The following is a 41,263-nucleotide window of genomic DNA, read 5'->3' as shown; positions in this document are numbered from 1 at the left end:
GAGCCGATGCATTCCTTATCGGCGCATTAGGTGAAGGGGTGGGACGATGTCTCCCACGGTCTGTACTGGTCAGAGTCAGAAGCGAGGCTTTAGTCCCACCCACCCCTTCAAGTCTAAACATACAAGCTGGCTTGCCAGCGATGAGGCCGGAACAGGCACCTCAAGACTTGGCGGTATACTCGCGGTGCATCTGGTCGAGCAACGCATCCTTGTCCAGCCACAGCTGATTGATCCAGCCCTGGAACTGCAATCGGTACTCACCGTCCTGGTCGTAGTTCTTGCCAATGAACTGCGGCGGAATCTTCAGCTCTTCAAAATGCGCCACGACATCAGCCACATTCCCGCACAGCAAATCCCAGAAACCTGGGCGCCCGGCCGGATAGTGGATGGTCACGTTGACGATCGATTCCAACTGCTCGCCCATGGCATCCAGCACAAAAGCGATGCCGCCAGCCTTGGGCTTGAGCAGATAACGGAGCGGTGATTTCTGCTGGGCATGTTTGCCCTCGGTAAAACGTGTGCCTTCAACAAAGTTGAAAATGCCCACCGGGTTGTTGCGAAACTTAGCGCAGGTCTTGCGTGTGGTTTCCAGGTCTTTGCCTTTCTTCTCCGGGTGCTTCTCCAGATACGCCTTGGAGTAGCGCTTCATGAACGGAAAGCCCAGCGCCCACCACGCCAGACCAATCACCGGCACCCAGATCAGTTCCTGTTTCAGAAAAAACTTCAGCGGCTGGATGCGCCGATTGAGCACGTATTGCAGCACCAGGATATCGACCCAGCTCTGGTGGTTGCTGGTGATCAGATACGAGTGCTGATAGTCCAGGCCCTGCAGCCCGCTGACGTGCCAGCGAGTACGCCGCACCAGGTTCATCCAGCCTTTGTTGAGGCTGATCCACGCTTCGTGGGTATGGCTCATCAGCCAGCCCGCGAGGCGCTGGGTGAGGGCAAACGGCAATACTTTGACGAGCGCCACACAGAACAGAAACGAGCAAAGCAAAATCGTGTTCAGGGCCAACAGCAACGCGGCAATCACACCGCGTAGCGGAGCAGGTAGGAAATCCAGCATTTACACATCCATAGGTCGGTTGGCGGCTTGAATCGCGGTCAACGCGATGGTGTAGACGATGTCGTCGACTTGCGCACCGCGCGGCAAATCGTTCACCGGTTTGCGCAAGCCTTGCAGCATTGGTCCGAGGCTGACGCAGTCGGCGCTGCGCTGCACGGCTTTGTGGGTGGTGTTGCCGGTGTTGAGGTCGGGGAACACGAACACCGTGGCACGACCGGCCACCTGACTGTTCGGCGCCAGTTGTCGGGCCACGGTTTCGTTGGCGGCGGCGTCGTATTGCAATGGGCCGTCGATCAGCAGCGAGCTTTGCTGTTCATGGGCGAGGAGGGTCGCTTCGCGGACCTTCTCGACTTCTTCGCCGCTGGCCGATTCGCCACTGGAATAGCTGATCATCGCCACCCGCGGCGTGATGCCGAAGGCCGCCGCCGAATCCGCGCTTTGCAGGGCGATCTCGGCCAGTTCGCTGGCGCTTGGGTGCGGGTTCATTACGCAGTCACCGTAGACCAGCACTTCCTCTGGAAACAGCATGAAGAACACCGACGACACCAGCGTGCAACCCGGCGCCGTCTTAATCAGTTGAAGGGCAGGGCGAATGGTGTTGGCGGTGGAGTGAATCACGCCCGACACCAGGCCATCGACTTCATCGAGCGCCAGCATCATGGTGCCGATCACGACGGTGTCTTCCAGTTGCTGCTCGGCCATTGGCGCGTTGAGGCTTTTGCTCTTGCGCAGGGAAACCATCGGCTCGACGTAGCGTTCGCGGATCAGGTCCGGATCAAGTATTTCCAAGCCTGGCGGCAGCTCGATCCCCTGGGCGCGGGCGACGGCTTGCACATCCTCGGGTTTGGCCAGCAACACGCAACGCGCGATGCCACGGGCCTGACAGATTGCCGCGGCTTGCACGGTCAGCGGCTCGCATCCTTCGGGCAACACGATGCGTTTGTTCGCGACCTGGGCACGCTGGATCAATTGATAGCGGAACACCGCCGGCGACAAACGCATTTCACGCGGGGTGCCGCAGCGCTGGTGCAGCCAGTTGGCATCCAGATGGCTGGCGACGAAATCGGTGATGATCTCCGCACGCTCGCGGTCGTCAATCGGGATTTCCTTGTTCAGGCCATTGAGCTGGTTGGCGGTGTCGTAGGAACCGGTGCTTACCGACAACACCGGCAGACCGGCCTGCAAGGCGCCACGGCAAAGGTCCATGATGCGCGGGTCGGGCAGGGTGTCACTGGTCAGCAACAGGCCGGCCAATGGAACGCCGTTCATGGCCGCGAGGCTGACGGCGAGGATGATGTCGTCGCGATCGCCGGGGGTCACCACCAGCACGCCGGGCTTGAGCAGCTCCACGGTGTTGCGCATGGTGCGGGCGCAGATGATGATTTTGGTCATGCGCCGGGTTTCATAGTCCCCGGCGTTGAGCACTTGTGCGCCCATCAAGTCGGCGACGTCGCGGGTGCGCGGGGCGTTCAGTTCCGGCTGGAACGGGATGCAGCCCAGCAGACGGAAGTCTCCGCTACGCAGCAACGGCGAATGCTCTTTGAGGCGTGAAGCGAAGGCCTCCATGCTTTCGTCAGTCTTGACCTTGTTGAGAATCACGCCGAGCACTTTCGGGTCTTTCGGGCCGCCAAACAGCTGCGCCTGCAACTCCACGCGACCGGAGAGTTCGGTCAGCACTTCGTTTTCCGGCGCCGAGACCAGGATCACCTCGGCGTCCAGGCTCTTGGCCAGGTGCAAGTTGACCCGCGCAGCGTAACTGGCGCTGCGGGTCGGGACCATGCCTTCGACGATCAGCACGTCTTTGCCGACCGCGGCTTGCTGATAAAGCGTGATGATTTCTTCGAGCAACTCATCCAGCTGACCGTCGCCAAGCATGCGCTCGACGTGGGCCAGGCCCAATGGCTGAGGCGGTTTCAACCCGTGGGTGCGCGCCACCAGTTCGGTGGATCGCTCAGGTCCCGTATCACCGGGATGCGGCTGAGCGATGGGTTTGAAAAAACCAACCTTGAGCCCGGCCCGCTCAAGTGTGCGCACCAGCCCGAGGCTGATGGAGGTCAGACCGACACCAAAATCGGTGGGCGCGATAAAAAAAGTTTGCATGCGGATTCTCTGGAGGTGCATGGCAATGGTGAAAGCCTATAACTGGCGATCTACCGAAATTCAGTCGCCAAGGTTATCGCTAACCGAGCCTTGTGCGCACCAACCGCAGTCAAAGGACTGGCCTATTTTTTCCAGGCGTTGCGCGGGGTCCATCACCCAGGCCCGGGATTGCCAGGGTGGCTGGTGTCGCAGATGTTGGGTATGGCCGCAGGAAAGCTCGGCCACCCAGTGGCCGTCTTCGTCCTGATGGAAGCCGGTGATCGTCGAATCCCGTCTGTCCGGGTTGTGTTCGCTTTCGGACGATTGCTTCGCTAAACTTGGTCTTTCAATATTCTTATGCAAAAGGTCTCGCCCCATGCTGATCGCCGCCAATAAGGCTGTCTCCATCGACTATACCCTGACCAACGACGCTGGTGAGGTCATCGACAGCTCCGCCGGCGGCGCGCCGCTGGTCTACCTGCAAGGCGCAGGCAACATCATCCCGGGCCTGGAAAAAGCCCTGGAAGGCAAAGCAGTCGGCGACGAACTGACTGTAGCCGTAGAACCTGAAGACGCTTACGGCGAATACGCTGCCGAACTGGTCAGCACCCTGAGCCGCAGCATGTTCGAAGGCGTTGACGAACTGGAAGTGGGCATGCAGTTCCACGCATCCGCGCCAGACGGCCAGATGCAGATCGTGACCATCCGCGATCTGGACGGCGACGACGTGACTGTCGACGGCAACCACCCGTTGGCGGGTCAGCGCCTGAACTTCCAGGTCAAGATCATCAACATCCGTGATGCCAGCCAGGAAGAAATCGCCCATGGTCACGTCCATGGCGAAGGTGGCCATCACCACTGATTTCTGCGCTAAGCTCAGATAACTGGAGAGGCGCCCGAGGGCGCCTTTTTAGTCTGCGGCCGACACCGCCAAGAGGCTGTATCGAGAAGAACACGGGAATCTGGAGTACGTCATGAGTGCTTTTCACGACCTTAAATTGACAGCCCTGGATGGACAGGAGCTACCGCTGGCGCCTTTCAAAGGGCAAGTCGTGCTGGTGGTCAATGTCGCCTCCAAATGTGGCTTGACCCCGCAGTACGCAGCGCTGGAAAACCTCTACCAGCAATTCAAGGCCAAGGGTTTCAGCGTCCTGGGCTTGCCGTGCAACCAGTTTGCCGGGCAGGAACCAGGCAGCGAACAAGAGATCAAGGATTTCTGCAGCCTCAACTATGGCGTGACGTTTCCGCTGTCCAGCAAGCTGGAAGTCAACGGGCATGACCGTCATCAGTTGTATCGCCTGCTGGCGGGCGAGGGCGCGGAATTCCCGGGTGACATTACCTGGAACTTCGAAAAATTCCTGCTGGGCAAGGACGGTCGTGTGTTGGCGCGGTTCTCGCCACGTACCGCTCCGGACGATCCAACCATCGTTCACGCAATAGAAAAAGCGCTGAGCTGATATCTCCCCCCCTGTAGGAGCTGGCTTGCCAGCGAATGCGGTGTCCCTGACACACCGCGTCGTCTGATTCGCCAGCAAGCCGGCTCCTACGTTATTGACGATCTTTTAGTGCTAAATCACTGCAATCAATAGTGCTGTTCAACGCGGCGGACTCTCCATATTATAGTCGTCATAAAGTCATTCTTCCGTGGAGCGTCCCATGCCTGTCAAAGCCCTGTTCAAACCGTTCCACCTCGGCACCCTCGAACTGCCGACCCGCGTCGTCATGGCGCCGATGACCCGTTCCTTTTCCCCGGGTGGCGTGCCTAATTCGAAAGTGATCGAATACTACCGTCGTCGCGCCGCGGCAGGTGTCGGCCTGATCATCACCGAAGGCACGACCGTCGGTCACCAGGCTTCCAACGGTTACCCGAACGTTCCGCATTTCTACGGTGAAGCCGCACTGGCTGGCTGGAAAAAAGTCGTCGACGCGGTTCACGCCGAAGGCGGCAAGATCGTTCCGCAACTGTGGCACGTGGGCAGCGTGCGCCGTATCGGTACCGAGCCGGACGCCAGCGTGCCGGGTTACGGGCCGTCGGAAAAAGTGAAGGACGGTCAGGTCGTGGTGCACGGCATGACCAAGCAGGATATCCAGGACGTGATTGCCGCGTTCGCCCAAGCGGCCAAGGATGCCCAGAGCATCGGCATGGACGGGGTGGAAATCCACGGTGCCCACGGTTATCTGGTCGATCAGTTCTTCTGGGAAGGCAGCAACCAGCGTACCGACGAGTACGGCGGCAGCCTGGCCAACCGTTCGCGCTTCGCCATCGAGTTGATTCAGGCTGTGCGGGCAGCGGTCGGCGAAGGCTTCCCGATCATCTTCCGTTTCTCCCAGTGGAAGCAGCAGGATTACACCGCGCGCCTGGTACAAACACCGGAAGCCCTGGGTGATTTCCTCAAGCCGCTATCGGATGCCGGCGTGGATATTTTCCACTGCTCGACTCGTCGCTTCTGGGAGCCGGAATTCGACGGTTCCGAACTGAACCTGGCTGGCTGGACGCGCCAACTCACCGGCAAACCGACCATCACCGTGGGCAGCGTCGGCCTGGATGGCGAGTTCCTGCAATTCATGGTCAACACCGACAAGGTCGCGCAACCGGCCAGCCTGGAAAAACTGCTGGAGCGCCTGAACAACGAGGAGTTCGACCTGGTAGCGGTCGGCCGTGCGTTGCTGGTGGATCCGGACTGGGCGCAGAAAGTGCGGGATGGTCGTGAAGAAGACATCCTGCCGTTCAGCCGTGAGGCGTTGATGACGCTGGTTTAAGCGGCGTCTGCATTGACGCCATCGCCAGCAAGCCGGCTCCTACAACTTCTCAGAATCTGTAGGAGCCGGCTTGCTGGCGATGGCGATCTCAAAATCACAAAAAATTAAGGAATAGTTGGTACATCCGGCACCACCATCTCCCCGGCACAAGCCCCGCGCAACTGCCCCTCAAACTGCTCGATAATCGTCGCCCAACCCTGGCGGCTGGCATGCTGGCGCGCATTGAGCCGCACGCAACGCAAGGTTTCCCGGTCTTCCAGCAGCCACGCCGCGGCATCGCAAAACGCCTCTTCATCTCCTGGCATCGCCAGCACGCCGTTGTAACCGTGACGAATATGCTGAGCCGCCGCCGCTTGATCGTAAGCGACCACGCCAAGCCCCGAAGCAAGCGCCTCCAGCACCACATTGCCAAAGGTTTCGGTCAGGCTCGGAAACAGAAACACATCCCCGCAAGCGTAGTGACAGGCCAGGGCTTCACCGCGTTGTGCGCCACAGAAAATCGCCTCGGGCATTTCCTTTTCCAGCGCCTGACGCTGCGGGCCGTCACCGACCACGATCAATTTCAGATTGCGCTGTGGATAAGTCGCCATGAGGTTATCGAAGGCACGCTTGAGCAGACCAAGATTCTTTTCCGGGGCCAGGCGCCCGACGTGGATGACCGCAATGTCTTCCTCAGCCAATCCCCATTGTTCACGCAGGGCGCTCAAGCGTTTGGTCGGGTGAAACAACTGGCTGTCGACCCCTCGAGACAGCAGCGCCAGGCGTTCGAAATTTCGTCGCTCCAGTTCCATGCGCTGGCTGACGCTGGGCACCAGAGTCATGGTCGAGCGGTTATGGAACCAGCGCAGGTAGTGGGTCAGCAGCCGCGTCAGCAGACCGAGCCCGTACTGACTGGAGTATTGCTGAAAATTGGTGTGAAACCCGCTGACCACCGAAATCCCCAGGCGCCGTGCTGCACGCAACGCCGACAGGCCCAACGGCCCTTCGGTGGCGATGTACAGCACGTCGGGGCGATGGCGCTTCCAGCGTCGCAACAGCTTGTGCATCGACGACTGACCCCATTGCAAACCCGGATAACCTGGGAGCGGCCAGCCCCGGCACAGCATCAACGCATCGTCGCTGTTCAGTTGCTGATCGCAACCCTGACGCGGCCGCACCAATTCCACCTGATGCCCGCGCGCGCGCAAACCGTCGCACAAGCGGCCCAGGGTGTTGGCCACGCCGTTGATTTCCGGGGGGAAGGTTTCGGTGATCAGGGTGATATGCAGAGCTGTCGTCATGACCCCAGTGTCGACTGGGGCCATGTCGTCGTTGTGACGGTGGGATGATGGATTTGTGAACGACTCAGCGTTGTGTCACCAGATTCTCGGCACCGCGCTCGCGCACCCAGAACAACGTCGCCCCGGCCACGGCTGCCGGCATCATCAGGATGTTGACCACCGGAATCAGCAGCACCAGATAAACGCTGCCGCCGAAACTCATGCTCTGCCAGCGCTTCTCGCGCAGCCAGGCGAGCATCTCGTTCCAGCCGAGCTTGTGGTTGTCCGCCGGGTAGTCGATGTACTGGATCGCCATCATCCACACGCCGAACAACAGCCACAGCGGCGCGGCGATGATGTTCACCACCGGGATGAAGGACAGAATGAACAGCCCGATCGCCCGCGGCAGAAAGTAGCCGAGCTTGCGCATTTCCCGGACCAGCGTGCGCGGGATCATCGCGATGAGCTCGCCCCAGCTGAAGGCCGGGAAGTCGTCGGTGCCGCGTACCACCACTTCGACTTTCTCCGCGAGAAAACCGTTGAACGGCGCGGCGATGACGTTGGCGAGCATGGTGAAGGTAAAGAACACCATGAACACCACCAGCACCACGAAAATCGGCCAGAGGATGTAGCTGAGAAAACTCAGCCAGTCGGGCAGCGATGGCATCAGCGTATCGACCCACAGACTGAACTGGTGGCTGGCCAGATAGATCAATCCGACGAACAGCACCAGGTTGATCGCCAGTGGCAACAGTACAAACAATCGCAGACTGGGGCTCAACACCAGCTTGAGGCCTTCACGCAGGTATTGCGGGCCGGACAGAACAGGGGCGGGCATAACGTGCTCCGAGCAAAGGGAAAACGCGCCGACCTTACCGACTTTGCCTGACGGGCGAAAGCGCGGCAGCGGTATCGACATTCACTGTAACAAAGACGTCTATATAGTCACGGGAATGGGATAGAGACCACCTATGAGCTGGATTGTTAAACCGTATTTCCTTAATCTTCGCCCCCTCGATACGCTGCACCCAATCTTTTTACAGGACGGTCGTGTTCAAGCCTTCCCCAAGCGCTTCAACCGTTCTTTTTTATTCCCGCCGGCAATCCGGCGTTCCGCGCCAGGTGTTTCGGGCCGGTCAACAGGAGCAGGTCATGTCTGAAGTCCGTCATTCGCGAGTGATTATTCTCGGTTCCGGCCCTGCCGGTTACAGCGCCGCGGTGTATGCCGCCCGTGCCAACCTCAAGCCGCTGCTGATCACCGGCATGCAGGCCGGTGGTCAACTGACCACCACCACTGAAGTCGACAACTGGCCGGGCGACGTCCACGGCCTGACCGGCCCGGCGCTGATGGAACGCATGAAAGAGCACGCCGAGCGTTTTGAAACCGAGATCGTTTTCGATCACATCAACGCCGTGGACTTCGCTGCCAAGCCGTACACCCTGACCGGCGACAGCGCGACTTACACCTGCGATGCCCTGATCATCGCCACCGGCGCCAGCGCTCGTTACCTGGGCCTGCCGTCCGAAGAGGCGTTCATGGGCAAAGGCGTTTCGGCCTGCGCGACTTGCGACGGTTTCTTCTATCGCAACAAGCCTGTGGCTGTGGTCGGCGGCGGCAACACCGCTGTTGAAGAAGCCCTGTACCTGGCCAACATCGCCAGCAAAGTGACCCTGATCCACCGTCGCGAAACTTTCCGCGCCGAGAAGATCCTGATCGACAAGCTGAACGCCCGTGTGGCCGAAGGCAAGATCGAGTTGAAACTGAACGCGACCCTGGACGAAGTCCTGGGCGACAACATGGGCGTGACCGGTGCCCGCCTGAAGAACAACGACAGCAGCTTCGACGAAGTGACTGTCGACGGCGTGTTCATCGCCATCGGCCACACCCCGAACACCTCGTTGTTCGAAGGCCAGTTGACCTTGAAAGACGGTTATCTGGTGGTGCAGGGCGGTCGTGAAGGCAACGCCACGGCGACCAACCTGGAAGGCATCTTCGCCGCCGGTGACGTGGCTGACCACGTGTACCGTCAGGCGATCACCTCGGCCGGCGCGGGCTGCATGGCCGCACTGGACGCCGAGCGTTACCTCGACGACCTGCAGAACGCTTGATTCTGCCTTCGTTGAAATGAAAAAACCGGCTTCGGCCGGTTTTTTCATGGGCAAAAAAACAAATCTGTAGGAGCCGGCTTGCTGGCGATAGCGGTACATCTGCCAGTATCGACGGTGCCTGGCACACCGCTATCGCCAGCAAGCCGGCTCCTACGGGATTGGGTTCAGGACAGTTTGGCGAGGCACTCTTCGAGAATGTCCAAGCCTTCCTCCAGCACTTTCGCTTCGATGGTCAGCGGCGCCAGCAGGCGAATGATGTGGCGCGATTTTCCGCTGGGCATCAGCAGCAGACCCGCATCTCGGGCCAGGGCCAGCAGTTGGGTCAATTGTGCTGAAGCGGGCGAGCCGTCGGCGTTGATCAGTTCGATGCCGCGCATGGCACCAAAACCTGTCAGGCGCCCCAGATACGGCGTTAACTTGTTCGCGCACCAGCTTTCGTAGTGACCGACGATGGCCTCTTCCTGCTGCGCACGCCAAGCGTGCAGGTTGGCATCGCTCATTTCATCCAGCGTCGCCAGTGCGGCTGCGCAGGCGATGGGATTGCCGGAGAAGGTGCCGCCAAGCCCGCCCTTGGGCAAGTTGTCGAGCAGCGACTTGCGCCCGACCACCGCGCCCAGCGGCACGCCACCGGCGATGCTTTTACCCAGCAGGATAAGGTCTGGCTCGATGCCCAGTCGTGAGAACGCGAAACGCTGGCCGGTGCGGCCGAATCCGGACTGGATTTCATCGGCGATCAGCACGATGCCTTTGTCGTTGCAGAACGTGCGTAACTTCTGGGCGAACTCGACGTCCATGGTGAGAAACCCGGCTTCACCTTGCACCGGTTCAACGATGAAACAGGCAACGTCATCGACATCGATTTCAACACTGAACAAACGCTCCATGGCCTTGAGAGCATCAGCACAGGTCACGCCATTGTCCTTGCTGGGATACGGCAGATGAAAGACCGGCCCCGGCAGCACGCCGACTTTCTGTTTGTAGGGTGCGACCTTGCCGTTGAGATTGAGCGTGGCCAGCGTGCGGCCGTGGAACGCGCCGTCGAAGGCGATCACGGCGCTGCGTCCGGTGGCGCCACGAACGATTTTCAGGGCGTTTTCCGCCGCTTCCGCGCCGCTGTTGGTGAGCATTCCACTGACCGGGTAATCCACCGGGATGAACGCGCTCAGGCGATCCATCAGTTCGATGTAGGGCATGTGGGGCGCAGCGTTGAACGCGTAGTGGGTCAGCCTTGTGGCTTGCTCGCGAATGGCTTCGACGATGCGAGGATGGCAGTGACCGAGGTTGAGCACGCCAATGCCGCCGACAAAGTCGATGTAGCGTTTGCCATCGGTGTCCCAGACCTCGGCGTTTTTGCCGTGGCTGAGCGTGACGGGGTGAACGATGTTGATCGACTGGCTGATGGTTTCGCTGTGCATGGAGGACCGGCTCGCAAGAAGGAGGACTTCTTTTTATCTAAGCCGTGAGCAGTGGTACGGGGCAAACGAAATAAAGTTGCCGGGTCAATCTTAAAAGTCGGAATGTGCGCTCCATACTGGAAACACTAACCTGTAGGAGCGAGCGATGGACGTGAACGATAACGCTGGGAGCCTGATACCCCGCAGCGTTCTCAGGCTTATCGCGAGCAGGCTCGCTCCTACAATTTGATTCAGCGGCGGGTCAGTGGCAGTTGGGTGAATTTCACACCGCCCAGACCGTGGGCAATCAATGCGCGGATGTTGGCGTGATCGCTGCCTTCTGGTGTCGCCACCACGGAGCGGTAATGTTCACCGAAGGCCAGCAGCGCTTCTTCATCGCTCAAGCCTTCCAGCAGTGCCAGACCCAAAGTCTTGCAAGAGCCTTCGTTCTGCCCGGCTGCGTTTTCTACGCCGCCGTTGTTGAAGGACTGAGGCTGGTACTCGTAACCGGCGGCAATGAACGCCAGGGTATCGGCGAAAGCATGTTCGCCAGTCTTGAGGCTGGCGCGCAGGGTGTTCAAATCACTCATTGGGTTTTCCTTTGGCGAACGCCGCTTGTTGTTCGGCGCTGGCTTCTTGCTGATATTGGGCTTTCCACTCGGCGTACGGCATGCCGTAAACCACTTCACGGGCGTCATCGAGGCTGACCTCGATCTGGCGTTCGTCGGCGGCGGCCTTGTACCACTTGGACAGGCAGTTGCGGCAGAAACCCGAAAGGTTCATCAGGTCGATGTTCTGCACATCCTTGCGGCTGTCCAGATGGGCCACCAGCCGGCGAAAGGCGGCGGCTTCGAGTTCCAGGCGTTGTTGATCGGTCATGGGTTTTCTCTTGCGCGCTATGGGCAAAGTCGTGGAAAGGTGCGTGTATTAAAGGGATGGAGGCATGCTTTTCAAGCCGCTGCGTTTCTGTTTTGCTGATCAGATAACGCAGGCATTTTCGAGTCAATCATTGACGATTCCTTTCTTGATGTGGCGCCCGCCATTGATGACGACGCTGGTTCCAGTGCTGTAGTTGGTATTGAGCAAAAACATGACGGCGTCGATCAACGGTTGCGCGCCGGGTTCAAACTCGAGAAGGGCTTTCTTCAGGGTTCGTTGAACGTATTCCTCGGTGCTGTTTTCCTTGAGGATGAGCAAGCCGGGAAGGATGGCGTTTACCCTGACCGTGGGCGCGTATTTCTCTGCGAACGACAGCACCATGTTTTGCAGGGCCGATTTGGTAGCGGCATACCCAATATGGCTTTTGCTGCCTCGCGACGAGGTTTCATCGCAGATATGGATAATGTCGGATCTTTCCAGTCGTTGCAGATGTGCCCCCAACTCCAGATTCAAATGATAGGGCGCTTCGACATGGAGTTTGAACATGGTGTTCAGGTTTTCGAGGCCATCGTCCAGCCACAAAGAGGCGTTGTGGATCACTGCACGCAAGCTGTCGAAGTTGGTCCTGATATAGGCAATCAACGCTTCGCGATCGCTCTGGAGTTCAAGGTCCGCCTGGAATGGCAACATATTTGGGTGCAGTGACTCAACAGGACGGGAGCGGCTGACGCAGATAACGATATTGCCGGCCTCTGCCAGAGTAGTGGCAAGTTGGAGGCCGACGCGCTTGCTGGTGCCGGTAACAAGTATTGGACTATTCATGGATGTGCGATCAGCTTCAGTAGGTCTATGCACGGGCTAAATACATGCAGCATAACTGAAGTCTTCTCGCTAGCGGCGACCTTCTCCCGCCTCCCGCAACAGCTGTGACGTTTGCGACTCATTCGCAGCATTGAGTTTTTACGGAAATTTTACGGAGGCGGGGGTTAGAATGAAATCCGGACGATACATGGACGTTTTTAAATGATGCCTGTACTGACTGATGTGGCTTCAGGTGTACCGCAGGGCTCCTCTCTTGAACAGGAAGAGCTGTTCCCGATTCGCGAGGTGGCACGTCTGACCGGCGTCAACCCGGTCACGCTTCGAGCATGGGAGCGGCGATATGGTCTGATTGTGCCAACCCGCACCGACAGTGGGCACCGGTTGTATTCGATGGCCGATATCGAGCGCGTGCGCAGTATTCTGGAGTGGATCGAGCGTGGCGTTGCCGTCAGCAAGATCGGTAAGATCCTCGCAAAAACAGCTCCCCTCAAAGCGTTGTCGCACCTCATCCCGAGCGACCTGGTCCAGGCCGATTACACACAATGGCAGCAACAGGTTCAGGCGGCGGTGAGTGCTTTCGACGAAGCTCATCTGGAGCAAGTCTATGGGCAGATATTTTCCAGTTATCCGCTGACAGTCGTGTTCCAGGACATCCTGATCCCGCTTTGGAAACAATTGCTGCTGCGCCAGGACACGTTCGGCCAGGCCAGTGAGTGGCTGTTCCTGGATGGCTTTCTCCGATCTCGCGTGCTGCAGCGCTTGCTGCTGGTAAGGAGCCTGCAACCTCGTCGAGTGATTGTCTGCGCGCTGTTCGACCAGTGTCGGGAACTCGAGTTACTGATCACCGCATTGTTTCTGAGCAGTGTCGATTCGGCTATTCAGGTTCTGGCGATCGGCCAGCCACTCGATGAGTTGACGCTGATCTGCGAGCGAATCAAGCCTAAGGCGTTGGTGCTTTTTTCCAATCACGCGCCGACGTCGGATTTGCCAAGGCATTTGAATCGCCTGGCCATGAGCCTCGACTGTCAGCTGCTGTTGGCCGGTGATGCGGCCGATCTGGCGCAGTCTAGCCTGGCCGAATCATCGATTGGCTGTCTGGGAAGTGAGGGCAGTATCATGCGCCAGCGACTGAAACAGTTCCTGGCGGGTAATCTGGATACCTGAGTCTTAAAGGTGCAGCGCGGGATGGGTCAGGCGATGCTGTTGCAGAATGTACTGGCGCAGGCGCTCGGTTTCGTCCGAGTCACTCTGATTCAATTCGTAGGCGTAGAAACCCTGTTCGGTTTCTTTCTCGAAAGTGCCCCGCAACGCAATCCGCTCATAGCCTGACGGGCTGAACCACAACGCGAAATGCTTCGGTGGCTTGGTCTTGTTGCGCACTTCCAGCAAGACCCCTTTGCATGACACCTCATGAACCCACATCGTGCCGGGATGGCCTTTGGCATTTTCCAGGGCCACCGGCTCCTCGAGGACCAGGCGCCAAGGCCGGACCATGGGGCCGTCTTCATAGATGCTGGGAACACCGAGACGCAGGTGCATCGCATGAAACTCGTCTTCCACCAGATGCAGGGGGAAGGTCATTTGCTGATTTTCGAAATTGGCCTGGATGGTGACTTGCTCATGGGCTGCCAGGCGCGTGAGCAAGTCGCGGATTTGCGATCCGCCATTAACGAGCAGGCTCGACGTTGCGTCCCGCACATTGAGTTGGGGGTTGTGTTGCATGGTCTGGATGAAATCCAGCTCATCTTGCGTCAGGAGTGCGTCGCGCTGCATGGCCAACTCGAAAGAAATAGTTACAAAAGCATTGGTGATTGTAGTTAATGACCATTAATTCGGTGTTTTGTTTTGGCCGTTCGTCGCTTTAAGTGCAGCCAGTTCGGCCTGTACGTCGGCCAACTGTGCTTCGAGTTGCGCAACCCGCTGCTGTGCCTTGACCTGGACCGTGACGTCCTTTTGCACACCGACGAAATAAACCTGGCCATCGTGCGGATTTTTTACTGTCGAAAGGGACAGTTCATTCCAGAAGGGAGTGCCATCCTTGCGATAGTTTCGGAGGATTTCCCGGCACGAACCTTGACTGTCCAATGCCGTGCGAATCAATGGCAAGGCCTCCTGGTCGCGGTCGCCGGACTGGAGAAAGCGGCAATCCTGATAGAGGATTTCTTCGCTGGAGTACCCGGTGAGGCGTTCGAACGCCGGGTTGACGTAAATCAGGATGTTGTCCTGCTCGCCTTCTTTCTCGGCGATCACGATGCCGTCGTTGGAAGCGTTAATCACCATTTGCAGCAGCTGTGCGTTAATCATCGTAGCGTCCCTGGCTGATTGATTGTCGATTGCATTCTAAGAGAACAATCAAGAACGTGCTGTTAATATCCCGGTCCTTTCACTCGGATTCAGGATCAGATTGATGAAAGTCGCCATCATTTCCGGCTCGGTGTACGGCACGGCTGAAGAAGTCGCCCGGCACGCGGCCAGCATTTTGAACAAGGCCGGTTTCGAAACGCTGCACAACCCACGTGCGACCCTTGCCGATATTCAGGCTTTCGGCCCCGAAGCTTTTCTGGCCGTGACATCGACCACTGGCATGGGCGAATTGCCGGACAACCTGCAGCCGCTGTACTCGACCATTCGTGATCAATTGCCGGCCGCCTGGCGTGGTTTGCCGGGTGCAGTCATCGGATTGGGCGATGCGAGTTATGGCGACACGTTCTGCGGTGGTGGCGAGCAAATGCGTGAATTGTTCGCTGAACTTGGCGTTCGAGAGGTCTTGCCGATGCTGCGTCTGGATGCCAGCGAAAGCGTGACCCCTGAAACCGACGCCGAGCCTTGGCTGGCAGATTTGATCAGCGCCTTGAACGCTTGACGGTGTTCTGACTGAGCGCTGAAAACGGCACGTATGGCCATGTTTGACGTCGGTACTTTGACATGGCCATGATTTCGCCAGCGCAGTGACTCGTCAGGCCATCAAGCTGGCTGCCAATGCAACTATACGAACCCCGTGGGGTGACTAGACTCGATCTATTGGAAACACTCCATAATAAAAAGATCGAGGTTCCTCGCCGTGAACATAGCCCCCACCCAATCGCCACGCAGTGTCAAAGACCGGGTCAGTGCAGCCGAATGGCAAACCCGTGTTGACCTCGCGGCCTGCTACCGACTGGTTGCGCAACATGGCTGGGACGATCTGGTTTTCACCCACATCTCGGCCAAAGTGCCTGGTACCGAAGACTTCCTGATCAACCCGTTCGGGCTGATGTTTCACGAAATTACCGCATCAAGCCTGGTCAAGGTCGATCAGGCCGGCAACAAGTTGATGGACAGCCCTTACGAGATCAACCCGGCGGGCTACACCATCCACAGTGCGGTGCACGAGGTTCGCCACGACGTCGAATGCGTGCTGCATACCCATACGGCGTCAGGCGTTGCGGTGTCGGCGCAGAAACAAGGCGTTTTGCCGATCAGCCAGCAATCATTGTTTGTCCTTTCCAGCCTCGCTTACCACGCCTACGAAGGCGTTGCGATCAATCACGACGAGAAAGCGCGACTGCAAGCCGACCTCGGAGAAAACAACTTCCTGATGCTGCACAACCACGGCCTGTTGACCTGCGGCAGCACCATCGCCGACACGTTTCTGATGATGTTCATCTTCCAGCGTGCCTGCGACATTCAGGTCATGGCGCAGAGCGGCGGCGCTGAACTGATTGCCATCGAACCGCAGATCCTGGCCGGTGCCAAGGCCATGATCGCGGGTGTTACCAGAAGTGCTCAAGGAATGGGTGGAGCGCTGGCCTGGCCGGCGCTGCTGCGCAAACTCGATAAACTGGACCCGGGTTATAAACTCTAATGGCACTCACCGAGATCCCCCTGTGTGTCTGGCGCAAGCGCAGCCAGACGTTCATGTTCCGTGGTCATGGCATCCATTACTGGACGGCAGGGCAGGGTGACCCGTTGTTGCTCATCCACGGCTTTCCGACCGCCAGTTGGGACTGGCATTACCTGTGGCAGCCACTGTCCCAGCGTTACCGTGTGATTGCCTGCGACATGCTCGGCTTCGGCGATTCGGACAAACCGGCCAATCATGAGTACAGCCTGCTGGAGCAGGCGGATCTGCAACAGGCGTTGCTCGCTCACCTGAGTGTCGAGCAACCGGTGCACCTGTTGGCTCACGACTACGGCGACAGCGTGGCCCAGGAACTGCTGGCGCGGCATTACGAGTCGCATGGGCAGCTGGCCAGTTGCGTGTTTCTCAATGGTGGCCTGTTTCCTGAAACCCATCGTCCGGTGCTGATGCAAAAACTCCTGCTCAGCCCGTTGGGCTGGATGATCGGTCGTGCCTTCAGTCGAGACGGGCTGGTGAAAAGTTTTCGGCAGATTTTCGGGCCGCAGACCTGTCCCAGTGAAAGTGAGATGGATGATTTCTGGAGCCTGGTCGAGCGTCATCACGGGCCACGGATCATGCACAAGCTGATCGGCTATATCCCCGAGCGCCGCGTCTGTCGCGACCGCTGGGTGGGCGCGATGCAGCGGGGTGAAGTGCCGATGCGGGTGATCGATGGCGAAGTCGATCCGATCTCCGGCGCGCACATGGTCGAGCGGTACCGGGAGTTGATTCCGGACGCAGACACGGTCCTGTTGCCCGGGATTGGCCACTACCCACAAATTGAGGCGCCGAGCCTGGTGCTCAAGCATTACCTGGCATTTCGAGATCAATTACTTTCGGCGGAACGCAAGGTGGCGTGTTCCTGAAAAGATCGCAGCCTTCGACAGCTCCTACGGAGATAGGCATGCACCCTGCAGGCGCTGCCGAAGGTGCGATCTTTTGATGGCCGCTTGAAAACCCTCCCGCATCATCCCCCAGCCTTATCGCGCACCATTCAGCCTTGCCCCTGTTCATTGTGACCCGCTGCGCCGTGCCTGACACTCAGCCCCATAGTCCCTTGGCCTGCTGGAGTCCCCCCATGAATGAGTCTGTGCGTTTCGAAGATAAAGTCGTGATCATCACCGGTGCCGGTGGTGGCCTGGGACGGGCCCACGCGCTGCTGTTCGCCAAACAGGGCGCCAAAGTGCTGGTCAACGATCTCGGTGGTTCGGCCCAGGGTGAAGGCGCCAACGCTTCGGCCGCTGACCGTGTAGTGGCGGAAATCCGTGAGGCCGGCGGCATTGCCGAAGCCAACCACGACTCGGTCACTGACGGCGACAAAATCGTCCAGCATGCCCTCAACGTCTTCGGCCGTGTCGACGTAGTGGTCAACAACGCCGGGATCCTGCGGGACAAGACCTTCCACAAAATGGACGACGCCGATTGGGACCTGGTTTACCGCGTCCACGTCGAAGGCGCCTACAAAGTTACCCGCGCCGCCTGGCCGCACATGCGCGAGCAAAACTACGGTCGGGTGATCTTCACCGCGTCCACGTCAGGTATTTACGGTAACTTCGGCCAGTCCAACTACGGCATGGCCAAGCTCGGCCTCTACGGCCTGACCCGCACACTGGCCATCGAGGGCCGCAAGAACAACATCCTGGTCAACGCCATCGCCCCCACCGGCGGCACGCGTATGACCGAAGGCCTGATCCCGCCACAGGTGTTCGAGCAACTCAAACCGGAACTGGTCAGCCCGCTGGTGGTGTACCTCGCCAGCGAAAACTGCCAGGACACCTCCGGCCTGTTCGAAGTCGGCGGCGGCTGGATGGGCAAAGTCCGCTGGGAACGCAGCCTCGGTGCCGGGTTTGATCCTCGGGCCGGTTTCTCTCCGGAAGACGTGGCGGCGCACTGGCAACAGATCTGCGACTTCGAAGGCGCGGCGCACCCGAAAGACAACATTGAAGCGCTGAAGGAAATGATGGGGAACTTGCAGAAGTACTCACTTTAACGCCGAGGGCAAGGTCGTGTTGAATGACCTTGCCGCTTTTGAGTACGTCGATCTGGAAGAGTGACCGGCATGGGTCAGCCAGGAAAATACTTGGACACCAATGCTGCCAGATTGGCTGCCGTTTGCGTATCCATCACCCCGTCGTAGTTTTCCGGACGAAAGTGCAACTGAAATGCCCGGACCAGTTGTTGGAAGCCATTGTCGCTCGACGCCCCCGTTACATCGTATCCGTATGTCTTGAACAGTCGCAGCAATTCGCTCCGGGCCGGAAGGCCGCAGGTATTGAAACGCTGGAGGAAGTTGTTTCGGGTTGCCTCATCGAACCACGCTCCAATACCTTTCAAGTAAAGCGCGTGCCAAGGAAACATTGGCCCCGGATCGCTTTTACGCCCGACCGCAATATCGGAATGGCCCAACACCTTTGTGGGGGTGATGTCCGGGTATCGCATGAGTATGTTCAGCGCCAATTGTTCAATCGCGACAATCTGTTCGCAGTGGTACGGCGGAAAAGTAAACGCACCCTCCGTGAACGAGGCCTGGTTGAAGATTTCAATGCCGATTGATGTGTCGTTCAAATTGCTGCGGTTACCCCACTGGCTGACACCCGCGTGCCAGGCGCGCTGAGTTTCATCGACAAGGTTGAAGACTTCCTGCTCGGTATGATTGGCTTTTAAGTAACTGGGGTCAGTTATGTCCGGAATCAAATAATGAGCGCTGACATTAGGCCCGGTCAGCGCATTTATGGAGCTGGAAAAGTTACCGGCCGTATAGTGAAAGATCAAAAAATGTACACGACTGTTAACGCTTCGGTTCGAGCGGTGTTGCTTGTAATCGACGGGTTTCATTAAGTGACTCGCAGTGAATGAATGTACCGTCAGTCGAAGATGAGAAGCTGACGGGCTTGTCGTTCACCTTAATTGCTCGAGTGCCTTCTGTGATTACATATGCGTGTAGGTGTTTTCTGAGGGTTATGTAGGCGTGATTAGTTCAGTGCTTCTGCAGTTTTTAATCGCAAACATTACCAATAAAAAACCCACCCATAAAAAAGGCCGCTGCAAACGCAGCGGCCAATAAGACGTTGGATCCAGGAGCTACAAATCAACGTCAGTGTACCCAGGGCGATGAACCGACACTGTCAGCTCATCTGAAGTCTTTCGGCGATGGCAGATGCCGTTGCCGGGCTTTCAGCGATGTTCCGTGAAAGCCCGACAAGAATAAGCCCTTGGTCACGAAGGAAAAATACTGATTCCGGACATGCACTGTTGCAGCCCCGGCAACAGTCAGGGTTTCTGTGTCTAACGCCTGGGTGATGCCGCTGTGCCAGTCATCCTTAAGAGCTACACCGCGAATACCTCCTTGGTGCGCTTATCGACCCCGTTGCCCGGCAGTAGGGTGAGGCCTTCTGTCACTCACCGGGGAAGACGCATGACAAAAACAACAATGCGCGCCATCTTCACACCACAGGCGCTGGCCGCTGCGGTGGCTTTGGGTTGCTGTGCCCAGGCACAGGCTGTTTCGTTCAATATCGGGGAAATCGAGGGGACGTTCGACTCCTCTCTGTCGGTCGGCGCAAGTTGGGGCATGCGTGACGCGGATGATGCCCTGGTGGGCACTGTCAACGGCGGTTCCGGCCAGGCATCGACCGGTGACGACGGGCGACTCAATTTCAAGAAAGGTGAAACTTTCTCGAAGATCTTCAAGGGTATTCATGACCTTGAGTTGAAGTACGGCGACACCGGTATGTTCGTTCGTGGCAAGTACTGGTACGACTTCGAACTGAAGGACGAAGACCGCGAGTTCAAACCCATCAGCGATCACGGTCGCAAGGAAGGCGCCAAGTCTTCCGGCGGGCAGATCCTCGACGCGTTCGTCTATCACAACTACTCGATTGCCGATCTGCCGGGCACCGCGCGTGTCGGTAAACAGGTGGTCAGCTGGGGCGAGAGCACCTTCATCGGCAACTCGATCAACAGCATCAACCCGGTCGACGTGTCCGCGTTCCGCCGTCCCGGTGCCGAGATCAAAGAAGGCCTGATTCCGGTCAACATGCTGTTTGCCTCCCAGGGCCTGACAGACAAATTGACCGTGGAAGGCTTCTATCAACTGGAATGGGACCAGACCGTCGTCGATAACTGCGGCACCTTCTTTGGCGTCGACGTGGTGGCTGATGGCTGCAACAAGGGCTACACCGTCGCCAACCCGGCCATTGCCCCGTTGCAGCCGATTGCCGCAGCGTTTGGTCAGGGTTTCGAGGTCAGCAGGGAAGGCGTGATCGTGCCCCGTGGCGGTGACCGCGATGCGCGGGATTCCGGGCAGTGGGGTACGGCGCTGCGTTGGCTCGGGGACGATACCGAGTACGGCTTGTACTTCATGAACTACCACAGCCGCACACCTAACGTCGGGACCAGCACGGCCGGCCTCGGCACGCTGGCGAGCATTCCGGGGATTGTCGCCGCCGCCAACCGCATCGCCCCCGGCAGCGGTTCGGGGCTGGCCCAGAGTGTGATGCTCGGTCGCGGTCAGTATTACCTCGAGTACCCGGAGGATATTCGTCTCTATGGCGCGAGTTTCTCCACGACCTTGCCCACCGGCACCGCGTGGACCGGCGAAATCAGCTATCGCCCCAACGCACCTGTTCAGGTCAACACCAACGACCTGACCCTGGCCATGCTCAACCCGATCGCGGGCGGCGCGGCATCACCCATTGCAACCTCACCAGGCGCCGACAACAAAGGCTATCGGCGCAAGGAAGTGACGCAAATCCAGAGCACCCTGACGCACTTCATCGATCAGATCGCCGGCGCAGATCGCCTGACCCTGGTGGGCGAGGCGGGCGTGGTGCGGGTTGGTGGCCTGGAGTCGCGAACCAAGCTGCGTTATGGCCGCGATTCGGTATACGGCCAATATGGATTCGGCGGCGACACTGACGGTTTCGTGACCTCGACGTCGTGGGGTTACCGCGCCCGCGCCATTCTTGATTACAACAACCTGATCGCCGGGATCAACTTCCGTCCCAACCTGTCGTGGTCCCATGACGTGAACGGCTACGGCCCCAACGGGCTGTTCAACGAGGGTGCCAAGGCCGTCAGCCTCGGCGTCGACGCGGACTACCGCAACACCTACACCGCCAGCCTCAGTTACACCGACTTTTTCGGTGGCGACTACAACGTCCTCGAAGACCGCGACTTTGTAGCGCTGAGCTTTGGCGTGAACTTCTGATCTGGCTGAAAAGGATGAATTCAATGCGCAAGATGATTCTGCAATTCGGCACCGTTCTGGCCCTGAGCCTGCTCGCAGTCAATGTGATGGCCGCTGTCTCGGCGCAAGAAGCTGACAAACTCGGCACCAGCCTCACCCCGCTGGGTGCCGAGAAGGCTGGCAACGCCGATGGCTCGATTCCGGCCTGGACCGGTGGCATCCCGAAAAACGCCGGTGCGGTCGACAGCAAAGGTTTTCTGGCCGACCCGTTCGCCAACGAGAAACCGTTGTTCATCATCACCGCGGCAACGGTCGACAAGTACAAGGACAAACTCTCTGACGGCCAGATAGCGATGTTCAAACGCTACCCCGAGACCTACAGGATTCCGGTCTACCCGAGCCATCGGACGGTGGCCCTGCCAACGGAAATTTATGAGTCGGCCAAGCGCAGTGCACTGAACGTAACACCGATCAACGACGGTAACGGCCTGGCCAATTTCACCGGCAATCGCTACTACGCCTTCCCGATTCCGAAGAATGGCGTGGAGGTGATCTGGAACCATGTCACCCGTTATCACGGTGGCAATCTGCGCCGCACCATCACCCAGGCAACGCCGCAGTCCAATGGCGATTTCACCGTGATCCGCTTCAAGGACGAAGTCGCCGTGCCTTCGCTGCTCGGCGATCTGAAACCGGGCAGCGATGACAATGTGCTCAATTACTTCAAGCAGGAAGTGACTGCACCGGCACGGCTGGCGGGCAACGTGTTGCTGGTTCACGAGACCCTCGACCAGGTCAAGGAGCCGCGCAAGGCCTGGATCTACAACGCCGGCCAGCGTCGGGTGCGGCGTGCACCGCAAGTGGCCTATGACGGCGTCGGTACCTCGTCCGATGGACTGCGTACTACCGATAACTTCGACATGTTCTCCGGCGCGCCGGATCGCTACGACTGGAAGCTGATCGGCAAGAAGGAAATGTACATTCCCTACAACAGCTACAAACTCGATTCGCCGAACCTCAAGTACACCGATGTGATCAAGGCCGGGCACATCAATCAGGACCTGACCCGCTACGAGTTGCACCGAGTCTGGGAGGTCGTCGCCACGGTCAAGCCGAACGAGCGGCACGTCTATGCCAAGCGTCACATGTACATCGACGAAGACAGTTGGCAGGTAGCCCTGGCCGATCACTACGACGGTCGTGGCCAGCTCTGGCGTGTTGCCGAAGGGCATGCCCAGTTCTATTACGATCATCAAGTGCCGGCTTACACAGTCGAGGCGCTGTATGACCTGATTGCCGGTCGATACATTGCGCTGGGGATGAAGAACGAGGAGAAGCGCAGCTTCGAATTCAACATTGATGCAAAAGCCGGGGACTACACGCCTGCGGCCCTGCGGAGCACGGGGGTTCGGTAGTCTTCCTACAGGCTCCTACACAAGAAGGTGACTTTTCGGTCACCTTCTTTATAGGGGGCGATCAGTGTGTTGAATACTTCTTCAACAAGTGCTCGGGAGAGGTCTAGGGTGGCGCCAGAATGATAAAAAAGGCGCACCACTATGACTGCAATGACGCACTGTCTGGATCGCCCTGGATTCCTGCCTCGACTGTCATCCCATCACCTGTCACGTAAGCGATTGATTGAGCCCATGCTGGTCTCGACGGCGCGGGTGAAATTGCTTTGTGCACCGCCCGGCAGTGGCAAGAGTGCACTGCTGACCGAATGCTTGTTGCGGGCACCGGAGCAATGCCGTGTCTGTTGGCTGCCATTGGCGGGGGAGTCGTTGAGCGCGGCCGATTTTCTTATGCGTCTGTCGCAATCGCTGGGTCTGGAATCGGCGAATGAACCTGGGTTGCTGGCGCATCTGGCGCGATTACAGGCGCCGACCTGGCTGTTCCTTGATGATTACTGCCGCACGGCCAACCCGGAACTCGATCGCCTGCTCGATCGCCTGTTGGCCGTCGCCAGCCCGGCACTGACCTGGTGGCTGGGTTCCCGTCGACGGCCGCCCTGCAACTGGCCGCGACTGCTGCTGGACGATGAGTTGTACGAGTGTGAGGGCCGAACGCTGGCCTTTACCGAGGCGGAAGTGGTGCAGTTGCTCGGTGATGTCGAGCCCGGCCTGGCTGCACAAACCGCCAAGAGGGTTGTTGAGCGCAGCGGTGGCTGGTGCGCTGGTGTGCGGATCGCCTTGCTCAATGGTTGCCCGTGGTCGGGTGAACAAGGGCGCTCGGCGACGCTGCTCGATTATTTGCAACACGAATTGTTCAACGCCTTGCCAACGGAGTTGGTAGAGGTTTGGCACGTGTTGGTTCATCTGCCACGTTTCAACGCCAGCTTGTGCGAGCATCTGTTCGGCGCGGGTGAGGGCGCGCTGTGGTTGCAAGCGCTGCAGGAAATGGGTTGCTTCATCGAGCCTTGGGAAGACTCCGTCGAATGGTTACGGATTTTCGAACCATTGGCCCAGACGATACGTGAAGAACCAGCCCCGGCCGGTCGATCCTGGCATCGCCGCGCGTGCCAATGGTTCTGCGCCAACGAGGATTGGCAGGCAGCGTTCGAGCAGGCACTGCTGGCGCAAGAGCACGAGGTCGCGGTCAGCCTGTTGCAGCACTTCAGCTTTGAGCATTTATTCAAGCGTCAGAACGTCAGCTTGTTACTCAAGCTGCACGAGCGGCTGGGCGAACAATTGACCCTGGGCACACCGCAACGAGTGGGATTGATCACGGCGGCGTTGCTGTTTGCCGGGCGATTTGAGCAGGCGGCTGCGTGCATCGGACAACTGTCACGGTTTGCCCCGCAACCGACGGCTTCTTTGCAGCGCCAGTTACTGGCGCGCTGGCAAGCACAACAGGGTTGGTTGCTGCATTTGCAGGGGCGCATGCCGGCAGCGCGGACGCACTTTACAGAAGCCCTGAGTGAACTGGCTGCCGATGCCTGGCCTGCGCGTTTGTTATGCCTGTCCGGGCTGACTCAGCAAGCGTTGCTCATTGCCGACCTCGATGCCGCTCAGGCCTTCAATCGTGACGCCTTGTGCCTGGCTCGGGCGCAAGGTTCGTTGTTGTTCGAAGGTCTGCTGGAACTCGATCACGCGCAATTGCTGGAACAGCGCGGAGCACCGCAAAGAGCCGAAGATTTGCTGGCCGATATCGAGGCAATGCTAGGGCGGCAGGCTGATCGACCGACACCCTTGCTGGGGCGAATCGCCCTGCGGAGGGGGCGCCTGGCGCTGTGTCAGGGGCAGGATGAACGGGCGGCCGGCTTTTTTCAGGCCGGCCTCGATGATTGCCTGCAAAGCCAGGACAAACATGTGTTGTACGGGTTTCTCGGGCAAGCGCAAATGGCGGCGAATCAACGCGATTATGCCCATGCGTTTGATCGTCTACGCGAAGCCGAGCGATTGATGCAACAACGGCAGATTCCCGATACGGTTTATCGAGGCGTTCTGCTACAAATCAGCAGTCATTTCTGGCTGCAACAAGGGCGACCGGAACTGGCCCGTGAGGCGCTGACCCGTGTCTTGCGTCATTACCGCGGCCCCAACGCGCGCCAGGCTCCCCCGGCTACGCTGCAGTTGATTGCGCGAATCGAATACCAATTGGTGTTGGCCGAAATGCATCTGCAACTGGCGCAAGATCCCATGGAGCAGCTCAAGGCGTTACTTGAGCACGCACAGCAACACGCCATGCTGGCGCTGGAGGCGGAGTTGCAATTGGCAATCTGCGAGGCGGCGATGCTGCTGGGCGAACCGGCCGTAGCCAGCGCGGCACTGGAGACCGGCCTGGCATTGGTTGACCGATGTCATGGTCAACAGGCATTGCGCGACTTGAGGTTACGGCAGCCAAACTTGAACTGTCGTTTGCGAGGGGAGGCGTCGGTGAGCGCGATGGCCGTGGATGCCAGTCTGTTGAGCGCTCGGGAGCTGGAAGTGCTGGACCTGATTGCCCAAGGCAACTCCAATCAACAAATTGCCGAGCAATTGTTCATCTCATTACATACGGTTAAAACCCACGCCCGAAGAATTCACAGCAAATTGGGAGTTGAACGTCGAACACAAGCCGTTGCGATGGCCAAGAAGTTAGGGTTGGTACTACAAGGTTGAGTAAGAAAATAACAGCTGTTCAATGCGTCGTAATTAATTTAAATGTTTTGTCGGGTGCATTGAAAAGGTTTTAAGTTAGTATGTGGGTGGCGCAGATAAACAGGCAGATAACATGTTCTGTAATAGGTCGCTACTCATTAATCTGGAGTTGTTGAGTCATGGAAGAACTGAATGTCGAGCGAGTGCACGCCATGCTGCATGCAAGGATTGGCGGGCGTGGAATTGATGTCGATAAAGTATATATCAATGGTGTCCTTTCGTTGGATAATCCACTGGTTACTTATTCTGAAACCTTGGTGTGGGCACTATTTTTAAAGTTGCAGGAAGGTGAAATTCCTTGTTTCGAGGGCGAGAATTTTGGGGTTTTTTCTGAAGGCTACACATTTGATCCGATGTATCGCTTCAAAGCATTGGATTTTGACGAAATTAATGGATTGGCTTCAAGCATTGCCCAAGTGTTTCTCGGCGAATCGGTAGCTTGACGAAAATGACAGTGCTGACTCGTTAGTTGGCACTGTCGCTTTTTTCAAGTTGCCGGTGCAGCAGGTTCAAACCCCATGCGCCAGCTCACTGCCCGGGTGGCGGATAACAAACGCTGCGCCGCTGGACCGTTTTCATCGGCATGAAACAGCGAGGTCGGTCCGACGACCGTGAGCACAGCCGCAATCTTGCCCATTGCATTGAACACCGGTGCCGACAGCGCATCCACGCCTGGCATCAACAATCCATGCACATGATGCAGACCCCGTTGACGGATCTGCTCGCACATTGCTGTGTACGCCTGATCATCCGCCAAGGCGTGAGCCGTGCTGTTTTGTAGTTCCTGATCACGAAGGTCCACGGTTTCACGCGTAGGCAGGTAGGCGCCGAAAACCAACCCGGTGGAGGAACTGAGCAACGGCAACACCGACCCCAACTGCGTCACTACCGTCACCGCACGCACCGCCGGTTCGATATGCACCACGGTTGCGCCCTGATTACCCCACACCGCCAAAAAGCAGGTTTCGTTCAGGTCATCGCGCAGCTCGGCCAGTGGCAGGGCGGCGACTTTAAGGACGTCCATACTGTTAAGTGCCGCCAGCCCGACGCGCAAGGCTTCACGGCCCAGTCCGTAATGGTTGGTGGCAGCGTTCTGTTCGGCAAAGCCGCTGGCAATCAATGCCTGCAGATACCGATGAACCTTGCTTGCTGGCATCTGCACGTGTTCGGCCAGGCGCGACAGTGAGGTCGAGGGCGACAACTCGGCCAGTGCCTTGAGGATGTCGGTGCCGACTTCGGCCGAGCGGACTTTCTGCTTGCCGTTGCCGTTGCTGTCGCTGGTCTTTTCCATGGTGGTGCCGGGATCTCGGGACGAATGGGCGTCTTTATAGCTTGACGGTCAATACCAATCAAATTACGTTAAGCGTAATTGAATTACGATAAAAATAACCCCGGCGTGCCACGACCTCGATTCTGGAGTGATGGGCCATTGCCGACTCCCTGTTCAGGAGGCTCCATGAACTCCGATTCAACCCTGGCCTATCAGTCAGGCTTCGGCAACGAATTCAGCAGCGAAGCATTGCCTGGCGCATTGCCTATCGGTCAGAACTCCCCGCAAAAAGCCCCGTACGGCCTCTACACCGAACTGTTTTCCGGCACCGCATTTACCATGGCGCGCAGTGAAGCGCGGCGGACCTGGATGTACCGCATTCAGCCGTCCGCCAATCATCCGGCATTCGTCAAACTTGACCGGCAACTGGCCGGCGGACCGTTGGGTGAAGTGACCCCCAATCGCCTGCGCTGGAACCCGTTGGAGATCCCTGCCGAGCCGACCGATTTCATTGAAGGTCTGGTGAGTATGGCGGCGAACTCCGGTGCGGATAAACCGTCGGGGATCAGCATTTACAACTACCGCGCCAACCGTTCCATGGAACGTGTGTTCTTCAATGCCGACGGTGAACTGCTGCTGGTGCCGGAGCTGGGACGCCTGCGCATTGCCACCGAACTCGGCGTGCTGGATCTGGAACCCCTGGAAATCGCCGTACTGCCGCGGGGCTTGAAGTTCCGCATCGAACTGCTCGACCCACAAGCCCGTGGCTACGTCGCCGAGAACCATGGCGCGCCGATGCGCTTGCCGGATCTGGGCCCGATTGGCAGCAACGGCCTGGCCAACCCGCGGGATTTTCTGACCCCGGTGGCGGCTTATGAAAACCTGCAACAACCGACGACGCTGGTGCAGAAATTCCTCGGTCAGCTGTGGGGCTGTGAGCTCAATCATTCGCCGCTGAACGTGGTGGCCTGGCACGGTAACAACGTGCCGTACAAATATGATCTGCGCCGCTTCAACACCATTGGCACCGTTAGCTTCGATCACCCGGACCCGTCGATTTTCACCGTGTTGACCTCGCCAACCAGCGTCCATGGCCTGGCCAATCTCGACTTCGTGATCTTCCCGCCACGCTGGATGGTCGCCGAGAAAACCTTCCGTCCACCATGGTTTCACCGCAACCTGATGAACGAATTCATGGGCCTGATCCAGGGCGAATACGATGCCAAAGCCGAAGGCTTCGTACCCGGCGGTGCGTCATTGCACAGCTGCATGAGCGCCCACGGCCCGGATGGCGAAACCTGCACCAAAGCAATCAACGCTGACCTCAAACCGGCGAAAATCGACAACACCATGGCCTTCATGTTCGAGACCAGCCAAGTGCTGCGTCCGAGCCGTTTCGCATTGGATTGCCCGCAACTGCAAACTTCCTACGACGCCTGCTGGGCCACGCTGCCCGCCACTTTCGACCCGACCCGGAGATAACCCATGACGCAGACTTCCATCACTCGCAGCTGGGTTGCCTCCGCAAACGGCCACGCTGACTTTCCACTGCAAAACCTGCCATTGGGCGTGTTCAGCATGAACGGTTCGGCACCGCGCAGCGGTGTGGCCATTGGCGAACATATCTTTGATCTGCAAGCGGCGCTGGACGCCGGGCTATTCGAAGGCGCCGCAAAAGCAGCGGTCGAAGCCACACGTGACGGCCAGTTGAACGCTTTCTTTGAATTGGGTCGCGAGGCGCGTGTTGCCCTGCGTGAGCGCCTGCTGGAGTTGTTCGCCGAGGGCAGCACCTTGCACGGCAAGATCGAAGCCCAAGGTGCAAAGCTGTTGCCACTGGCGGCGGATTGCGAGATGCACCTTCCAGCAAAAATCAACGACTACACCGACTTCTACGTCGGTATCGAGCACGCGCAGAACGTCGGCAAACTGTTTCGCCCGGACAACCCGCTGCTGCCGAACTACAAGTATGTGCCCATCGGCTATCACGGCCGCGCCTCGACCATTCGCCCATCCGGTACCGACGTGCGCCGTCCGAAAGGCCAGACCTTGCCGGCCGGCCAGACCGAACCGACGTTTGGCCCTTGTGCGCGTCTTGATTACGAACTGGAGCTGGGAATCTGGATCGGCCAGGGCAACGACATGGGCGACTCCATCGCCATCGGTGACGCGGCCGATCACATCGCCGGTTTCTGCCTGCTCAACGACTGGTCGGCACGGGATATCCAGGCTTGGGAATACCAACCGCTGGGTCCATTCCTGTCGAAGAGTTTCATCACCAGCATCTCGCCGTGGGTGGTGACGGCCGAAGCGCTGGAGCCGTTCCGTCGTGCCCAGCCGGCACGCCCAGAGGGTGACCCGCAGCCGCTGGCGTACCTGTCCGACAAGCGCGATCAAGCGGCGGGCGCCTTCGACATTGAACTGGAAGTGTTGCTGCTCACCGAAACCATGCGCGAACAAAACCTGCCGGCCCATCGTCTGACGTTGAGCAACACTCAGCACATGTACTGGACCGTGGCACAAATGGTCGCGCATCACAGCGTCAACGGTTGCCAGTTGCAGGCCGGTGACCTGTTCGGTTCGGGCACGTTGTCGGGGCCGGAAAACGGGCAGTTCGGCAGCCTGTTGGAAATTACCGAGGGCGGCAAAAAGCCGATCGAACTGGCCTCGGGCGAAGTGCGTAAATTCCTTGAGGACGGCGACGAAATCATCCTGCGTGGCCGTTGCCGCCGCGAAGGTTTTGCCTCCATCGGCTTCGGCGAATGCCGCGGCAAAGTGCTGCCGGCGCGTTAAGAGGGACGGGCATGGAACTCTATACCTATTACCGCTCGACTTCGTCCTACCGGGTGCGCATTGCATTGGCGCTCAAGGGGCTGGATTACCGGGCGCTGCCGGTCAACCTGATTGCACCGCAAGGTGGCGAGCATCGCCAGCCGCCGTATCTGGACGTCAACCCGCAAGGTCGTGTTCCGGCCCTGCGCACCGACGAAGGCGAACTGTTGATCCAGTCACCCGCGATCATCGAGTACCTGGAGGAGTGTTATCCACAGGTACCGCTGCTTTCCAAAGATCTCGCTGCTCGCGCCCATGAGCGGGGAGTGGCGGCGGTGATTGGCTGCGATGTGCATCCACTGCACAACGTCAGCGTGCTCAATAAGCTGCGACAGTGGGGTCATGACGAACCGCAGGTGGTGGAGTGGATCGGGCACTGGGTCAGCCAGGGGTTGGCGGCGGTGGAAACGTTGATCGGTGATGAGGGTTACTGCTTCGGCCCTGAGCCGGGCCTGGCGGACGTCTACCTGATCCCGCAGTTGTACGCAGCGGAGCGGTTCAACGTCTCCCTTGAAGCGTATCCGCGAATCCGGCGAGTGGCGGCATTGGCGGCCACGCACCCGGCGTTCATCAAGGCGCACCCGGCGAATCAGCCAGATAGCCCTTGATCCAAAGAGATCGCAGCCTTCGGCAGCTCCTACGAGAATGGGCTGTGATCTTTTGCTTTTAGTGGACGATGGAGTTGGGCGGTAAATGCCCCAACCGTTCCGTGAGGCGAATCCGCTGGATCGGGTCGTCGCTGAGCAGTAATGCATGTTCCAGGTCGAAGCGTTCGGCGTTCGGGCAATCCAGACGTTGGTACAGACTGGCGCGGGCCAGGTAGTCCGAGGCGTTGGCGCTACCCAGTTCCAGCACGCGCTCGGCATCAATCAAGGCACCGATAAAATCGTCATGGGATAAGTGCAGCTGGCGCAGGTTGCGAGACAGGCGTTGCAGCATCTGCGCCGGCTCGGCGGTCAACAGATGCTCGGCGCTGAGTTTCATGTTCGGGCCGTACTGGCGGTACAACAGTTCCCTGCAATCGTTCGGATAAAGGCGACGGCCACCGCAAGGGTCGAGCAAATGATCGGCGCCCGGTACGCGCAACAGAAAGTGCCCGGGGAAGTTGACCCCAACCAGGGGGATCTCCAGGCCATGCGCCAGCTCCAGTGCAATCAAGCCCAACGTCAGCGGTTGTCCGCGTCGGCGCTCCAGTACTTTATCGAGCAGTGCGACTTGCGGGCGCAAGGGGGTGGCATCGTCCTGGGCGAATCCCAGGTCATTCAGGCGTCGTAACAGCGGCTGGGCCAGCTCGCCTACGGGTAGCATCGGCAAACCGCCACTGACCCGTTGTTGCAATTGCTTGAAGTCCGCCAGAATGGTTTCGGGCTTCACCTCGTTGTCATGCTCGACTGCAATCCACAGCGCCGCCTCGAACAGCGCGGGCGGTGAACGTTGCAGACAGGCAAAAAACGATTGGCGCGGGGTCATCAGAATCTCCGGGCAATGCCTCGTTTTAGCCTCGTCTGCGGCATTCGTCCAGTCCCGCGCAAGGTGGTTGCGGGTTATTTCCGAAAGCTTCTATAGCGGGCTCGCTTATTCCGGTGCGCTTCTGCAATTTTTGAGCGCAAGCCTATACTGGCGACTACAAGAAGTGATTCGGGAGCCTTACGATGTTCGCTCTCATGCAAAGCACTCGCCTTGAATCGCTGCACCTGAGCGTCGACCCGGTGACCGGGTTGAAGGCGGTCATTGCCATTCATAACAGCCGACTCGGGCCTGCCCTGGGTGGTTGTCGTTACCTTGCCTATCCCAGCGACGAATCAGCCGTCGAAGACGCCGTGCGCCTGGCCCAGGGCATGAGTTACAAAGCCGCGTTGGCCGGTCTGGCCCAGGGCGGAGGCGTCGCCGTGATCATGCGCCCGGTCCATGTGGAAAGCCGTGCCGCGTTATTCGAATCCTTCGGGCGTTGCATCAATCAACTCGACGGTCGCTACATCACTGCCATCGACAGCGGCACGTCGGTGGCAGACATGGATTGCATCGCCCAACAGACCCCGCACGTCACCAGCACCACCTCGGCAGGTGACCCGGCGCCTCACGCGGCGATGGGCGTGTTCGCCGGTATCCGCAGCACGGCGATGGCCCGACTGGGCAGCGATAATCTGGAAGGGTTGCGCGTGGCGATTCAGGGGTTGGGCAATGTCGGTTATGCATTGGCCGAACAGCTGCATGCGGCCGGGGCTGAACTGTTGGTCAGCGACATCGACCACGGCAAGGTCCAGTTGGCCATGGAACAACTTGGCGCACATCCGATTGCCAACGACGCACTGCTCAGCACCCCGTGCGACATTCTCGCACCGTGTGGGTTGGGCGGCGTGCTCAACAGCAACAGCGTGTCGCAACTGCGCTGCTCGGCGGTGGCGGGTTCGGCGAACAATCAATTGACCCATCTGGAAGTCGCCGACCAACTGGAGCGGCGCGGCATCCTGTATGCGCCGGACTACGTGATCAACTCCGGCGGGTTGATCTATGTGTCGCTCAAGCACCGTGGCGAAGAACTGCCGACCATCACCGCGCACCTGTCGAAAATCAGCTCGCGACTGACCGAAGTCTTCGCCCATGCCCAGGCAGAAAAACGCTCACCGGCCAGGGTGGCGGATGAGTTGGCGGAGAAAGTGTTGTATCGATAGGTGATCAAAAGATCGCAAACTTCGGCAGCGCCTGCGAAAGGCTGCGATCCATTGATTCTGAAAATGAAAAAGGCCCTGAGCCATTCGACTCAGGGCCTATTCAATTCGGATGTCACTTCGCGGCTTTAGGTGCCTTTGCGGGTTTGACCGCTGGCGCTTCGGCTTCGGCTGATTCAACAGACTCAACCACCGGGGCCACCTCAACCGGTGCCGTCAGCAACTCGGACAATGCGTCCGGCTGGCTCTTGAACGCCTTGGCGAACACATCGCGATTCTTCGCCATGTAGATCCCGGCTTCTTCCACTTGCTGCTCGGTCAGGGACGGAACGGCTTTGTGCAGTACCTCTGCCAGCAATTCAGCCAGTTCGAGCATTTTGTCATGACGGTCAGCTTCGGCTTTATCCATGAACAAGCGCTCCAGATCTCGGCTGCTGCGGTATACCACTTCGACGGCCATTTACCACCTCACATGCCTTCACATTAGTTGTCTGATTCGACTACTGTATTTATATACAGCGAAAAGGATAAGCGAAACCCTGCGCTTTGGGTAGTGGCTTTTTAATGTAGTTCGGATTCAGAATTTGTCAGGTGGACCAGCCGCTGCCCAGCAGAGGTGCGACCAAACGCCACGGCGCGCATTTCCGAGTGGCTAGCCATCATGGGCTGGCCTTCTTTCTGCATGCAGAAAACCGTCACGTCCAACCCGCATCATCCGGTCGAGCCGACCTAAGGAAGCATCATCGTGAAAATCAACTGGGCCGAAAGGCTGCGGCAGAACGTGCATGAACTGGCCGAGTCCCTGGGCAATCTGTTCGTCGAAACCTTTCACTACCTGGCGCTGTTCGCCATTGGGGCCGTGACTGCATGGGCGGCGGTGATGGAGTTCCTGGGAATGCTCGAACAGGGGCACATCAAGATCGATGACATCTTGCTGCTGTTCATCTATCTGGAACTGGGAGCGATGGTCGGGATTTATTTCAAGACCAACCACATGCCCGTGCGCTTCCTGATCTACGTGGCGATTACCGCACTGACGCGGTTGTTGATTTCGAATGTCTCGCACCACAACCCACCCGACCTCGGCATCATTTACCTGTGCGGCGGGATTCTGTTGCTGGCGTTTTCGATTCTGGTGGTGCGTTATGCGTCGTCGCAATTTCCATCGGTGAAAATTGAAAACCCGCACCGCAAGATTGGCGCGGGTTCCAGTGAACATTCCGAGGTCGAGAAAGGCGAACTTTAAAGGCCCAGGGTCGGGCGGTGCCGGCCGTTGCCTCGAGGTGGCGGCAGGTTCCGGGTGTCGCCGCCGGTCATGGCATCCAGGATGGTCATGGCGCTGTGGCCCTGTTCGATGGCGATACCAAACTGAATGCTTTGCACCAGGCGTTTGAGGCGTTGGGGGTCGTTGCGTTGTTCGGTGCTGATCAGCCGTTTGGCCACTATGCGACCGCTGTTGGAAAGGGTCAGCATGATGCTGCCGTCCAGGCCCTGAATGCTCAGGTTGATCTGGTAATCCGGTGCAAAGGCATCGGTAATGAGTTGAAAAGGGTTGTCCATGATGCGTCACCGCCTGATTGAACGTGCAGTTGTTGACCGGCCGTAATCCGGTTGGTTCGCAACGTCAGACCACCGGCCATATCACCATCATTGTTCCAACAGGGTTGTAGCAAGAGACATGCCCAAGGCAGGCGGAGCGAGCGTGCTCGCGATGGTCGTCAACGATAACGCTGTTAGCCAGGCACGCCGCCGCGGCCTCAGGTTCATCGCGAGCAAGCTCGCGCCTACCAGTCATCACTTGCCTGCCCGTTTCAGGGCAAAAAGCGCAGGTGTGCAACCAAACCGGTCAGCATTCCACCCAATTCACCGCCAGTCCGCCTCGCGAAGTTTCCTTGTACTTGTCGTGCATGTCGGCACCGGTGTCGCGCATGGTACGGATCACCCGATCCAGGGAAATGAAATGTTTACCATCGCCGCGCAGGGCCATTTGTGTGGCGTTGATCGCTTTGACGGCAGCAATCGCGTTGCGCTCGATGCATGGCACCTGCACCAGGCCGCCGACCGGGTCGCAGGTCAGGCCGAGGTTGTGTTCCAGGCCAATTTCGGCGGCGTTTTCCAGTTGCTCCGGCGTGGCGCCAAGCACCTCCGCGAGACCGGCGGCAGCCATGGCGCAAGCAGAACCCACTTCGCCCTGACAGCCGACTTCGGCACCGGAGATCGACGCATTTTTCTTGCAGAGGATGCCAACGGCTGCCGCACCCAAAAAGAAGGCGACGACGTCATCGTCCGAGGCGTCGGGATTGAACTTCATGTAGTAGTGCAGCACCGCAGGAATGATCCCTGCCGCACCGTTGGTCGGCGCCGTGACCATGCGCCCGCCGGCGGCGTTTTCCTCGTTCACGGCGAGGGCGAACAGGTTCACCCATTCCATCGCGGACAAGGTGGACGTGATGACATTCGGCTTGCCGATTTCCAATAGGCTGCGGTGCAGTTTCGCGGCGCGACGGGGAACATTCAGACCGCCCGGCAGGATGCCCTCATGACGTAGCCCTTGCTCGACGCACTCGCGCATCACCGACCAGATGTGCAGCAGTCCCTGGCGGATTTGCGCATCGCTACGCCACGCCCGTTCGTTGGCCATCATCAATTCGCCAACGCGCAGGCCGTGCTGGTTACAGAGCTTGAGCAATTCGGCGGCGCTGGAGAAATCGTAAGGCAGCACCACATCGCTCGACGGTGCGATACCCGACTCGGCTTCCGCCGCTTCGATGATGAAACCGCCACCCACCGAGTAATACGTTTGCTCGAACAGTTCACCGGTTTCGCCGAAGGCTGTCAGGGACATCGCGTTGGGGTGGTAGGGCAGGCTCTCGTCGAGCAGTAGGAGATCGCGTTGCCAGTCGAAGGCAATGTTCGCTTTGCCGGCCAGCAGCAGCTGACCGGTTTCGCGCAGGGTGTGAATGCGTGGATCAATGGTGGTGGGGTCGATGCTGTCGGGCCACTCGCCCATCAGGCCCATCACGCAGGCGCGGTCGGTGGCATGGCCGACACCGGTGGCCGATAAAGAGCCATACAGTCGGATCTCCACTCGCCGCACGTCGGCGGTAAAACCCTGATCGACCAGGGCTTGGGCGAACGTTGCAGCCGCCCGCATCGGACCGACGGTATGGGAGCTGGACGGCCCGATGCCGACTTTGAAGAGATCGAAAACACTGATAGCCATGCTAAAGCCTATACAAAGCAATGGAGGAGGAATCGCTGCCATTTTTGTAGGACAAGCGCAATGTGGGTGATACTGCCTGCCAAGGTCCTACGTGACCAACGAAAATTCCTAAGATATCCTTTAGCAGGACTAAACGATGAGCCGCCAATTACACGCCCAGACTTATGTCTGGCTGAACGTGTTCGCCTGTGCCGCGCGACACCTGTCGTTTACCCGGTGCGCCGAAGAACTGCACATCACACCCGGGGCGGTCAGTCAGCAGATTCGCCAACTCGAAGAGCGTCTCGGGTTCCGCCTGTTTCACCGGCGCGCCCGTGGCGTGGAACTGAGTGCGCAGGGGCAACGACTGGCCATCACCGTCAACGAGGCCTACGGCAGCATCGATGCGGAGTTGCGACGACTGGACGCGGGTATGATCAGCGGGATTCTGCGGGTGCGTTCGATTCCATCCTTTCTGAGCAAATGGCTGACCCCGCGCTTGCCACGTTTGCAGCAGCGTTTTCCGGACATTCAATTGCGTCTGGTGGCCGAGGACAGCAGCGTGCCGTTGCACGAAGGGGATTTCGACCTGGCCATCGACTTGAACGACGGCAGTTACCCCGGATTGTTATCCACAGCCTTGCTCGATGAGCAGATTTTCCCGGTGTGCGCGCCGAGCCTGCTGCGGGGGCGCCCGCCATTGCATGGTCCGGCGGACTTGATTCATTTCCCCTTGTTGCACGACATCACCGCCTGGCGCGGCAGCTACGAATATGCGGAATGGGAGTTTTACTTAAATGCCATCGGGTTCGAAGGGGCCGATGTGCGACGCGGCCACACCTTCAATCGCAATCACCTGACGATCGAAGCGGCCATTGCCGGGATGGGCGTGGCGATTGCCCGACGAACTCTGCTCAACGATGAGTTGGAGCGCGGGGCGTTGATCGTACCGTTTGGTCTGGCAGTGCCCAATCACAAACGCTACATGTTGCTGTACGCGCCGGGTGCGCTGAGCCATCCGGGTGTGCGCGCGGTGCACGATTGGTTGGTGGAGGAGGCAGGGATTTTCCGAAACTTGCACCCGTTGGGGGAGCAGCAAATGTGAGCAATTATTACCTGAGGGCAGGGCGACCCAACTCCCGACCTTACCAGCGCTTTTACCGGTTGTCCGGCTTTTTTTGCGATTAGATATTTATCTTTTATCAGGGGTTGAATTGTTCAGCGTACAGACCGATTGTGTAAGTAAGAGGTCACGGTGATGACGCCCAAGGGCTTAGCTGACCGGCCTCTCGCGAGCTAGCTGAAATAAGGGATGAACTATGCAAATCCAAGTCAATAGCGATAACCATATTCAAGGCAGTAAACGACTGGAGGAGTGGGTACGTACTACCATTGAGAGCACGCTCGAACGCTACGAAGAAGACCTGACACGTGTCGAGGTCCACCTGCGGGACGAGAACGGCGACAAGCCCGGTCCCCACGATATACGCTGCCAACTGGAGGCGCGGCCAAAAGGCCATCAACCAATTTCCGTCACCCATAAAGCCGCCAACCTGGAACTGGCGATAGACGGGGCTGCCGACAAGCTCGAGCATGCACTGGAACACCTGTTCGGCAAATTGCGCGGCAAGCCACGCGCCGCTGTCGTACCGTTCGAGCGCCGCGCTGATGAGCTGCTGGAAGAAGAGTTTCTTGAGAACGAACAGGCAGCGCTTAACGGCTGACACCTGATTCACTTTTACCTTCCCACTAAAAACGGGCCTGCGAATGCAGGCCCGTTTTGGTTTGTGCCCTGTAGTGAGTGAGTTTTTTGTGGCTGCGCTTGTGGAGGTGCTCGTAGACCGCGTTATCGTTCATCGCGAGCAAGCTTGCTCCTACAGGAAAAGCAGTCCAGAGGTGGGGGCACCGGGGGGCTAACGCAAGAACGCCTGCCGATATTCACCGGGTGTCCCGCCGAGCGCCTGGCGAAACCGGTTGGTGAAATGGCTGGCGCTGGAAAACCCACAGGCCAGCGCAATCTCACCCAACGGCTGGGATGTCGAACGCAGCAGCTCCCGCGCCCGGTTCAGACGCCGCGCCAGCACATACTGGTGGGGTGGCAGGCCAAAGCTTTCGCGGAACATCCGCGCAAAGTGGTACTCGGACAGTGCGCAAAGCGCCGCCAGTTGGCCCAGGCTGATGGCGTCGGCCAGGTGGCTGTCGATGAACGCCACCAAGTGCCGACGTTGATGCGCGGCCAGCCCGCCCTTTAGGCGCAAACCCTGACGCACGTTGACCTGACTGAGCAGCGCATGGCTGAGCATTTCATGGGCCAGACTGCTGGTGAGCACGCGTTCACCCGGCTCATCCCAGTTGAGGGCGATCAGCTGTCGAAAGCGCTGGGCTTGCTGTGGGTCTTCGAGAAACGTTTGCTCGCGCAGCTGCAATTCCCGGGGCTCGCGATCAAGCAGAGTGACGCAACCCAAGGCAAATTGTTCGGCACTGAAATACAGGTGTGCCAGGCGAATGTCACCGTTGATTACCCAGCCTGACTGGTGATCGGCCGGCAAGATGCACAATTTGTTCGGGCCACCCATGTTGCCGGGCTGGTCGCGGCGAAAGGTCCCGGTGCCGCCGGCCAGGTAGCAAGACAACGTGTGGTGGCTGGGCGCTTCGTAATCCTGGGCGTCGTGATGATTGCTCCACAAGGCTGCGGACAAGCCGTCACCGAGCTCGGCGCTGTGCTCGAGGCGAGCATTGGGCGAGCGGTTGAGGGCTTGAAAAACTTGTAGGGTATCCAGTGCAGCCATGATCGTTGCTCTCTAACACCTGCATCCAACGCCTTGCATCCTACTCCGTAGCCGTTCGCCTGCCAGCCCGGCGCCGGACAAAACCGCAAGTTTATGCAAGTGCACCGAGGCGAGGCGCAGGACACTGATTCCCTATCGAGGAGCTTTGTCATGAACCTGTCTTTGTATTTGCTGACGGTGCTGATCTGGGGCACCACCTGGATTGCCCTCAAATGGCAACTGGGCGTGGTCGCGATTCCCGTGTCGATCGTTTATCGCTTCGGCCTCGCTGCGCTGGTGTTGTTCGTGATCTTGCTGTTGAGCCGACGGCTGCAAGTGATGAACCGGCGTGGGCATCTGATCTGTCTGGCGCAAGGTGTGTGCCTGTTTTGCATCAATTTCATGTGCTTTCTTACCGCCAGCCAATGGATCCCCAGCGGTCTGGTCGCGGTGGTGTTTTCCACCGCCACGTTGTGGAACGCGCTGAACGCGCGGGTGTTCTTCGGCCAGAAAATCGCACGCAACGTCTTGATGGGCGGTGCGCTGGGGCTGTTCGGGCTTGGTTTGTTGTTCTGGCCTGAACTCGCGGGGCACACTGCCAGCCCGGAAACCTTGCTCGGCCTGGGGCTGGCGTTGTGCGGGACCTTGTGTTTTTCGGCGGGCAACATGCTCTCGAGCCTGCAGCAGAAGGCCGGTCTCAAGCCGCTGACCACCAACGCCTGGGGCATGGCTTACGGTGCAGCCATGCTCTCGGTGTGGTGCCTGGTCAAAGGCATTCCGTTCGACATGGAATGGAATGCACGCTACATCGGTTCGTTGTTGTATCTGGTGATTCCGGGCTCGGTGATCGGGTTCACCGCCTACCTGACGCTGGTTGGGCGCATGGGGCCGGAGCGTGCCGCGTACTGCACCGTTCTGTTCCCGGTAGTGGCGCTCAACGTGTCAGCGTTTGCCGAGGGCTATCAGTGGACTGCGCCGGCATTGGTGGGTCTGTTACTGGTGATGGCGGGCAACGTCCTGGTGTTTCGTAAAGTACGAGTACCGCAGGTGCAGGGAAGCGGCAAACTGGCCTAACGCTGCGAGATCGAGCGCCTCACTACTCAGCGCTCGATCTTGCAAGCGGTAAAGAACAATAGCGGTAATATGAAGTCGACAATGTTTCGCGCCCAATCCTTATAGTTCCAGTCTTTTGATTCATCCATGTTGAACCATTCGATGCCGATCACTTGAAAGCAAATGTAATAAAGAAAGATTGCAATCAGTAATCCAATAATGGCGGGCTTTTTTGATTCGTGAAATGCCTCGTCGCTGGTGTTTATGTTTCTGTAGAGATTAAAAGTTCCGATGATGCAGAGTGTGGTGTAAATGACCTCCAATGTGATGATCAACCAATAAATTCGATGGTGGAGCATCGGCGAGGTAATGGCCCGGTAGCTGTATTTCTCGTTATCGGTAGTGGTGTTCATGCTCAGTATGTGGCCGAGGTATTCGTAATTGGTGGAATAGTCGGTGAAGTTGCTGTGCATCATCAGCAGCCCAAATAGGCTGAAGAAAAGCATCAGGGCGACTTTGCTGATTTTGATGAGTTGGTTGGTGGTGAGTTGATTCAACTTTTAGTTTCTCCATTTAATTCCGGTCAGGTTCGGAAAGTTAAATGGAGTCTATCGCGTGGTGCGTTTGTTTGATGGCGGACTGAATTTCAGAGTGTGTATGGGTTGTTTGTTTGGCGTTGTTTTCAAGTGGCATCATTCTGTTTGTAGTTGGGCAGGTGTTATCAACACCTGCCCCTTTTTACATCAACCTTTCCAGACTTGCGGGTTGACCAGGTCCTGAGGGCGTTCGCCCAGCAAGGCACTGCGCAAGTTGTCCAGGGCGCGATTGGCCATCGCGTCGCGGGTTTCATGGGTGGCTGAACCGATGTGCGGCAACGTTACGGCGTTTTTCAACTGGAAGAGCGGCGACTCCGCCAGGGGTTCCTTCTCGTAGACGTCCAGCCCTGCACCGCGAATCCGATTGTTTTGCAGCGCTTCGATCAGTGCCGGTTCATCGACTACCGGGCCACGGGCGATGTTCACCAGAATGGCGCTGGGCTTCATCAGCGCCAGTTCTCGGTGGCTGATCAAGTGTCTGGTTTTTTCGCTGAGCGGCACCACCAGGCAGACGAAATCAGCTTCGGCCAGCAATTGATCGAGGCTGCGGTACTGTGCACCGAGCTCCTGTTCCAGCTCGGTTTTGCGGCTGTTGCCACTGTAGATGACTGGCATGTTGAACCCCAGTCGACCGCGTCGGGCGATGGCCGCTCCGATATTGCCCATGCCGACGATGCCCAGGGTCTTGCCGTGCACATCGCAACCGAACAGCGGCGCACCGACAGTGGCCTGCCATTGCCCGGCCTTGGTCCAGGCGTCGAGCTCGGCAACGCGGCGGGCGCTGCTCATCAACAGGGCAAACGCCAGGTCGGCGGTACTTTCGGTGAGCACGTCCGGCGTGTTGGTCAACATGATCCCGCGTTCGTTGAAGTAGGCCAGGTCATAGTTGTCGTAGCCCACCGAAACGCTGGAGACGACTTCCAGTTTGGTGGCGTTTTCCAGTTGCGCACGGCCGAGCTTGCGACCCACACCGATCAAGCCGTGGGTATGGGGCAGTGCTTCGTTGAACTGGGCATTGATGTCACCGTTTTTCGGATTCGGCACGATGACGTCGAAGTCTTGTTGCAGACGTTCAACCATTGCAGGAGTGACGCGGCTGAACGCAAGGACAGTCTTTTTCATGGGAGGCAGGCTCGTCGGGGCGGTGAAGAATGCTTAGCAAGCTACAAGTTTCAAGCGGCAGGCTGCAAGTCAAAAAGCCGCTCCCATTGCTTTTAACTTGAAGCCTGCCGCTTGAAGCTTGTCGCTGCCGTTCCGTTTATACTGGCGCCTTTCGCGGCTCGCTCACCGGGCCCGACACT

The 41,263-nt window shown here is 58.5% G+C and carries 40 protein-coding genes and 1 pseudogene; 21 read left to right on the top strand and 20 right to left on the bottom strand.

Annotated elements, in window-relative coordinates:
* Nucleotides 1-160 precede the first annotated feature (160 nt).
* Genes CKW19_RS22170 through CKW19_RS22160 form a run of 3 tightly spaced genes read right to left on the bottom strand, consistent with a single transcriptional unit; the run spans nt 161 to nt 3,553 of the window.
* Nucleotides 161-1,066 (bottom strand): acyltransferase, encoded by a 906-nt coding sequence (locus CKW19_RS22170; protein ID WP_095059865.1) that lies wholly within the window; start codon nt 1,064-1,066, stop codon nt 161-163.
* Complete coding sequence (pta, locus tag CKW19_RS22165) at nt 1,067-3,166, bottom strand: phosphate acetyltransferase (RefSeq protein ID WP_095059864.1); 2,100 nt, start codon at nt 3,164-3,166, stop codon at nt 1,067-1,069.
* 60 nt (nt 3,167-3,226) lie between these two features.
* On the bottom strand, nt 3,227-3,553 hold the full coding sequence (locus CKW19_RS22160; RefSeq protein WP_095059870.1) for a DUF3565 domain-containing protein: 327 nt from the start codon (nt 3,551-3,553) through the stop codon (nt 3,227-3,229).
* Here CKW19_RS22160 and CKW19_RS22155 point away from each other — a divergent pair.
* The 3 genes from CKW19_RS22155 (at nt 3,522) to CKW19_RS22145 (ending at nt 5,905) form a co-directional block, all read left to right on the top strand.
* Nucleotides 3,522-4,007 carry a peptidylprolyl isomerase gene (locus tag CKW19_RS22155; RefSeq protein ID WP_008054392.1) on the top strand — a complete coding sequence of 162 codons (486 nt, stop codon included), beginning with the start codon at nt 3,522-3,524 and terminating at the stop codon, nt 4,005-4,007. The two genes, CKW19_RS22160 and CKW19_RS22155, sit on opposite strands and share 32 nt — an antisense overlap.
* Before the next feature lie 112 nt (nt 4,008-4,119).
* Complete coding sequence (locus CKW19_RS22150) at nt 4,120-4,602, top strand: glutathione peroxidase (RefSeq protein WP_095059863.1); 483 nt, start codon at nt 4,120-4,122, stop codon at nt 4,600-4,602.
* Nucleotides 4,603-4,801: 199 nt separating this feature from the next.
* Complete coding sequence (locus CKW19_RS22145) at nt 4,802-5,905, top strand: NADH:flavin oxidoreductase (protein WP_095059862.1); 1,104 nt, start codon at nt 4,802-4,804, stop codon at nt 5,903-5,905.
* Between the two features lie 104 nt (nt 5,906-6,009).
* Here the strand turns inward: CKW19_RS22145 and CKW19_RS22140 are convergent, their stop codons facing one another.
* A complete protein-coding gene (locus tag CKW19_RS22140) occupies nt 6,010-7,209 on the bottom strand; it encodes a glycosyltransferase family 1 protein (protein WP_095059861.1) in 1,200 nt (399 codons plus the stop codon).
* Between the two features lie 40 nt (nt 7,210-7,249).
* A complete protein-coding gene (gene cysZ / locus CKW19_RS22135) occupies nt 7,250-8,002 on the bottom strand; it encodes a sulfate transporter CysZ (protein ID WP_095059860.1) in 753 nt (250 codons plus the stop codon).
* A gap of 314 nt (nt 8,003-8,316) precedes the next feature.
* On the opposite strand from cysZ, the gene trxB reads away from it, so the two are divergent.
* Entirely contained in the window at nt 8,317-9,273 is a 957-nt protein-coding gene (gene trxB / locus CKW19_RS22125; protein ID WP_095059859.1) for a thioredoxin-disulfide reductase, read from the top strand.
* A gap of 164 nt (nt 9,274-9,437) precedes the next feature.
* Here the strand turns inward: trxB and CKW19_RS22120 are convergent, their stop codons facing one another.
* From CKW19_RS22120 to folM, 4 genes are all read right to left on the bottom strand, one after another.
* Nucleotides 9,438-10,688, bottom strand: coding sequence for an aspartate aminotransferase family protein (locus CKW19_RS22120; protein WP_095059858.1), 1,251 nt, complete (start codon nt 10,686-10,688; stop codon nt 9,438-9,440).
* 230 nt (nt 10,689-10,918) lie between these two features.
* Nucleotides 10,919-11,257 carry a HopJ type III effector protein gene (locus tag CKW19_RS22115; protein WP_095059857.1) on the bottom strand — a complete coding sequence of 113 codons (339 nt, stop codon included), beginning with the start codon at nt 11,255-11,257 and terminating at the stop codon, nt 10,919-10,921.
* On the bottom strand, nt 11,250-11,546 hold the full coding sequence (locus CKW19_RS22110) for a DUF1244 domain-containing protein (protein ID WP_008026968.1): 297 nt from the start codon (nt 11,544-11,546) through the stop codon (nt 11,250-11,252). The genes CKW19_RS22115 and CKW19_RS22110 overlap by 8 nt, the downstream gene beginning before the upstream one ends.
* 123 nt (nt 11,547-11,669) lie before the next feature.
* Nucleotides 11,670-12,368, bottom strand: a complete 699-nt coding sequence (gene folM / locus CKW19_RS22105; RefSeq protein ID WP_095059856.1) for a dihydromonapterin reductase — start codon at nt 12,366-12,368, stop codon at nt 11,670-11,672.
* Between the two features lie 204 nt (nt 12,369-12,572).
* Here folM and CKW19_RS22100 point away from each other — a divergent pair, with 204 nt between their 5' ends.
* Nucleotides 12,573-13,532 (top strand): MerR family transcriptional regulator, encoded by a 960-nt coding sequence (locus CKW19_RS22100; RefSeq protein WP_095059869.1) that lies wholly within the window; start codon nt 12,573-12,575, stop codon nt 13,530-13,532.
* A gap of 3 nt (nt 13,533-13,535) precedes the next feature.
* Here the strand turns inward: CKW19_RS22100 and CKW19_RS22095 are convergent, their stop codons facing one another.
* Together CKW19_RS22095 and CKW19_RS22090 are read right to left on the bottom strand one after the other, a co-directional pair.
* On the bottom strand, nt 13,536-14,141 hold the full coding sequence (locus CKW19_RS22095; protein ID WP_095059855.1) for a hypothetical protein: 606 nt from the start codon (nt 14,139-14,141) through the stop codon (nt 13,536-13,538).
* Between the two features lie 54 nt (nt 14,142-14,195).
* The gene (locus tag CKW19_RS22090) at nt 14,196-14,672 is read right to left on the bottom strand and encodes a PAS domain-containing protein (protein ID WP_095059854.1); all 477 of its coding nucleotides are present in this window, start codon (nt 14,670-14,672) and stop codon (nt 14,196-14,198) included.
* Between the two features lie 103 nt (nt 14,673-14,775).
* Between CKW19_RS22090 and CKW19_RS22085 the strand changes: the two genes are divergently transcribed.
* The 4 genes from CKW19_RS22085 (at nt 14,776) to CKW19_RS22070 (ending at nt 18,238) form a co-directional block, all read left to right on the top strand.
* Complete coding sequence (locus CKW19_RS22085) at nt 14,776-15,231, top strand: flavodoxin (protein WP_095059853.1); 456 nt, start codon at nt 14,776-14,778, stop codon at nt 15,229-15,231.
* 198 nt (nt 15,232-15,429) lie between these two features.
* A complete protein-coding gene (locus CKW19_RS22080) occupies nt 15,430-16,212 on the top strand; it encodes a class II aldolase/adducin family protein (protein WP_095059852.1) in 783 nt (260 codons plus the stop codon).
* Nucleotides 16,212-17,114 carry an alpha/beta fold hydrolase gene (locus CKW19_RS22075; protein ID WP_095059851.1) on the top strand — a complete coding sequence of 301 codons (903 nt, stop codon included), beginning with the start codon at nt 16,212-16,214 and terminating at the stop codon, nt 17,112-17,114. The genes CKW19_RS22080 and CKW19_RS22075 overlap by 1 nt, the downstream gene beginning before the upstream one ends.
* A gap of 212 nt (nt 17,115-17,326) precedes the next feature.
* A complete protein-coding gene (locus CKW19_RS22070; RefSeq protein WP_095059850.1) occupies nt 17,327-18,238 on the top strand; it encodes an SDR family oxidoreductase in 912 nt (303 codons plus the stop codon).
* A gap of 74 nt (nt 18,239-18,312) precedes the next feature.
* On the opposite strand, the gene CKW19_RS22065 is transcribed toward CKW19_RS22070, so the two are convergent.
* A complete protein-coding gene (locus tag CKW19_RS22065; RefSeq protein WP_095059849.1) occupies nt 18,313-19,083 on the bottom strand; it encodes an N-acetylmuramoyl-L-alanine amidase in 771 nt (256 codons plus the stop codon).
* 580 nt (nt 19,084-19,663) lie between these two features.
* Here CKW19_RS22065 and CKW19_RS22060 point away from each other — a divergent pair.
* The 4 genes from CKW19_RS22060 to CKW19_RS22045 all read left to right on the top strand — a co-directional run bounded on the left by CKW19_RS22060 (nt 19,664) and on the right by CKW19_RS22045 (nt 26,018).
* On the top strand, nt 19,664-21,457 hold the full coding sequence (locus tag CKW19_RS22060; protein WP_095059848.1) for a DUF1302 domain-containing protein: 1,794 nt from the start codon (nt 19,664-19,666) through the stop codon (nt 21,455-21,457).
* Between the two features lie 23 nt (nt 21,458-21,480).
* Nucleotides 21,481-22,851, top strand: coding sequence for a DUF1329 domain-containing protein (locus tag CKW19_RS22055; RefSeq protein WP_095059847.1), 1,371 nt, complete (start codon nt 21,481-21,483; stop codon nt 22,849-22,851).
* A 141-nt stretch (nt 22,852-22,992) separates the two neighbouring features.
* Nucleotides 22,993-25,536, top strand: a complete 2,544-nt coding sequence (locus CKW19_RS22050; protein WP_095059846.1) for a LuxR C-terminal-related transcriptional regulator — start codon at nt 22,993-22,995, stop codon at nt 25,534-25,536.
* A gap of 158 nt (nt 25,537-25,694) precedes the next feature.
* A complete protein-coding gene (locus CKW19_RS22045) occupies nt 25,695-26,018 on the top strand; it encodes a hypothetical protein (RefSeq protein ID WP_095059845.1) in 324 nt (107 codons plus the stop codon).
* A gap of 44 nt (nt 26,019-26,062) precedes the next feature.
* Here CKW19_RS22045 and CKW19_RS22040 read toward each other — a convergent pair whose 3' ends face one another.
* Nucleotides 26,063-26,866, bottom strand: coding sequence for an IclR family transcriptional regulator (locus tag CKW19_RS22040; RefSeq protein ID WP_095059844.1), 804 nt, complete (start codon nt 26,864-26,866; stop codon nt 26,063-26,065).
* Nucleotides 26,867-27,031: 165 nt separating this feature from the next.
* Between CKW19_RS22040 and hmgA the strand changes: the two genes are divergently transcribed.
* From hmgA to maiA, 3 genes are read left to right on the top strand one after another with little or no spacing between them, the layout of a single operon-like run.
* A complete protein-coding gene (hmgA, locus tag CKW19_RS22035; RefSeq protein WP_095059843.1) occupies nt 27,032-28,327 on the top strand; it encodes a homogentisate 1,2-dioxygenase in 1,296 nt (431 codons plus the stop codon).
* Between the two features lie 3 nt (nt 28,328-28,330).
* Complete coding sequence (gene fahA / locus CKW19_RS22030) at nt 28,331-29,635, top strand: fumarylacetoacetase (protein WP_095059842.1); 1,305 nt, start codon at nt 28,331-28,333, stop codon at nt 29,633-29,635.
* An 11-nt stretch (nt 29,636-29,646) separates the two neighbouring features.
* The gene (gene maiA / locus CKW19_RS22025) at nt 29,647-30,282 is read left to right on the top strand and encodes a maleylacetoacetate isomerase (RefSeq protein ID WP_095059841.1); all 636 of its coding nucleotides are present in this window, start codon (nt 29,647-29,649) and stop codon (nt 30,280-30,282) included.
* 58 nt (nt 30,283-30,340) lie between these two features.
* Here the strand turns inward: maiA and CKW19_RS22020 are convergent, their stop codons facing one another.
* On the bottom strand, nt 30,341-31,144 hold the full coding sequence (locus CKW19_RS22020) for a SirB1 family protein (protein ID WP_095059840.1): 804 nt from the start codon (nt 31,142-31,144) through the stop codon (nt 30,341-30,343).
* 182 nt (nt 31,145-31,326) lie between these two features.
* Here CKW19_RS22020 and CKW19_RS22015 point away from each other — a divergent pair, with 182 nt between their 5' ends.
* A complete protein-coding gene (locus CKW19_RS22015; protein ID WP_095059839.1) occupies nt 31,327-32,346 on the top strand; it encodes a Glu/Leu/Phe/Val dehydrogenase dimerization domain-containing protein in 1,020 nt (339 codons plus the stop codon).
* Between the two features lie 217 nt (nt 32,347-32,563).
* Here CKW19_RS22015 and CKW19_RS22010 read toward each other — a convergent pair.
* Nucleotides 32,564-32,803, bottom strand: a pseudogene (locus CKW19_RS22010) (YebG family protein); the annotation flags it as partial.
* A gap of 285 nt (nt 32,804-33,088) precedes the next feature.
* Between CKW19_RS22010 and CKW19_RS22005 the strand changes: the two are divergent.
* A complete protein-coding gene (locus CKW19_RS22005) occupies nt 33,089-33,589 on the top strand; it encodes a phosphate-starvation-inducible protein PsiE (protein WP_095059837.1) in 501 nt (166 codons plus the stop codon).
* Here the strand turns inward: CKW19_RS22005 and CKW19_RS22000 are convergent.
* Together CKW19_RS22000 and CKW19_RS21995 are read right to left on the bottom strand one after the other, a co-directional pair.
* A complete protein-coding gene (locus CKW19_RS22000; RefSeq protein WP_095059836.1) occupies nt 33,586-33,903 on the bottom strand; it encodes a DUF3509 domain-containing protein in 318 nt (105 codons plus the stop codon). The two genes, CKW19_RS22005 and CKW19_RS22000, sit on opposite strands and share 4 nt — an antisense overlap.
* A gap of 286 nt (nt 33,904-34,189) precedes the next feature.
* Nucleotides 34,190-35,566, bottom strand: a complete 1,377-nt coding sequence (locus CKW19_RS21995) for an L-serine ammonia-lyase (protein ID WP_095059835.1) — start codon at nt 35,564-35,566, stop codon at nt 34,190-34,192.
* Between the two features lie 136 nt (nt 35,567-35,702).
* On the opposite strand from CKW19_RS21995, the gene CKW19_RS21990 reads away from it, so the two are divergent.
* Entirely contained in the window at nt 35,703-36,650 is a 948-nt protein-coding gene (locus CKW19_RS21990) for a LysR substrate-binding domain-containing protein (RefSeq protein ID WP_095059834.1), read from the top strand.
* A gap of 214 nt (nt 36,651-36,864) precedes the next feature.
* A complete protein-coding gene (locus tag CKW19_RS21985; RefSeq protein WP_095059833.1) occupies nt 36,865-37,269 on the top strand; it encodes an HPF/RaiA family ribosome-associated protein in 405 nt (134 codons plus the stop codon).
* Between the two features lie 189 nt (nt 37,270-37,458).
* Here CKW19_RS21985 and CKW19_RS21980 read toward each other — a convergent pair whose 3' ends face one another.
* Complete coding sequence (locus tag CKW19_RS21980) at nt 37,459-38,334, bottom strand: AraC family transcriptional regulator (RefSeq protein ID WP_095059832.1); 876 nt, start codon at nt 38,332-38,334, stop codon at nt 37,459-37,461.
* Nucleotides 38,335-38,484: 150 nt separating this feature from the next.
* On the opposite strand from CKW19_RS21980, the gene CKW19_RS21975 reads away from it, so the two are divergent.
* The gene (locus tag CKW19_RS21975; protein ID WP_095059831.1) at nt 38,485-39,387 is read left to right on the top strand and encodes a DMT family transporter; all 903 of its coding nucleotides are present in this window, start codon (nt 38,485-38,487) and stop codon (nt 39,385-39,387) included.
* Between the two features lie 26 nt (nt 39,388-39,413).
* Here CKW19_RS21975 and CKW19_RS21970 read toward each other — a convergent pair whose 3' ends face one another.
* Together CKW19_RS21970 and CKW19_RS21965 are read right to left on the bottom strand one after the other, a co-directional pair.
* Entirely contained in the window at nt 39,414-39,923 is a 510-nt protein-coding gene (locus CKW19_RS21970) for a DUF2165 domain-containing protein (protein ID WP_095059830.1), read from the bottom strand.
* A gap of 186 nt (nt 39,924-40,109) precedes the next feature.
* On the bottom strand, nt 40,110-41,084 hold the full coding sequence (locus tag CKW19_RS21965) for a D-glycerate dehydrogenase (protein WP_095059829.1): 975 nt from the start codon (nt 41,082-41,084) through the stop codon (nt 40,110-40,112).
* Between the last annotated feature and the right edge of the window lie 179 nt (nt 41,085-41,263).

The organism is Pseudomonas sp. Irchel s3f7 (assembly GCF_900187615.1).
In the GTDB taxonomy this organism is placed as follows: domain Bacteria; phylum Pseudomonadota; class Gammaproteobacteria; order Pseudomonadales; family Pseudomonadaceae; genus Aquipseudomonas.
Note: the sequence above shows the minus strand (reverse complement) of the source record. Positions and strands in the feature narration are given on the sequence as shown.

Bases quoted from the DNA above. Each gene is read 5' to 3' on its own strand.
- CKW19_RS22060 (WP_095059848.1), top strand. From the start codon at position 19,664: ATGACAAAAACAACAATGCGCGCCATCTTCACACCACAGGCGCTGGCC.
- fahA (WP_095059842.1), top strand. From the start codon at position 28,331: ATGACGCAGACTTCCATCACTCGCAGCTGGGTTGCCTCCGCAAACGGC.
- CKW19_RS21980 (WP_095059832.1), bottom strand. From the start codon at position 38,334: ATGGCTGCACTGGATACCCTACAAGTTTTTCAAGCCCTCAACCGCTCG.
- CKW19_RS22075 (WP_095059851.1), top strand. From the start codon at position 16,212: ATGGCACTCACCGAGATCCCCCTGTGTGTCTGGCGCAAGCGCAGCCAG.
- CKW19_RS22095 (WP_095059855.1), bottom strand. From the start codon at position 14,141: ATGCAGCGCGACGCACTCCTGACGCAAGATGAGCTGGATTTCATCCAG.
- CKW19_RS22090 (WP_095059854.1), bottom strand. From the start codon at position 14,672: ATGATTAACGCACAGCTGCTGCAAATGGTGATTAACGCTTCCAACGAC.
- CKW19_RS21990 (WP_095059834.1), top strand. From the start codon at position 35,703: ATGAGCCGCCAATTACACGCCCAGACTTATGTCTGGCTGAACGTGTTC.
- CKW19_RS22040 (WP_095059844.1), bottom strand. From the start codon at position 26,866: ATGGAAAAGACCAGCGACAGCAACGGCAACGGCAAGCAGAAAGTCCGC.
- CKW19_RS22120 (WP_095059858.1), bottom strand. From the start codon at position 10,688: ATGCACAGCGAAACCATCAGCCAGTCGATCAACATCGTTCACCCCGTC.
- CKW19_RS22055 (WP_095059847.1), top strand. From the start codon at position 21,481: ATGCGCAAGATGATTCTGCAATTCGGCACCGTTCTGGCCCTGAGCCTG.
- CKW19_RS22155 (WP_008054392.1), top strand. From the start codon at position 3,522: ATGCTGATCGCCGCCAATAAGGCTGTCTCCATCGACTATACCCTGACC.
- CKW19_RS22000 (WP_095059836.1), bottom strand. From the start codon at position 33,903: ATGGACAACCCTTTTCAACTCATTACCGATGCCTTTGCACCGGATTAC.
- CKW19_RS22140 (WP_095059861.1), bottom strand. From the start codon at position 7,209: ATGGCCCCAGTCGACACTGGGGTCATGACGACAGCTCTGCATATCACC.
- CKW19_RS22020 (WP_095059840.1), bottom strand. From the start codon at position 31,144: ATGACCCCGCGCCAATCGTTTTTTGCCTGTCTGCAACGTTCACCGCCC.
- CKW19_RS22145 (WP_095059862.1), top strand. From the start codon at position 4,802: ATGCCTGTCAAAGCCCTGTTCAAACCGTTCCACCTCGGCACCCTCGAA.
- hmgA (WP_095059843.1), top strand. From the start codon at position 27,032: ATGAACTCCGATTCAACCCTGGCCTATCAGTCAGGCTTCGGCAACGAA.
- pta (WP_095059864.1), bottom strand. From the start codon at position 3,166: ATGCAAACTTTTTTTATCGCGCCCACCGATTTTGGTGTCGGTCTGACC.
- CKW19_RS21995 (WP_095059835.1), bottom strand. From the start codon at position 35,566: ATGGCTATCAGTGTTTTCGATCTCTTCAAAGTCGGCATCGGGCCGTCC.
- CKW19_RS22070 (WP_095059850.1), top strand. From the start codon at position 17,327: ATGAATGAGTCTGTGCGTTTCGAAGATAAAGTCGTGATCATCACCGGT.
- CKW19_RS22110 (WP_008026968.1), bottom strand. From the start codon at position 11,546: ATGACCGATCAACAACGCCTGGAACTCGAAGCCGCCGCCTTTCGCCGG.
- CKW19_RS22015 (WP_095059839.1), top strand. From the start codon at position 31,327: ATGTTCGCTCTCATGCAAAGCACTCGCCTTGAATCGCTGCACCTGAGC.
- CKW19_RS22065 (WP_095059849.1), bottom strand. From the start codon at position 19,083: ATGAAACCCGTCGATTACAAGCAACACCGCTCGAACCGAAGCGTTAAC.
- CKW19_RS22050 (WP_095059846.1), top strand. From the start codon at position 22,993: ATGACTGCAATGACGCACTGTCTGGATCGCCCTGGATTCCTGCCTCGA.
- CKW19_RS22100 (WP_095059869.1), top strand. From the start codon at position 12,573: ATGCCTGTACTGACTGATGTGGCTTCAGGTGTACCGCAGGGCTCCTCT.
- trxB (WP_095059859.1), top strand. From the start codon at position 8,317: ATGTCTGAAGTCCGTCATTCGCGAGTGATTATTCTCGGTTCCGGCCCT.
- CKW19_RS22170 (WP_095059865.1), bottom strand. From the start codon at position 1,066: ATGCTGGATTTCCTACCTGCTCCGCTACGCGGTGTGATTGCCGCGTTG.
- CKW19_RS22045 (WP_095059845.1), top strand. From the start codon at position 25,695: ATGGAAGAACTGAATGTCGAGCGAGTGCACGCCATGCTGCATGCAAGG.
- cysZ (WP_095059860.1), bottom strand. From the start codon at position 8,002: ATGCCCGCCCCTGTTCTGTCCGGCCCGCAATACCTGCGTGAAGGCCTC.
- folM (WP_095059856.1), bottom strand. From the start codon at position 12,368: ATGAATAGTCCAATACTTGTTACCGGCACCAGCAAGCGCGTCGGCCTC.
- CKW19_RS22150 (WP_095059863.1), top strand. From the start codon at position 4,120: ATGAGTGCTTTTCACGACCTTAAATTGACAGCCCTGGATGGACAGGAG.
- CKW19_RS21965 (WP_095059829.1), bottom strand. From the start codon at position 41,084: ATGAAAAAGACTGTCCTTGCGTTCAGCCGCGTCACTCCTGCAATGGTT.
- CKW19_RS22115 (WP_095059857.1), bottom strand. From the start codon at position 11,257: ATGAGTGATTTGAACACCCTGCGCGCCAGCCTCAAGACTGGCGAACAT.
- CKW19_RS22160 (WP_095059870.1), bottom strand. From the start codon at position 3,553: ATGGAGACAGCCTTATTGGCGGCGATCAGCATGGGGCGAGACCTTTTG.
- CKW19_RS21975 (WP_095059831.1), top strand. From the start codon at position 38,485: ATGAACCTGTCTTTGTATTTGCTGACGGTGCTGATCTGGGGCACCACC.
- CKW19_RS22085 (WP_095059853.1), top strand. From the start codon at position 14,776: ATGAAAGTCGCCATCATTTCCGGCTCGGTGTACGGCACGGCTGAAGAA.
- maiA (WP_095059841.1), top strand. From the start codon at position 29,647: ATGGAACTCTATACCTATTACCGCTCGACTTCGTCCTACCGGGTGCGC.
- CKW19_RS21985 (WP_095059833.1), top strand. From the start codon at position 36,865: ATGCAAATCCAAGTCAATAGCGATAACCATATTCAAGGCAGTAAACGA.